Source organism: Bacillus sanguinis (assembly GCF_018332475.1).
Taxonomy (GTDB): domain Bacteria; phylum Bacillota; class Bacilli; order Bacillales; family Bacillaceae_G; genus Bacillus_A; species Bacillus_A sanguinis.
Map to the genome: position 1 here is coordinate 1 of NZ_BOQB01000058.1, position 57,671 is coordinate 57,671.

General features: G+C 35.9%; 57 protein-coding genes and 1 riboswitch (1 of these 58 running past the window's edge). Of the genes, 21 read left to right on the top strand and 36 right to left on the bottom strand.

Going from position 1 to position 57,671, the window contains the following annotated elements; genetic code table 11:
- On the top strand, window positions 1-557 hold a 557-nt coding region (locus KI369_RS08140), incomplete at its 5' end, for a lipoprotein BA_5634 family protein (RefSeq protein ID WP_212955617.1).
- Window positions 558-591: 34 nt separating this feature from the next.
- On the opposite strand, the gene KI369_RS08145 is transcribed toward KI369_RS08140, so the two are convergent.
- The 3 genes from KI369_RS08145 to KI369_RS08155 are packed head-to-tail and all read right to left on the bottom strand — an operon-like array spanning window position 592 to window position 2,985.
- A complete protein-coding gene (locus KI369_RS08145; RefSeq protein ID WP_000989580.1) occupies window positions 592-759 on the bottom strand; it encodes a FeoB-associated Cys-rich membrane protein in 168 nt (55 codons plus the stop codon).
- Window positions 760-772: 13 nt separating this feature from the next.
- Complete coding sequence (feoB, locus tag KI369_RS08150; RefSeq protein WP_212955618.1) at window positions 773-2,761, bottom strand: ferrous iron transport protein B; 1,989 nt, start codon at window positions 2,759-2,761, stop codon at window positions 773-775.
- Window positions 2,758-2,985 carry a FeoA family protein gene (locus KI369_RS08155; RefSeq protein ID WP_212955619.1) on the bottom strand — a complete coding sequence of 76 codons (228 nt, stop codon included), beginning with the start codon at window positions 2,983-2,985 and terminating at the stop codon, window positions 2,758-2,760. The genes feoB and KI369_RS08155 overlap by 4 nt, the downstream gene beginning before the upstream one ends.
- A 194-nt stretch (window positions 2,986-3,179) precedes the next feature.
- Window positions 3,180-3,281, top strand: a riboswitch (TPP riboswitch).
- 86 nt (window positions 3,282-3,367) lie between these two features.
- Here KI369_RS08155 and thiT point away from each other — a divergent pair.
- A complete protein-coding gene (gene thiT / locus KI369_RS08160; protein WP_212955620.1) occupies window positions 3,368-3,982 on the top strand; it encodes an energy-coupled thiamine transporter ThiT in 615 nt (204 codons plus the stop codon).
- Between the two features lie 208 nt (window positions 3,983-4,190).
- Here thiT and KI369_RS08165 read toward each other — a convergent pair whose 3' ends face one another.
- From KI369_RS08165 to KI369_RS08190, 6 genes are all read right to left on the bottom strand, one after another.
- On the bottom strand, window positions 4,191-6,044 hold the full coding sequence (locus KI369_RS08165) for a sensor histidine kinase (protein WP_212955621.1): 1,854 nt from the start codon (window positions 6,042-6,044) through the stop codon (window positions 4,191-4,193).
- Window positions 6,041-6,730 carry a response regulator transcription factor gene (locus KI369_RS08170; protein WP_212955622.1) on the bottom strand — a complete coding sequence of 230 codons (690 nt, stop codon included), beginning with the start codon at window positions 6,728-6,730 and terminating at the stop codon, window positions 6,041-6,043. Before KI369_RS08170 ends, KI369_RS08165 begins: the two co-directional genes overlap by 4 nt.
- Window positions 6,731-6,769: 39 nt before the next feature.
- The gene (gene srtD / locus KI369_RS08175; protein WP_212955623.1) at window positions 6,770-7,390 is read right to left on the bottom strand and encodes a class D sortase, LPxTATN-specific; all 621 of its coding nucleotides are present in this window, start codon (window positions 7,388-7,390) and stop codon (window positions 6,770-6,772) included.
- 89 nt (window positions 7,391-7,479) lie between these two features.
- Window positions 7,480-7,989 (bottom strand): LPXTG cell wall anchor domain-containing protein, encoded by a 510-nt coding sequence (locus KI369_RS08180; protein ID WP_212955624.1) that lies wholly within the window; start codon window positions 7,987-7,989, stop codon window positions 7,480-7,482.
- Between the two features lie 180 nt (window positions 7,990-8,169).
- Window positions 8,170-8,502: a hypothetical protein gene (locus tag KI369_RS08185; RefSeq protein WP_212955625.1), complete on the bottom strand. Its 333-nt coding sequence runs from the start codon at window positions 8,500-8,502 to the stop codon at window positions 8,170-8,172.
- A 183-nt stretch (window positions 8,503-8,685) separates the two neighbouring features.
- Window positions 8,686-8,901: a hypothetical protein gene (locus KI369_RS08190; protein ID WP_061677576.1), complete on the bottom strand. Its 216-nt coding sequence runs from the start codon at window positions 8,899-8,901 to the stop codon at window positions 8,686-8,688.
- A 161-nt stretch (window positions 8,902-9,062) separates the two neighbouring features.
- Between KI369_RS08190 and hpt the strand changes: the two genes are divergently transcribed.
- Both hpt and KI369_RS08200 read left to right on the top strand, forming a co-directional pair.
- Window positions 9,063-9,590, top strand: a complete 528-nt coding sequence (gene hpt, locus KI369_RS08195; protein ID WP_001019304.1) for a hypoxanthine phosphoribosyltransferase — start codon at window positions 9,063-9,065, stop codon at window positions 9,588-9,590.
- Window positions 9,591-9,672: 82 nt separating this feature from the next.
- Window positions 9,673-10,575 carry a diacylglycerol/lipid kinase family protein gene (locus tag KI369_RS08200; protein WP_000167905.1) on the top strand — a complete coding sequence of 301 codons (903 nt, stop codon included), beginning with the start codon at window positions 9,673-9,675 and terminating at the stop codon, window positions 10,573-10,575.
- A gap of 68 nt (window positions 10,576-10,643) precedes the next feature.
- Here KI369_RS08200 and KI369_RS08205 read toward each other — a convergent pair whose 3' ends face one another.
- Complete coding sequence (locus tag KI369_RS08205; RefSeq protein WP_212955626.1) at window positions 10,644-11,324, bottom strand: DUF7003 family protein; 681 nt, start codon at window positions 11,322-11,324, stop codon at window positions 10,644-10,646.
- Between the two features lie 190 nt (window positions 11,325-11,514).
- On the opposite strand from KI369_RS08205, the gene KI369_RS08210 reads away from it, so the two are divergent.
- The gene (locus KI369_RS08210) at window positions 11,515-12,426 is read left to right on the top strand and encodes an Rpn family recombination-promoting nuclease/putative transposase (RefSeq protein WP_212955627.1); all 912 of its coding nucleotides are present in this window, start codon (window positions 11,515-11,517) and stop codon (window positions 12,424-12,426) included.
- A 54-nt stretch (window positions 12,427-12,480) separates the two neighbouring features.
- Here KI369_RS08210 and KI369_RS08215 read toward each other — a convergent pair whose 3' ends face one another.
- The 3 genes from KI369_RS08215 to KI369_RS08225 all read right to left on the bottom strand — a co-directional run bounded on the left by KI369_RS08215 (window position 12,481) and on the right by KI369_RS08225 (window position 15,959).
- Window positions 12,481-14,385 carry an ABC transporter permease gene (locus KI369_RS08215; RefSeq protein WP_212955628.1) on the bottom strand — a complete coding sequence of 635 codons (1,905 nt, stop codon included), beginning with the start codon at window positions 14,383-14,385 and terminating at the stop codon, window positions 12,481-12,483.
- Window positions 14,372-15,142 (bottom strand): ABC transporter ATP-binding protein, encoded by a 771-nt coding sequence (locus KI369_RS08220; protein WP_212955629.1) that lies wholly within the window; start codon window positions 15,140-15,142, stop codon window positions 14,372-14,374. Before KI369_RS08220 ends, KI369_RS08215 begins: the two co-directional genes overlap by 14 nt.
- Window positions 15,143-15,611: 469 nt before the next feature.
- Window positions 15,612-15,959, bottom strand: coding sequence for a YxeA family protein (locus tag KI369_RS08225; RefSeq protein WP_212955630.1), 348 nt, complete (start codon window positions 15,957-15,959; stop codon window positions 15,612-15,614).
- A 210-nt stretch (window positions 15,960-16,169) separates the two neighbouring features.
- Here KI369_RS08225 and KI369_RS08230 point away from each other — a divergent pair, with 210 nt between their 5' ends.
- The gene (locus KI369_RS08230) at window positions 16,170-16,628 is read left to right on the top strand and encodes a helix-turn-helix transcriptional regulator (RefSeq protein ID WP_048529619.1); all 459 of its coding nucleotides are present in this window, start codon (window positions 16,170-16,172) and stop codon (window positions 16,626-16,628) included.
- A 73-nt stretch (window positions 16,629-16,701) separates the two neighbouring features.
- Window positions 16,702-17,085, top strand: coding sequence for a hypothetical protein (locus tag KI369_RS08235; protein WP_212955631.1), 384 nt, complete (start codon window positions 16,702-16,704; stop codon window positions 17,083-17,085).
- A 65-nt stretch (window positions 17,086-17,150) separates the two neighbouring features.
- Here KI369_RS08235 and KI369_RS08240 read toward each other — a convergent pair whose 3' ends face one another.
- Together KI369_RS08240 and KI369_RS08245 are read right to left on the bottom strand one after the other, a co-directional pair.
- Entirely contained in the window at window positions 17,151-17,750 is a 600-nt protein-coding gene (locus KI369_RS08240; protein ID WP_212955632.1) for a DedA family protein, read from the bottom strand.
- Window positions 17,750-18,328, bottom strand: a complete 579-nt coding sequence (locus KI369_RS08245) for a class I SAM-dependent methyltransferase (RefSeq protein ID WP_212955633.1) — start codon at window positions 18,326-18,328, stop codon at window positions 17,750-17,752. Before KI369_RS08245 ends, KI369_RS08240 begins: the two co-directional genes overlap by 1 nt.
- A 382-nt stretch (window positions 18,329-18,710) precedes the next feature.
- Between KI369_RS08245 and KI369_RS08250 the strand changes: the two genes are divergently transcribed.
- Together KI369_RS08250 and KI369_RS08255 are read left to right on the top strand one after the other, a co-directional pair.
- On the top strand, window positions 18,711-19,940 hold the full coding sequence (locus KI369_RS08250; RefSeq protein ID WP_212955634.1) for a helix-turn-helix domain-containing protein: 1,230 nt from the start codon (window positions 18,711-18,713) through the stop codon (window positions 19,938-19,940).
- A 288-nt stretch (window positions 19,941-20,228) separates the two neighbouring features.
- Window positions 20,229-20,498 (top strand): YolD-like family protein, encoded by a 270-nt coding sequence (locus tag KI369_RS08255; RefSeq protein ID WP_212955635.1) that lies wholly within the window; start codon window positions 20,229-20,231, stop codon window positions 20,496-20,498.
- A 97-nt stretch (window positions 20,499-20,595) separates the two neighbouring features.
- Here the strand turns inward: KI369_RS08255 and KI369_RS08260 are convergent, their stop codons facing one another.
- Together KI369_RS08260 and KI369_RS08265 are read right to left on the bottom strand one after the other, a co-directional pair.
- The gene (locus KI369_RS08260; protein ID WP_212955636.1) at window positions 20,596-22,545 is read right to left on the bottom strand and encodes an ABC transporter permease; all 1,950 of its coding nucleotides are present in this window, start codon (window positions 22,543-22,545) and stop codon (window positions 20,596-20,598) included.
- Window positions 22,532-23,302 (bottom strand): ABC transporter ATP-binding protein, encoded by a 771-nt coding sequence (locus tag KI369_RS08265; protein WP_000859653.1) that lies wholly within the window; start codon window positions 23,300-23,302, stop codon window positions 22,532-22,534. The genes KI369_RS08260 and KI369_RS08265 overlap by 14 nt, the downstream gene beginning before the upstream one ends.
- 305 nt (window positions 23,303-23,607) lie before the next feature.
- On the opposite strand from KI369_RS08265, the gene KI369_RS08270 reads away from it, so the two are divergent.
- From KI369_RS08270 to KI369_RS08300, 7 genes are all read left to right on the top strand, one after another.
- Window positions 23,608-24,480 carry an AraC family transcriptional regulator gene (locus tag KI369_RS08270; RefSeq protein WP_212955637.1) on the top strand — a complete coding sequence of 291 codons (873 nt, stop codon included), beginning with the start codon at window positions 23,608-23,610 and terminating at the stop codon, window positions 24,478-24,480.
- Window positions 24,481-24,682: 202 nt separating this feature from the next.
- A complete protein-coding gene (locus KI369_RS08275) occupies window positions 24,683-25,378 on the top strand; it encodes a response regulator transcription factor (protein ID WP_212955638.1) in 696 nt (231 codons plus the stop codon).
- A 2-nt stretch (window positions 25,379-25,380) separates the two neighbouring features.
- On the top strand, window positions 25,381-26,403 hold the full coding sequence (locus KI369_RS08280) for a sensor histidine kinase (protein ID WP_212955639.1): 1,023 nt from the start codon (window positions 25,381-25,383) through the stop codon (window positions 26,401-26,403).
- A gap of 94 nt (window positions 26,404-26,497) precedes the next feature.
- A complete protein-coding gene (locus KI369_RS08285; RefSeq protein ID WP_212955640.1) occupies window positions 26,498-28,468 on the top strand; it encodes an FtsX-like permease family protein in 1,971 nt (656 codons plus the stop codon).
- A gap of 82 nt (window positions 28,469-28,550) precedes the next feature.
- Window positions 28,551-30,506, top strand: coding sequence for an FtsX-like permease family protein (locus KI369_RS08290; RefSeq protein WP_212955641.1), 1,956 nt, complete (start codon window positions 28,551-28,553; stop codon window positions 30,504-30,506).
- A gap of 20 nt (window positions 30,507-30,526) precedes the next feature.
- Entirely contained in the window at window positions 30,527-31,279 is a 753-nt protein-coding gene (locus KI369_RS08295; RefSeq protein ID WP_048529638.1) for an ABC transporter ATP-binding protein, read from the top strand.
- Window positions 31,276-33,252, top strand: coding sequence for an FtsX-like permease family protein (locus KI369_RS08300; RefSeq protein ID WP_212955642.1), 1,977 nt, complete (start codon window positions 31,276-31,278; stop codon window positions 33,250-33,252). The genes KI369_RS08295 and KI369_RS08300 overlap by 4 nt, the downstream gene beginning before the upstream one ends.
- A gap of 50 nt (window positions 33,253-33,302) precedes the next feature.
- On the opposite strand, the gene KI369_RS08305 is transcribed toward KI369_RS08300, so the two are convergent.
- The 16 genes from KI369_RS08305 to KI369_RS08380 form a co-directional block, all read right to left on the bottom strand.
- Window positions 33,303-33,494 (bottom strand): YjcZ family sporulation protein, encoded by a 192-nt coding sequence (locus KI369_RS08305; RefSeq protein WP_001290392.1) that lies wholly within the window; start codon window positions 33,492-33,494, stop codon window positions 33,303-33,305.
- Between the two features lie 169 nt (window positions 33,495-33,663).
- Window positions 33,664-34,989, bottom strand: a complete 1,326-nt coding sequence (gntP, locus tag KI369_RS08310) for a GntP family permease (protein WP_212955643.1) — start codon at window positions 34,987-34,989, stop codon at window positions 33,664-33,666.
- A 48-nt stretch (window positions 34,990-35,037) separates the two neighbouring features.
- On the bottom strand, window positions 35,038-35,763 hold the full coding sequence (locus KI369_RS08315) for a GntR family transcriptional regulator (protein WP_212955644.1): 726 nt from the start codon (window positions 35,761-35,763) through the stop codon (window positions 35,038-35,040).
- Window positions 35,763-36,779: a sugar kinase gene (locus tag KI369_RS08320; RefSeq protein WP_212955645.1), complete on the bottom strand. Its 1,017-nt coding sequence runs from the start codon at window positions 36,777-36,779 to the stop codon at window positions 35,763-35,765. The genes KI369_RS08315 and KI369_RS08320 overlap by 1 nt, the downstream gene beginning before the upstream one ends.
- Window positions 36,772-37,527: a 2-dehydro-3-deoxy-phosphogluconate aldolase gene (gene dagF / locus KI369_RS08325; RefSeq protein ID WP_089171896.1), complete on the bottom strand. Its 756-nt coding sequence runs from the start codon at window positions 37,525-37,527 to the stop codon at window positions 36,772-36,774. The genes KI369_RS08320 and dagF overlap by 8 nt, the downstream gene beginning before the upstream one ends.
- A 1-nt stretch (window position 37,528) precedes the next feature.
- On the bottom strand, window positions 37,529-38,632 hold the full coding sequence (locus KI369_RS08330) for a DgaE family pyridoxal phosphate-dependent ammonia lyase (RefSeq protein ID WP_212955646.1): 1,104 nt from the start codon (window positions 38,630-38,632) through the stop codon (window positions 37,529-37,531).
- Window positions 38,610-39,710 (bottom strand): amidohydrolase/deacetylase family metallohydrolase, encoded by a 1,101-nt coding sequence (locus KI369_RS08335; protein ID WP_212955647.1) that lies wholly within the window; start codon window positions 39,708-39,710, stop codon window positions 38,610-38,612. Before KI369_RS08335 ends, KI369_RS08330 begins: the two co-directional genes overlap by 23 nt.
- Window positions 39,711-40,062: 352 nt before the next feature.
- Entirely contained in the window at window positions 40,063-40,923 is an 861-nt protein-coding gene (locus tag KI369_RS08340) for a M15 family metallopeptidase (RefSeq protein ID WP_212955648.1), read from the bottom strand.
- Between the two features lie 82 nt (window positions 40,924-41,005).
- Window positions 41,006-42,112, bottom strand: a complete 1,107-nt coding sequence (locus tag KI369_RS08345) for a HAMP domain-containing sensor histidine kinase (protein ID WP_212955649.1) — start codon at window positions 42,110-42,112, stop codon at window positions 41,006-41,008.
- The gene (locus tag KI369_RS08350; RefSeq protein ID WP_212955650.1) at window positions 42,105-42,803 is read right to left on the bottom strand and encodes a response regulator transcription factor; all 699 of its coding nucleotides are present in this window, start codon (window positions 42,801-42,803) and stop codon (window positions 42,105-42,107) included. The genes KI369_RS08345 and KI369_RS08350 overlap by 8 nt, the downstream gene beginning before the upstream one ends.
- A gap of 90 nt (window positions 42,804-42,893) precedes the next feature.
- Window positions 42,894-44,000: an o-succinylbenzoate synthase gene (gene menC / locus KI369_RS08355; RefSeq protein WP_212955651.1), complete on the bottom strand. Its 1,107-nt coding sequence runs from the start codon at window positions 43,998-44,000 to the stop codon at window positions 42,894-42,896.
- Window positions 44,001-45,446: an o-succinylbenzoate--CoA ligase gene (locus KI369_RS08360; RefSeq protein WP_212955652.1), complete on the bottom strand. Its 1,446-nt coding sequence runs from the start codon at window positions 45,444-45,446 to the stop codon at window positions 44,001-44,003.
- A gap of 224 nt (window positions 45,447-45,670) precedes the next feature.
- Window positions 45,671-46,489 carry a 1,4-dihydroxy-2-naphthoyl-CoA synthase gene (gene menB / locus KI369_RS08365; protein ID WP_000963888.1) on the bottom strand — a complete coding sequence of 273 codons (819 nt, stop codon included), beginning with the start codon at window positions 46,487-46,489 and terminating at the stop codon, window positions 45,671-45,673.
- A 68-nt stretch (window positions 46,490-46,557) separates the two neighbouring features.
- The gene (gene menH / locus KI369_RS08370; protein ID WP_212955653.1) at window positions 46,558-47,370 is read right to left on the bottom strand and encodes a 2-succinyl-6-hydroxy-2,4-cyclohexadiene-1-carboxylate synthase; all 813 of its coding nucleotides are present in this window, start codon (window positions 47,368-47,370) and stop codon (window positions 46,558-46,560) included.
- Window positions 47,367-49,121: a 2-succinyl-5-enolpyruvyl-6-hydroxy-3-cyclohexene-1-carboxylic-acid synthase gene (gene menD, locus KI369_RS08375; RefSeq protein WP_212955654.1), complete on the bottom strand. Its 1,755-nt coding sequence runs from the start codon at window positions 49,119-49,121 to the stop codon at window positions 47,367-47,369. The genes menH and menD overlap by 4 nt, the downstream gene beginning before the upstream one ends.
- Complete coding sequence (locus KI369_RS08380) at window positions 49,118-50,512, bottom strand: isochorismate synthase (RefSeq protein WP_212955655.1); 1,395 nt, start codon at window positions 50,510-50,512, stop codon at window positions 49,118-49,120. The genes menD and KI369_RS08380 overlap by 4 nt, the downstream gene beginning before the upstream one ends.
- A 194-nt stretch (window positions 50,513-50,706) precedes the next feature.
- On the opposite strand from KI369_RS08380, the gene KI369_RS08385 reads away from it, so the two are divergent.
- Window positions 50,707-51,660 (top strand): 1,4-dihydroxy-2-naphthoate polyprenyltransferase, encoded by a 954-nt coding sequence (locus KI369_RS08385; protein ID WP_212955656.1) that lies wholly within the window; start codon window positions 50,707-50,709, stop codon window positions 51,658-51,660.
- 110 nt (window positions 51,661-51,770) lie between these two features.
- Window positions 51,771-52,502, top strand: coding sequence for a yteA family sporulation protein (locus KI369_RS08390; protein WP_212955657.1), 732 nt, complete (start codon window positions 51,771-51,773; stop codon window positions 52,500-52,502).
- Between the two features lie 154 nt (window positions 52,503-52,656).
- On the opposite strand, the gene cspD is transcribed toward KI369_RS08390, so the two are convergent.
- Entirely contained in the window at window positions 52,657-52,857 is a 201-nt protein-coding gene (cspD, locus tag KI369_RS08395; RefSeq protein ID WP_212955658.1) for a cold-shock protein, read from the bottom strand.
- A gap of 323 nt (window positions 52,858-53,180) precedes the next feature.
- Here cspD and KI369_RS08400 point away from each other — a divergent pair, with 323 nt between their 5' ends.
- The 3 genes from KI369_RS08400 to KI369_RS29625 all read left to right on the top strand — a co-directional run bounded on the left by KI369_RS08400 (window position 53,181) and on the right by KI369_RS29625 (window position 55,070).
- On the top strand, window positions 53,181-53,963 hold the full coding sequence (locus KI369_RS08400) for a TIGR00266 family protein (RefSeq protein WP_212955659.1): 783 nt from the start codon (window positions 53,181-53,183) through the stop codon (window positions 53,961-53,963).
- Window positions 53,964-54,136: 173 nt separating this feature from the next.
- A complete protein-coding gene (locus KI369_RS08405; RefSeq protein ID WP_048529676.1) occupies window positions 54,137-54,859 on the top strand; it encodes a lipase family protein in 723 nt (240 codons plus the stop codon).
- 76 nt (window positions 54,860-54,935) lie between these two features.
- Window positions 54,936-55,070, top strand: coding sequence for a hypothetical protein (locus KI369_RS29625; RefSeq protein ID WP_000911067.1), 135 nt, complete (start codon window positions 54,936-54,938; stop codon window positions 55,068-55,070).
- 149 nt (window positions 55,071-55,219) lie between these two features.
- Here KI369_RS29625 and glgP read toward each other — a convergent pair whose 3' ends face one another.
- Both glgP and glgA read right to left on the bottom strand, forming a co-directional pair.
- Window positions 55,220-57,628: a glycogen/starch/alpha-glucan phosphorylase gene (glgP, locus tag KI369_RS08410; protein ID WP_212955660.1), complete on the bottom strand. Its 2,409-nt coding sequence runs from the start codon at window positions 57,626-57,628 to the stop codon at window positions 55,220-55,222.
- Window positions 57,629-57,646: 18 nt separating this feature from the next.
- Window positions 57,647-57,671, bottom strand: partial view of a glycogen synthase GlgA gene (glgA, locus tag KI369_RS08415; RefSeq protein ID WP_212955661.1) — the end only. 1,406 nt of this gene lie beyond the right edge of the window; the window shows 25 of its 1,431 coding nt (coding positions 1,407-1,431); its start codon lies off the right edge, out of view — the gene reads right to left on this strand; it ends in the stop codon at window positions 57,647-57,649.

Genomic DNA, 57,671 nt, shown 5'->3' on the forward strand with positions numbered 1-57,671 from the left:
GATTAGCAGCAGCAATTTCATTCGGAGCATTATCAGGTTGTTCTTTATTAGGAGAAAAAGCAAACGGCTTTGTACTGTACGGAACAGAAGATCAAGTAACACAAATTGCAGATAAAAATAAAAAAGAAGTGAAAGAGAAAGACTTCTATAAAATGAAAATGACAACATTAGACGGTAAAAAAGTTCTTGTCATGGATAAGAAAACTGGTGAAGAACTCGTGAAGAAAGAGTTACTTAGCAAAGTGGATGCAAAAGACGACACGAAGCCACTTAATACATTACCAGCTGTAACAACAGAACAAGGTATATTATTCGCAAAAGAAAAAGTAGAAAATGCTACACTTGATGGAGCCAAATTAAAATATGAAGGCAACACAATTATCGGTAGTGGCCGTGCATATGCCGACATGTTCGCGGTTGTTGATGATGCAACTTACGGAAATGTACAAGGTGAAGAAAAATCTGTAGGTGTATTAAAATTCGATAAGGATCCAAGTAAAGAATTCCCTGGGAAGAATGGTGTAGAATCATCACAACTTGTAAAAATTAAGAAGTAATAAAAAAGCTTTGCGACATTCGCAAAGCTTTCTTCTATTTATGAGCGATTTTCTCCATATCCGGACTACAAGTATTCGACTGGCATGATTTATTTAAAGAACATGCGGCGCATTTTCCTTTTTTACTTCTCTTTACAAAATGAACTAACGTATATGCTGCATAACCAAAAATGATAGCTCCAATTATAATATTGACCATCATTATACATCTCCTTTTAGAATCCGAGTAAAGATCCAACTTGGTATATAATAAGCGTTAATACATAAGCAACTACGAGTGGATAAACGACTGAGAAAATCGTCCATTTCGCTGATCCAGTTTCACGTTTAATAACAGCTACTGTCGCTAAACACGGAACATATAATAAAATAAAGAACATAAATGCATAAGCTGATAATGCTGTATAATGTGCTCCCATTACATTGCCAAGCACATCTTCTTTCACCGCATAAATAATTGCCATTGTAGAAACGACAACTTCTTTCGCTAAAAATCCTGTTAAAAGGGACGCTGCAGCTTGCCACGTTCCAAAGCCGAGCGGTGCAAATAATGGTGCGATAAATCCACCAATCATCGCTAAATAACTGTCTCCCATATCAACACCAAATCCTGATGGACCTGCATAATTTAATAGCCAAATGACAACAGAACCACCGAAGATGAATGTACCTGCTTTACGAACAAATCCTTTTCCTTTCTCCCACGTGCTTAGCCATAACGTTTTCGCTTGCGGTACGCGGTAAGGCGGTAGTTCAATAACGAAAATAGATTTTTCCGCTTTTAAAATGGTAAGAGACATAATCTTTGTAACGAGTAATGCAAGAACAATACCTGCAACATATAAAGAAAACACAACCGTTGCCTGACTATGAGGGAAGAACACCCCCGCAAATAACGCATAGACAGGTAAACGTGCCGAACAAGACATAAATGGTGTTACAAGAACTGTAAGTAAACGTTCTTTTTCTTGTTCAATCGTTCTCGCTGCCATAATACCTGGAACATTACATCCAAAACCGATAATCATCGGAATAAACGCTTTTCCGTTTAAACCGAAAAACTCCATAATTCTATCCATAACAACTGCAATTCGTGCCATATATCCTGAGTCTTCTAATAATGAAATGAAAAAGAATAGTGCAAAGATTTGTGGAACGAATACTAATACAGCACCAACACCGGCAATAATACCTTCTGTAACGAGTGCTTGAATAAAATCAGAAGCTCCGACACTTGTAAGTCCAGCTGTCACCCAATCCGTAAGCTGTCCACCAAAAAACTCATCTAACATATCCGATAAAGGTGTCCCAATCCACGTAAACGTAACCTGAAAAATAAAAAACATAACTGCTAAAAAGATTGGAAGTCCTAAAACTTTATGTGTAATTAACCTATCAATTTTTTCCGAAAAAGGAATTTTTCCTTCTTTCTCTTGCTGCATAACATTTGTTTTTAACTTTTCAATATACGCTTCACGATTTTTGTAAATATGCTCTTCCAACGTACAATCAATTTTTCCTTCTAAGCGAGATCGAATAGCTACAAGTTCCTTATAAATTGGTAATGCTTTCATTTCATTTTCTACTACTTCGTTATTGCTTAAAAATTGAAGAGCTAACCATCTCGGATGCTCGTAATTCGCTTTCTCTAAAAGAGAAATTACCTCTCCAATTCCTTCATCCATTTGTACACCATATGAAATAATGAACGGGGTTTTCTCGTTTTTGTCATTTTCTTTAAGAGTCGCAAGTAGTTCTTCACAACCTTTCCCACTTCTTGCAACGACAGGAACGACTGTTACACCTAATAGTTCTGATAACCGCTTTACATCAACGACAATGCCTCTTTGCTTCGCCACATCAACCATATTTAAACCAATTGAAATTGGCTTACCAAATTCAAGTAACTGCAACGTTAAATGCATATTTCGTTCAAATTGCGAAGAATCCACAATATTTAACATATGTTGAAATTCTTCTGTTAGTAGAAAGTTTGTTACAACACCTTCATCACGCGAAACTGGATTTAAATCATACACACCTGGTAAATCAATTAATGTTCCTTGTCTATCTTTTAATTTACCAACCTTCTTTTCTACTGTTACACCGCTCCAGTTTCCTACGTATTCATAAGAACCAGTAAGTGCATTAAATAATGATGTCTTCCCTGTATTCGGATTCCCTAGCAAAGCTACCTTATTCACGCTAATTCCACCCTTATCATTTTCGCGTCACAATGACGAATACTAATTAACTGTCCACGACACTCCAATGTACAAGGACCTTTGAACATCGCTTTCTGCTTCATACGAATTTCGCTTCCTTCAGAAAGACCAAAAGCAGCTAGCCTTCTCTTTAATAAATAATCTAAAGACTGCATACTTTTTACTAACACTTTCTCACCGATTTTAATATCTACTAAGCTCATAACCTTCCCCCTCCGAAGAGAATGATAATTATTTTCAAAAGAATTATAGCACACTCTATTTCTTGAGCACTATACCCTTTGACTTCATATTTATTAACATTTCTCTACAATTTTATTTCAATTATTGTCATAATGGATTCGTTTGCCATTCTCATCCATTTCGCTTACAATAAACAATAGCAAATAAAGAATCTCGTTATCACTGGGGGAGCCATGCCGCTGAGAGGGAACACTTCGTTCCGACCCTTCGAACCTGTTAGTTAATGCTAACGCAGGGATTGTGCAAACGTCCGAAATACATACCTCTTTTTTTATTTACGTATTTCGTATCCTCCTATGATAATGTTCTTTTTTGTACAACTTGGATTTAGGGGGAGACAACATGCGTAACACCAATTTACAAGCGATGATCGAATCTGCTATTCTTGCAGCCTTCGCCTTGGTCATCGACATTTTACCATTATCAATTAAACTTCCAACAGGCGGATCTATCTCATTTGCTATGATTCCTATTTTTATTATTGCTTACCGCTGGGGCTTCAAGATGGCTTTCTTAGGAGGCTTAATTTGGGGATTATTACAAATTGTCGTAGGCGATGCCATTATCGTCACACCAATTCAAGTACTAATTGAATACTTTGTCGCTTTCGCATTCATTGGATTTGCTGGTTTATTCTATCGTCCAATTCAAAAAGCACTTTTAGCTTCCAATGAAAATAACGAAGGAAAGAAAGTTATTGGTTATATTATTGTTGCTACATTTATTGGTAGCTTTGCTCGCTACTTCTGTCACTTTATTGCCGGCATTATTTTCTGGGGACAATATGCGCCAAAAGGGCAATCAGCTGTTCTATATTCATTAATCGTAAACGGTAGCGTAATGATTGGTTCCTACATTCTATGTACCGTTTTACTTATCTTTTTATTTATTACTTCACCACGCTTATTCAAGAGCATCCATGCTTATCAACTAAATTCGAACAAAAAGGGCGCTTAATAAGCGCTCTTTTTTTCATATCGTAATATCAATTAAAAATACAATAAATGCACAAAGAAAAATAAATACTACCATACCTAGTAAATTGCTATTCACGGCTAATCTACTCCTTACATAACCTCATTGTCTAACCAGATTATATCGTTTAAAAATAAAGATTAGGTAAAGATAATATGAAAATAAATTAAAAAAGCGTAGCATGCATCATCTACGCTTTTTTCGGCAAGTAAAAGTAAAATAACACACCATCTTCTGTATTCTTTACTCCATATTCAGCATCATGCAGTTCTAAAATATTCTTCGAAATCGCAAGCCCAAGCCCCGTTCCACCTTGTGAACGCTGACGAGCTGCATCCACGCGATAAAAACGATCCCAAACTTTATCTAATTGTTCTTCTTCAATGTGAGTACCTTTATTTTCAACACATACTTTTATACGATCTTTATCATCTATTGTAGAAATAATAATATCTTCTTTATTTGGTGTATAACGTATGGCATTCGTAATGAAATTTACGATGACTTGTTCAATCCGGCCTTGATTTGCCATCACTTCAAATGGACCTATATTTTTATGAACACGAAGTTCTTTTTTCCCTATTTCTACAGAAAGGTATTCACATATATCTTCAATTACTGAATCAATATAAAATAAATCCTTTTTCATTTTATATGTACCTGACTCAAATTTAGCTAACTCAAGCATATCCAAAATTAACGTATCCATTTTATCTACTTCTCGTTCCATCGCTTGAAAATAGTACTCTTTTTTATGCTCAGCTACCCCGTCTTTTAAAATAGAAATACAGCTTTTCATAATACTCAGCGGTGTTTTTAATTCATGCGAAACACCAGAAATGAATTCTTTCCGCGTATTTTCTAACTTTCTTTCCTTTTCAATATCTTGTTCTAGCTGTCCAATATGCGAATGGAGCTTATTAGATAATACATTAATATTTTTCGATAAATCACCAATTTCATCTTTTGAAGTAATCGGTATTTGTTCTGTGAAATCTAAATGCGCTATTTTCTTCGTTGTATCATTTATTCGTAATAACGGTTTTGCAATTTGTTTTGAATAATAGAACGATGCTAGAAAAATAAGAACGACTACAAATGCAATGATGTATATATAATAGTCTTGCACCATTTGTACAGCCTCATCTACAGGCTGTAAAGAAGCCATCGCATAAATATATGTTACCGATCCGTCTTTTTCTTTTATTGGTTTGATTAATAATTTATATTTAATATCATTTTTTTCATAGTCCATTGTTTGTATTGCATATTGTATTTGCTTGCTCTCTTTTAATACTAAATCTGTTTGAAATTCTTTTATGTTATCTAAGAAGATGCTATTTTTATAAATTGGATTTACAAGACCTTTTACATCAGGAAATTGGACTTTCGTAACACGCCCTCTTATGTAAACATCTGGTTCTTGGGCAGCTGGCTCCTGAACGACCGGCTGCTTTTCCTTACCAACTTGTTCTTCAGCTACTTTCTTTTTTTCCTGATCTAATTTACTCATTTTCTCCTTAAATGCTTTTTCTAACGGTTTATTCGATCCGCTTAAAGTCTGCTTAGATAACGAGAAAGAGAATGGAATAAAACTATCTTCTTTTTTCATTCCAGAAAAATAAATTTCTTGTCCTAAAATCTGTTCTGATGATTTATTATCAATCTCCTCAATATTGACGAGATTATATAAGGAAATTTTGAATATTTGATGTCCAAAACTCTTCTGTTGCCTACGATCTATCGTTACCTCAAAATAAAAATCATCTGCATGCTTTAAATTCCCGTTCTGATCTAATGTCGTAATCCACGTATTATTTTCTCTTAAAAAGTCTTGCTCCAGCTTTTGAATTCCTTCTGCACTTCCTGCATAGTTCAAATAATTCTTTTCGAAGGAATTTAAATTCACTTTAATATCTTCCACTTTTCGATTCGCATAATATTGTTTAAAAAATATCGTTTGTCCAATAAATATCGTCCCTAAAATTAACATACATAATGCTGTTGTGAGGGTAAATAATTTTAGTACAATCCCTTTTCTCATACATTCCCCTCAAATTTATAACCTGTTCGTACTACAGTTGTAATGTACTTTGCTTTCTCTCCTAATTTATTTCTTAAATTACGAATATGGCTATTAACCGTTCGATCATCACCAGCAAATTCATATCCCCAAATTCTTGAAATGAGTTGCTCTCGTGTTAAAACAATCCCTTGATTTTTCATAAAATACGCTAATATTTCAAATTCTGTATGTGTTAAATTAATGTCTATTTTATCTACTGTAACAGTACGCGATGGAAAATGGACATGGATACCATGAATCGATAATGTATCATCTTCATTCTCTAAAAGTTGCTTTGTTACTTTTCTACTTTCTAGCAATCTTTTCGCTCTTGCTAATAAAATGGGAGGACTGTATGGCTTTGTCACATAGTCATCTGCTCCAAGTTCAAATCCAAGTAACGTATCATCTTCATCTACACGTGCCGTTAGCATAATAATTGGAACCTCGGATGTTTTACGGATTCTTCGGCAAACGGACCACCCATCAAGTTCCGGCAACATAATATCAAGAATAACTAAATCAAGCTCTTCTTCCTCAAATACAACTAAAGCTTCCTTCCCATCTCTTGCTTCAAACACTACATATTGCTCACTCAAAAAATAATCTTTTAATATTTCACGTAATATATCTTCATCTTCAACAATTAAAATGTTTTTTGACATAACTTATGTATCCCCCTCCCGCTTTTAGAAACTACAATTTCATTTTGAATAACTAGCAGTTAACTTCGCCTCGATAATATATCTATCTGGCGCATCCCCTATATAATCAAACGGATAGCAAGTCGTCAGTGTTAGTATCGGTTCTTCTTTTTTTATAATAACAGTCCGATCATCCGCATGGGTAATCCATGTCTTTTGAATTTCATATGTGTACGTTTTATTATCATACTCTAAAATAAGAGTGTCTTTTTCTTTTAACTCTCCTAAATCTGTAAATACAGTATCCCGGTGCCCACTTAGTACAGTATGTCCCCCTCCAGATGGCGTTGTCGTTAAATCACTAACGAACATTCCAACCCCTTTCTTCAACGTTGCATCATCAGCTCCCCAATATATAGAAAACTTCTTTTTTATTTTCGGTATATTTAACATTGCTACCTTTTCTCCTTCTTTATGCTCTGTTTGAGAAGAAGGTACTTGAGAAGTTACAGCTGTTTCATGAGAAAGTTGATCATGTTGTATATTGTTAAGACTCTTTAATTCTTCTTCTGTTAATTCTTGCGCAGAGCTTTTTCCTTTATACCATTCCATAGCATAATATGATCCCATAAATAGCCCGATGGCCATCAATATAATTCCGATATAATTGAGTACCTTCATATTTCATCCCTCCATGCCAAAAATGGTAGGAATAACCTACCATTTTTAATATATGAAATTATTCCATTCTTTATAGGGAAATATTTTAATTACGCCTTAACTTTATTACGGCGATTCAAACCAAATAACGTCCCTATCCCTACAAGGCACGCGCTTAGTGCCATCATTGCTACATTATTAGATGCTGTATTTGGTAATTTTTCACCTTGTACAACTGGCTTTGCTACTTCTTTTTTTACTGCATCATTTTTTTGTTGTACTTGTGCTGCTTCTTTTTTTGCCATATCATTTTTTAACTGTTCTTGTGCTATTCTCTTTTTCTCTTGTGCTATTCTCTTTTTCTCTTCTTCACTCTTTTTCTCAGCTTTTATTGCTTCCTCTTTTTTAGCTTTATCATTTTTTTCTTGTACTTGTGCCGCTTGCTTTTTCTCTACTTCACTTTTTTGCTGTTCCTTAATTGCTTCTTCTTTTTTCGCTTTATCTTGTTGCACTTGCGCCTGTTCTTCCTTCGTTACTGTTCCAGTATCCGCACTTGCTACTGAAGAATATCCCACTGTTAAAAGTGCCATTGCACAAATTGGTAATAGTTTCTTTTTCATTTTTAATTCTCTCCTTATACTTTATTCACATTACTTCGCATCGGATGTATCACTAGAATAAACAAGAGATATAAAGATAAAATGCAGATGAAATATATTTCATTTAAAGATTTCATTGGAGAAAAATAAAAAAACATCGCAATATATACGATGTTTTTTTTGGGTGTGTGTCTCAATTATTTACATGTTACTTTCGCGTGATTTAGAAGTAGAACGGGCCGGAGCGATAACTAATTGTCTCGGCTCAGTTTTCTTTAAGTGATTTTTGACGTTACACTTACGACGTTGAACAACCCACGCTTTAATAGGGTTTGTCAAAATAATCTTTTGCTCTTCGTTAGGGGCCTCTTCTTCAAACCTACAACTTTCGCTCCATTTATTCCATTTCATTGTAAATGTAGAAGAAGAACGATCGTCTTCTCGATCAAACAAGTGCAAAAAATCCATTTCGCCAGCTAGCATTACGGTGTTGCTAGTTGCTAAAAAAGAAAAGGTCGTCCAACGTTTCTCCATGCCCTCCTACTCCTTTTTCACATATAGAGTGCCTAAAACTTAATTTACCTAAAATATGCTTGCCTTTTACCTTACACCTATAGTTTATCCAAAACACTACTATGCAACTATCGATTTGCCTTACAACTACCTTACATTTTTGTAAGAAACAAAAAACCTTCACTCTCTATACGTGAAGGTTTCTCATTTCTCATCTATATGATCTTTCATATGATCGACTCCAGCTTCTTGCAGCTGTGACATCATACCGTGGGAGATTGCACCTAATACTAAAGTCATTCCAATTAGTGAAATTCGAATCGCTGGTACATCAATTATGTAAGCCAAACTACCAAGAACAATTGTTAAAAGTAATGCTTTTATAAATGTTGCACTTGTATACTCTTTCTTTCTCATCATAATCACCCTTCATGGAAGCGTTTTCTTTATATAATCAGTATATCATATCATCTGACTATTTTGTGGGGATTTCTGTAAAAAACTTATATCCTCTTTGACTTTTTCCTTTCTATCCTTTACAGTCGAAATGTTCACAAGTTTTACACTGTAGGAGGACTCCAATGAATATTGAAATAAAAGACACTTTAATTTCTGAAGAACAATTACAAGAAAAAGTAAAAGAACTAGCACTTCAAATCGAACGTGACTTTGAAGGAGAAGAAATCGTAGTAATCGCTGTATTAAAAGGATCTTTCGTATTCGCTGCTGATTTAATTCGTCACATTAAAAACGATGTAACAATTGACTTTATTTCTGCATCTAGCTACGGAAATCAAACAGAAACAACTGGAAAAGTAAAACTATTAAAAGATATCGATGTAAACATTACTGGAAAAAACGTAATTGTCGTAGAAGACATTATCGATTCTGGTTTAACACTTCACTTCTTAAAAGATCACTTCTTTATGCATAAACCAAAGGCACTCAAATTCTGTACGTTACTTGATAAACCTGAGCGTCGTAAAGTGGACTTAAAAGCTGAATATGTTGGCTTCCAAATTCCAGATGAATTTATTGTTGGCTACGGTATCGACTGCGCAGAAAAATATCGTAACTTACCATTTATCGCTTCAGTTGTAACTGAATAATATAATAGAATAAACTTCCATCAATTACTGGTGGGAGTTTATTTTCTATCACGATTCATAAAAGACAAAGGGAGAGAAAAAAATGACAAAGACAAAATTTGAAAAAGTGCTCCTCATCGTAAATCCAAAAGCAGGGCAAGGCGATTTACATACGAACTTAACGAAAATTGTACCACCTCTTGCGGCAGCTTTTCCTGACTTACATATCCTTCATACGAAAAAGCAAGGTGATGCAACAAAATATTGCCAAGAGTTTGCTAGTAAAGTAGATTTAATTATCGTCTTTGGTGGTGACGGCACTGTATTTGAATGCACAAATGGCTTAGCACCTCTTGAAACTAGACCTACACTTGCAATCATTCCAGGTGGAACTTGCAATGACTTCTCTCGCACACTAGGCGTTCCGCAAAACATTGCAGAAGCAGCAAAACTTATCACAAAGGAACACGTAAAACCAGTTGACGTTGCAAAAGCAAATGGACAACATTTCTTAAACTTCTGGGGCATTGGACTTGTCTCTGAAGTATCAAATAATATTGATGCAGAAGAAAAAGCAAAGCTTGGTAAAATTGGTTACTACTTAAGCACCATTCGAACTGTCAAAAATGCTGAAACATTCCCAGTAAAAATCACATACGACGGACAAGTATATGAAGACGAGGCTGTCCTTGTTATGGTTGGAAATGGTGAATATCTTGGCGGTATCCCGTCCTTTATTCCGAACGTAAAATGTGATGACGGAACACTTGATATTTTCGTAGTCAAATCAACAGGGATTCAAGCATTTAAAGATTATATCGGAAAGAAACTATTTGAAGACTCAAATGAAAATGACATCTTCCACGTAAAGGCAAAATCCATTCATATTGAAACAGAGGAAGAAAAAGAAGTAGATACCGATGGAGAAAGCTCGCTTCATACACCTTGTCATATTGAACTATTACAAGGACACTTTACGATGATTTATAATCCAGCGGTTGTGTAATACAAAAAGACGAGCTAAAATGTTAGCTCGTCTTTTTCTTAGAAAGGTTTTAGTTTACTCTTTCATTTTTAATATGAGTTTTCGTAATCAAACTCCGCCCAATTTTTCCAGTGCGTATTAGCATTCTTATTTACAATAACAGTTGGATCTTTCTTCTCTATGGCAGCGGCTACTGATTGGAAGAATTCATTTTCACTTACTTTCTCGTCTTCAACATGTTGCCATTCTTCCGTTTCATACGCTACTTCCCAGTCGCCTTCTATGCAGAATTCTTCTAAAATCTCTTCTTTACTCCACCATAATAATGTTCTAGCTTCATCATGAGTAGCAAGCATACGCATGAAATATGTTGGATAAGATTCTGTTGTTTGTACTTCTATCCCATTTCCCACATAATCTTCCTTTGTAAATTGATACTCAAAATGATGATTACGAATTTTCACACTGCCATTATAAATATTTGGCATAAATTCACCTTCATCATCAAACAACTCATACTCCCCATCATTTAATTGCAAAATACCATCATCACCAATTGAATGATTTATTCTATCACCGTATACTTGAATATCATTACATACACCTAATGATCCTACACCGACAACCTGAAATACCATTAACCAATCCTTATTCTCTTTAAAGAAAAGAGAGAATCTCACTTGTGAAATATCCATATAGTCATTATCGAAAGCAACAAATTCATAGTTACTTTGTTTTTTATCTAATATATTTAAAATATCTTTTTTCATATGTATCACCTTTTCCTCAATATAAACAAAATAGTTTTTTCAATTTCACTAGAGTATACCATGGACATACTTGCCTTTCATTTTCTAATAATATTACTAAAAAACAGTAGAATGTCTGGTTTGCATGCCCTAATTATTTTTAGGTACAATGAAGGAAAGAAGCACCTTAATATAAGGGAGAGGACAAACTTTGTGCAACCAACAGTTAGTTAATTTACGCATTGATTTTGCATTTAAACAATTGTTTGGTACGAATGGTAGTGAAGATATTCTCATTGCCTTTTTAAACGCAATGTTACAAAAGTCTTTAGCGTCACCTATTGCTTCTCTACAAATAGAAGATCCACATTTACACAGAGAACATGAAGAAGATAAGTTATCTATTTTAGACATTTCAGCTACATTAGACACAGGAACAAAAGTCAATGTAGAAATACAACTCAATAATAATCACGATATGATGAAACGCAGCTTATATTATTGGGGAAGATTATACACATCTCAACTACAAAAAGGCATGCCCTACAGCGCACTTCATAAAACCATCACCATAAATTTATTAAACTTCTTAATGTTTTCCGAACAAAAATCCTTCCATACAACGAGCATATTATGGAATACTCAACAACAAAAACTATTAAGTGATGACATAGAAATTCACATTGTAGAAATTCCAAAGGTAACAATGCAATGGCATGAAGAGGAAGTCAATCCATGGAAAGATCCAGTTGCTAGATGGCTCTTATTACTTACCGCAAATGAGGATGAACACTTAACTAAAACATTGGAGGACATTGCTATGAACCAAGACCCTATTTTACAAAAAGCAATAAACAAGTGGGAACGTATGAGTCAAGATTCCTCTTTCCGACAAGCCTATGACGCAAGGGAGAAAGTTTTGATGGATGAAGCCGCAAAATTCGCCCATGCAGAAAAAGAAGGCATGAAAAGAGGCATGGAAAGAGGTATGAAAAAAGGTATTGAGCAGGAGAAAACACAAATGATTAAAAATATGCACGCGCTTGGTTTACCGCTTGAAACGATTGTTAAAGCAAGTAAATTGAGTGTACATGACGTTGAACGAATTTTAGGACATAAATAATAATAGACGAGAGAAAGAGAACATAATTTTCACTATGTTCTCTTTCTCTCTTTTTTATTTACTAACAATCCCAAAATAAGCACGAACCGTCAACAAATAATAACCAATATAAATAACGCTATACACGCCGATGCTAATTAACAACGGAACTGTAATTTCATACGGAAGTACTGTCGCTAATCCTGTTAATGCAAATACAGTGTGTAATATACCAACTACTAAAGGAATGAAGAAAATAAATCTCATTTGTTTTGCGATTGCTTTTTTCATTTCTTTTTTCGTGACACCAAGTTTTCGAAGAACGATGTAACGCTCACGATCTGCATGTGCTTCTGTTAATTGTTTGAAGTAAATGATAGACCCTGTTGCGAGTAAAAATACAAGTCCTAAGAATATACCACTAAACATCATTAATCCTGATTTTTCAATACCATCACGGAATATCGTGTAAAAATCACCAAACTGTCTTTTTCCTTCTGCATCTTCTTCTGGTATTAATTTCTTTAGTTTTTCTGTTAATACTTTACTATTTCTATCCTCTTTCACATCAATATTTTTCACAGTATGAGCTCCAATTGTCTTCTTCGCTTGCTCATACACTTCATCTGGAACGACAACTAAAAGTTCATATAAGTTTGTAATGTTTTTTGCTTGTACATCTTTCATTTGTACTGGTGCTACTCCTCCAATTGGGAATATAGCTTTTCCGTTTTTATATACACCACTCTCCAAATTTCCTTCACTATACATGCCATCAAATGCATACGCTTCATTCTTCTTTAAATTTATAGTTTCCTCATTTAAATATTTTACGATTGTATTAAACGATGATTGTGCGATAAGTTCTGTTGTTCTTGATTGTAATGAAGTACCATCACCGTATTCTCCTACTACTTTTACCGTCTCTACTTCATATTGATGAATGACTTCATTCTTTCCTTCTTTTAAAATCTCATTAACTCTACGATCCAATTCCATGTCTTTCTTTTCATATGAATAACTAACTGGATGATATTTCTTCGCCTGTATATATGTGTTGTAATACATCGTAACAGACGTTCCAACCGCTGTTAACGTTACTGCACTTAATACTGCAATTGTTGCTAACGATTTTGCATTTCCTTTAATGCGGTATAGTAATTGAGATGTCGTCACCATTTTCATTCCGTTATAAAATGAAGATTTTTTATTTCGCACTCTTTTTAATGCAAAAACAGTAAAGAACTTAAATAATAAATACGTTCCAAGTACTGTTGCTAATAAAATGTAAAGTGCAAGTGGCATAAATTTCTCACTGTTCGAATTTTTAATAGCCGTTACTGATAAGAAATAACCTGATCCAATTAATAATAAAGAAATGATAGCCATTATTTTAGAATCTTTCGGCATGACTTCGCCTTCGTTATCTGCACGGAATAACTCGATTAACTTAAATTGATAAATAACCCGATATCCTTTAAATGATGTATATAAAATAATGAAACAAAAAATAACTGCTGTATCTATAATCGCTCCAATCGGTACTTCAAAATGAACATTTACATGTAGCTCTAACATATTTACAAGTAGCTTTAGGAATCCTTTTGAAAGTAAACTACCAATTACAATTCCGATTGCTAACGATAATAAACCCATTAACATATTTTCATAAAAAAGCATTTTACCAATTTCTTTTTTTCGAATACCTAATAAAGAATAAAGGCCTATTTCCTTCTTACGCTTTCGTGTAAAGAAGCCATTCGAATATATAATAAATATCGCAACGAAAATAATGAGCATAACACTCGCGAGCTGGAATCCTCGTCCGATGTTATCTCCAGCTTCACTTATTTGAGAATTGTATTGCAACGCCTTAAACGTAAAATAAATGACGATGCTAAAAATCATAGAGGCAAAGTATATAAAATAATCTTTAAAATTTCGTTTTATATTACGAAGTGCAATGCTAGATAAGCCCATTTGTCGCACCTCCAGATATGGAAGACATCATATCAATAATTTGCTGGAAGAACTGTTTTCGTGTCATCCCTTTACGATGTAATTCTTTATATAACTTTCCATCTTTAATAAATACAACACGTTTACAATAACTTGCTGCAAATGCATCATGCGTTACCATTAAAATCGTTACAAGATCTTTTTCATTTAATGTCTTCATACTTTCTAATAAGTCTGTCGCTGACTTTGAATCAAGCGCACCAGTTGGCTCATCTCCAAAAATCATACTTGGATTGGTTACAATCGCTCTTGATGCTGCGCAGCGTTGTTTTTGTCCACCTGACGCTTCATACGGATACTGATTTAAAATATGATCTATTCCAAACTTCTTCGCAATCGTCTCGACGCGAGATTCTACTTCTTTCGCCTTCACCTTTGATAAAGCAAGTGGCAATGCAATATTTTCCCTTACTGTTAACGTATCTAATAAGTTATAATCTTGAAAAATGAATCCTAAATGATTACGGCGAAAGAGTGCCAATTCATCATCATTCATCTTCACAATATCTTTTCTATCAATTAAAATCTCACCTTTTGAAGCCGTATCAATAGTAGAAAGGACATTCAAAAGTGTCGTCTTACCAGAACCAGATGGTCCCATAATACCGACAAACTCTCCTTCTTTCACCTGCAAATGAATATCTTTCAACGCTTCAAATGTATTCCCGCCTGTATTATATATTTTCGAAATCCCTTTCGCTTCTAACATTGTTTTCATCTATCTGTACCTCCTGTTATAATTCTTGATGTTCTTTTTAAGCAACAGAACTCAGTATAGATATATTTTCTTAACAAATAGTGATGGGGTTTCTTAATATTTTCTTAAAAAGAAATTCCATAATCAAAAAAGCCTGCAGTTGTTACACTGCAGGCTTTCAAATATTTAATAGATGGATTAAGCTAAGCATCTTCATTATAGCTTTTTACCTTCTTTAAAATATTACATTACATTTCGAACAAAAAGGAGCAGAATTACCTTTTCTAATTTTCGCATCACATTTTGGACAATATACGTATCGCTCTTCTATCTTTTGTCGTTCTATCATATGTAAAGATACTACCCTCATACTACACATAATCCAAATTAATATAAGGCTAACAATGAGTAGCGTACCTCTCACTCCTCCCCTTTAGATTTTACCATAAAATAACAAACCCGATTCTCTCATCAAGAATCGGGTTTATATTTACAATCCTAACTTTGCCTTCGCACCGTCAGGAATTTTATCTATCGTTACTTGCACTTTATCATGTAGAACCTTTCCTCTTGTAAGCACATGCCAATACGAACCTTTTTGTAATTCACCTACTCCATCAATCGTTACTTCTTTTTCCTTTCCATCCATATCGTAAGCTTTCACCGTATATTCACGGCCTTTATTTCCACCTAATTCTTTTCCATCATTATCAATAATTGCGTAATAATTCTCTATATCAAGAAATGGGTTCATCTGATCTAATAGCTTACTCCCACTTAATAAATATGCTGCCCCTGCGATAATAACAAGCATTGCTCCAAAAATAAATCTTTTCATCTATATTCCGCCTTTCATTATGTTTTCTTTAAGATGTTTCTAAGTATAGAGCGTATTTCTTAATAAAAACTCGTACGGTTTCTTAACATTTTCTTAAACTAAAAGTGAAATATTAATTAATAAGATCAAAAAAAAGAACTCTTCACGCTACAATTGACAAAATTACACCTTTAGTGTAATTTTACACTATAAATAAAAAGGAGCTGCATTATGAATAAACAAGAATTTATTGAACTCGTTAATTCAAAATTAAAACTTATCCGTGTTGAAAATGATTTATCACAAGATAAAATGTCAGAAATTATTGGTTTATCAAAGAAAACATTAGTCGAAATAGAAAAAGGAAGACGCACACTAACATGGTCAGGTGCAGTTTGTGTTGTAACACTCTTTGAACAGAGCGATACAGTCCAGATGACATTTGGTGATGATGTAAATGAAATTATAAAAACAATCGCTTTTACACATTACAATACGAACTTCCCGAAGACGTTAGGGGGAAAAGTGTGGTGGCGACAAATAAAAGAATTAAACGGTTATCAAATACAACAAAATATTTTATCTCAACATTATAGAATTTTAGATAAAGAAGACCGTAGAATATGCCATTCATTCGAACTAGATGAAATTGAACAGCGATTTATGGAAATGGCAAAAACATCTCAGTAAAGTGAAATTTTAATCAGTGTTTTTTTGCTGCCCATAAATCGCAGTATAAAATAAATTACGGAGTGTAATTCAAATGAAAAAACAGAGGAATATTACCATTTTAAACACGATAATCATTAGCACGTTAGTATTCAATTTATTTATTTTCACATCAAGAATGAGCTTTTTACCTTGGTATATTGAAGATGGATGGGGCTATTTAGGATTATTATTTACATCCTTTATTTTCTTACTTTGCTTCCTTCAATCTTCGAAGCTTCATAAAAATGGAAACTTAACTACACTACAAAAGTTTATTCCACTTGCTTCTGCCATACTTTCAATCTTCGTTCTTATCACTCCATCAAGTGATTTTATGACTGTATTAGCTAATCTAATCAACACAACCATATTAACAATTTATATAACTGTATTTCAGACAACACCTAATGTAAGCAATAAGGAACTATTACATTAAAAGGGAGAGTTATTTTACAAAATAACTCTCCCTTTTATATGCTCTCAATAAAACCTATCTTCTATTTACTTACTCATCACCGTACTTCTTCTTTGCTTGTACAAATATGCTCCACCCAGAGCAACAAAAACAAACCCGCCAAAATACACGCCATACTCTATTGCAATCGCTACAATTCTGTTAATATGTTGTCCAAATATAGAACCAAGCACAAAGTAAACGAGTGTCCAAACAAATCCTGTCGTATAGGAATACAAAGCATACATCTTAAATGACATGTTATTCATTCCAACTAAATACGGTACGATATGTCTTACAACTGGTATGAAGTAACTTGTAACTAATGCATAATGACCATACTTCTCTACCATTTGTTGAGATTTCAAAAGATATTTCGCCTTTTTCTTTTTCATTAGCTTATCAAGTACTTTCGTACCAAATATTTTTCCTAATATATAGCCTACAGATAGCCCAGATACAACGCCTAAATAGGTTAATAAAAATGCAGGAATGACACTTAATATCCCTAGTGAAGAGACAAAACCACCGCTCATTACGATCATTTCATCTGGAATTGGCATACCGATAATACCTAACCATAAACAGAAAAATAGTGCCCAATAACCGTACTGTTCAATATAAGATAATAATTCATGCAATTCCATTATGCATACGCTCTCCTTAGCTCTTTTTTACAGCTAAAGACGTAAGCTGGTGGGAAATTGAGCCACACTTTTTCGAGCGTAATTTCAGGAAAGAAATGCTGTATAAATCCTTTTTTCACTAGTGAATATTGAAATGTAATAAATTCACCGTTCTCATGTATCGCTTCCATTACATTGTTTAAAATACGCTTTGAAACTTCTTCTGGTAAAGAAGTAAAAGGTAATCCCGATAAGACGTAATCAACGCGTTCTATATTGAATTCTTCCATATACTTCTTTATATTTTCAGCTGAACCGTGTACAACAATGACGTTCTGCTCATTCTTAAACTTTCTCGTTAACTCTTTGCAAAACACTTCATTAATTTCAATAAGAAGAAATATTGTCTCCTTTTTCTTTCTCTTCATAATTTCTCTCGTGAAAACCCCTGTACCAGGTCCTAGCTCTACGATACATTTCGCTCTATTAAAATCAATTACATCTACCATTTTCTTTGCTAATATTTTTGAACTTGGCGCAATTGCACCAGTATGTTTCGGATGTTTAATAAATTCATGTAAGAATGTTATGAGTTGCATGTAACCCTCTCCCCATTCGTTCAATAGTTTTAACTTGTTTCTAAGTATAACTATCGTTTCTTAACAAAAATTGAGGAGATTTCTTAAGATTTTATGAAGAATGAAACATTTCGTATTCCATATATAAATACCTCTTTTATATTTATTAATTTGGTATAATGGATATAAAAAGAAATTTTATGGAAGGTACTATCACTACGTCTATTTTCATACAACATCTGCGGAAATGAATCTGTAAATCGTCTTCCATACCTATCCAATATATGTAATTATTTTTATGTAAATAAAAATTCAAATAACAAGAAATTTATATCCTATAGGAATGAATGTAGATCTAAGTATGAATATGTAGTATTTCAAAACTATTTAAAAGGAGAAAATAATGAATAATTCCATCGACCTACAGTACTTATGTAATCTTGTACATAGAACGTTTCATGTTCCTGTTCAATTTCTATCTACTGATAAAAAAATTGTATATGAATCTACTTCTCATACGATTGGTAGTCCGTTTTATTCTTCTAAAGAAGAACATCTTAATGAAATTTATCAAGAAAACATTCCTTGTAATTTTCCAATTTTCAAAGGGAATAAGTATCTTGAGAATTTCATTAGCATCCATATAGCAGATCATGAACATATAAAAGGAACGATTATAATCGGCCCGACTACTTATCCAAAAGTATCAGATGAAATGGCTATTAAACTTATGAAGTATTTCAACTGTAATAATAAAATGCAACAAGGAGTAGACTACTATCAATTTCTACCCGAGATAAAAAAAAGTACGTTAATTGATATAAGTATTTGGTTACATTACGTGATTTTCAATGAAAAATTAGATCACGATATTGTTTGGGAGAAAAATAAATTACTAGAAGATGTTTCTTATAAAATTGTAAATCCTGATTTATACATTTCAAAACGTCGCCGGCATGATCCGCAAAATTATGACATATCATTGGAACGCAAATTTTTTTCAGCCATTAAAGAAGGCAATAAAGAAAAAGTCATACAATATGCGTATTCATATCCACAAGAAGATGCAGCAATTTCCTCTACAGGAGATCAACTTAGAAACCAAAAGAATAATGGCATTATCGCCATTACGCTTGCTATTCGATATGCGATAGACGGTAATCTTCCATCACATATTGCTTTTTCACTCGGTACTTTATATATACAAACGATTGAAAAACTAGATAACATGTATTCCGTAAATAGGTTAATTGAAGATGCATTATGTACTTTTGCAGAACGTGTGAAAGAATATCATAATCAAGCATATTCTAATTCCATTACTACGTGCCTCAATCATATTCACAAACATATTTACGATGAAATATCTCTGAATGATCTTGCTAACCTTTTACATATTTCCCCTACTTATTTATCAAAACTATTTAAAAAAGAAGTGGGAATTCCTTTAATTGAATACATCCAGAGAGAACGAGTGGAAGAAGCTAAAAAATTATTAACATTAACGACTTATCCATTATCAGATATTTGTGCCTGGCTTAATTTTAATGATCAAAGTTATTTCACGAGAGTCTTCAAAAAAATCACGAGTATGACTCCTAGACAATATCGTGAAAATCATACTGTCATATAAAAATGCTTGCTTAATAGAAGGTGAGATAGTTGTCATACTAGTTCACCTTCATCACATCGATTTATTCCCCTTAATAAAGTTTTAATCCCATTCAAAAAAGTACAAGAATGACAAATAAGTACTATAAATAAGTGAATGAATTTGATAATTTTTTAGTACTAAGTAAATTCGTCTTCCAATCATACATAATAAAACGAACATAAGGTACTTATGAATTATCAGTAGTAGCTACTTCTATAATGATTAACTTTCCTATATAGAAAATATATTGTTAGGAGAATAGAAAGCATGAGTAGTACAAAAATATCAAAATCGACTGAGATAAAAGAATCGCGAAAAGTATCACCATATGATGATAGAGACAGAATTGAAGATATTTTATTACGCTCTTTCATTTCAGAAAAAGAAATATTGATCACTTATTATAAAAATGGTTATTTCCCTACAAGTTATATGACTGTAATGGAATTAAATCCTTTGAAGCGTTCTTTAATATGCATAGATGCCTTTGACCGAAAACACACTTTTAGTTTCATCGACATAATCGATGCGCGTTAATTATCTCTTCCTTTTATTCGTACTTAAAACGCAAAAAAGCCATTTACCTCATAAAAAATTTGGTAAATGGCTTTTTAATTTTTCACAGCTTCACTTATTATTTCGCACTCACAATCTTATAATAAGAGCGAACTGTTAAGAAGTAATATCCAATATAAATGACACCGTATACTCCGATACTAATTAGGAGTGGGATCATGATTTCATACGGTAATATGTTTCCTAAACCTTTTAGTGCAAACAAGCTGTGCAAAATTCCGATTACTAACGGGATTGCAAAGATAAAGCTTACTTGTTTTGCGATAGCTTTCTTCATCTCTTGCTTCGTTACACCGACTTTATGAAGGACAACGTAACGATCACGGTCAGCACTTGCTTCTGTAAGCTGCTTGAAGTAAATGATTGAACCTGTCGCTAATAGGAATACTAATCCTAAAAATAGTCCGATGAACATCATTAAACCTGTCGTTTCAAGTCCCATTTGGAATCCTGTATAGAAATCATGAAATGGTTTTAAAATTTCTGATTCACCAGCTGGCATAACGCTTGCTAATTTCGCTGTTAACTCTTTACTATTTCGCTCACCTTTTACATCAATATTTTTTACAATGCGCGTTTCGTTTACTTGTTTCGCCTGCTCATATGTTTGATCTGGAACGATTACAAATAGTTCATTTAAGTTTGTAACACTTCTACTATTTACACCCTTAATCTTTAACTCTTTCGATTCATTTCCAACAGGGAATACAGCTGTATTTCCTGTGTAAAGAGGACCAAAATCAAGTGTTTCAATATATAAGCTATCGTATACAAAAGCTTCATTCGCACTTAAATTTACAGGTTCTATATCTAAATGTTTCGCGATTGTATTAAAGTTTGATTGAGAAATAAGCTGGTACTGCTTCGTAACATTATAGTATGTGTTCAGAACTTGATCCGCTCTTTCACCTTTAAATGTTCCTTTCACAGGAATCATTTCAAATTCTGATTCATATGTCACTGGATGATTATTCTTTTCTCCAGCAAGTATTTCATTTACTTTTTTATCTAATGCTTCATCTTTTTTCTCATATGAATAACTATACGGTGCAGCCACTTTTGATTGCGTGAATGTATTGTAATACATCGTAACTGACGTACCAACCGCCGTTAATGTTACTGCACTTAAAATCGCAATTGTCGCAAGTGATTTCGCATTTCCTTTAATGCGATAGAGTAACTGTGATGTCGTTACCATATTCATACCGTTATAAAACGCTGACTTATTATTTCTCGCGCGTTTCAATACAAATACTGTGAAGAACATGAACAACAAATAAGTTCCTGCTACTGTCGCTAATAAAATGTATAATGCAACGACCATAAAGTCTGCATACATAACTGCTTTCATGTACATTAACGCTAAGAAATAACCTGAACCGATTAAGAAAACTGAAATTAATGCCATAATAACAGAGCCCTTCGGCATTGCTTCTCCTTCACGTTCTGCACGGAAAAGTTCAATTAGCTTGAATCGATAAATTAAACGATATCCTTGAAGTGATGTATATAAAATAATCACAAAGAAAATAATTGCTGTATCAACAATTGCAGCCATTGGTACTTCAAAATGTACATTTAATTTTAATCCCATCATGCTTACTAGCAGCTCAAGGAATAGTTTTGAAAGGACACTACCAATCGCAATCCCGATAATTAAAGACATTAATCCCATTAACATATTTTCATAAAAGAGCATTTTACCAATCTGTCTTTTACGAATACCTAATAAAGAATATAACCCAACTTCTTTTTTACGTTTTCTTGTAAAGAAACCGTTCGAATATATAATAAACACCGCTACGAAAATAATAAGCATCACACTGGAAACTTGGAATGCCCCGCTAATTTTTTTAGAAGCTTCCGCTGCTTTTTCCATTTGTGAATTATATTGCAGTGCTTTAAATGTAAAGTAAATAACGATACTAAAAATCATAGATGCAAAATATACAAAGTAGTCTTTAAAGTTCCGCTGTATGTTGCGGAGGGCAATGCTAGATAAGGTCATCAGCCATACCTCCGGAAATAGAAGACATTACGTCAACGACTTGTTGGAAGAACTGTTTACGCGTTAACTCGCCGCGGTGCAATTCTTTATATAACTCACCATCTTTAATGAAAATAACTCGCTTACAGTAACTTGCTGCAAATGCATCGTGCGTTACCATTAAAATTGTAGAGTTATCATACTCATTTAACGACTTCATACTTTCAAGTAAATCTGTTGCTGATTTAGAATCCAGTGCTCCGGTTGGCTCGTCCCCGAAAATCATACTTGGATTTGTAACGATTGCACGTGATGCCGCGCATCTTTGCTTCTGTCCACCAGATACTTGATATGGGAACTGACTTAAAATATGATCGATACCGAACTTTTTCGAGATTTCAAGAACGCGGCGATCAATTTCATTTGCCTTTACTTTCGATAACGCAAGAGGTAACGCAATGTTCTCTTTTACCGTTAACGTATCTAATAAGTTATAATCTTGGAAAATGAAACCTAAATGATCGCGGCGGAATAACGCTAACTTATCATCATTCATTTTCACGATATCTTTTCCATCAATTAAAATTTCACCGTTCGTCGCATTATCAATTGTAGAAAGAACGTTTAGTAAAGTCGTCTTACCAGAACCAGAAGGTCCCATAATTCCAACGAACTCACCTTCTTTTACTTGTAAGTTAATACCTTTTAACGCTGCAAATTTATTACCACCCGTGTCATATACTTTTTCAATATTTTTTGCTTCTAACACTGTTTTCATCTCGACATCCCTCATTTCATCTATTCTCTATTTTCACTATATACATTCTCTACTCTTGCCACTATCGATGTTTCTTACACAAACATGACAGTTATGTAAGGCCGGTGAGCAAAGAAATCAAAATTTAACCTAATGAATCAAAGTACTTTGTTACTATAACATTGGGATATCATGCCATCCATTCATTCTCCTTACAGGAACATTACAATTTTGTAAGGTAAAAAATGCACCTACAAAGTTGTGCACGAAATGTCGGATGGAACTATTTCGTTCCTGCTATTCTATTTAACAAGGAGGTTATGGTTATGGATTCACTTAAAAACATGAATGCGGCAATGCAGTATATTGAAGACAACCTTACACATGAAATTGATTTTAAGGAAGTCGCAAAAATAGCTTACTGCTCCGAGTATCATTTCAAAAGAATGTTTTCTTTCCTAGCTGGCATATCACTATCAGAATATATTCGCTGTAGACGTCTTACTCTCGCTGCTTTTGAACTAAAAAATAGCGGTGCGAAAGTCATTGATGTCGCCATAAAATATGGCTACAATTCACCAGATTCATTCTCTCGTGCGTTTCAAAACTTGCACGGCATAACACCTTCAGAGGCCCGAAATAGTAATCATTCTTTAAAAGCTTATTCACCCATGACCTTCCAATTATCCATTCAAGGAGGACATGAAATGAACTATCGAATTGAAGAAAAAGAACCATTTCAAATTATAGGTATTACAAAACGAGTACCAATCGTTTTTAACGGTGTAAATGAAGAAATCGCTTCTATGTGGAAAAGTTTAAATCCAGAGGCTATTCAAACATTAAAGTCCCTTTCAAACATGGAACCTACTGGAATCATTAGTGCTTCTACTAACTTTTCTGAAGGAAGAATGGAGGAAAAAGGCGAACTCGATCACTACATTGGAGTAGCCACAACGAAAGATTGCCCAGAGCAATTCGCGCAACTTAAAGTTGCAGCTTCAACATGGGCTGTATTTGAAGCTGTCGGTCCATTTCCTGAAACATTACAAAATGTATGGGGACGCATTTATTCCGAATGGTTTCCTTCCTCAAACTATGAACTAGCGGAAGGACCGGAAATATTGTGGAATGAACAGAAAGATATATCTTCTCCAAACTTTAAAAGTGAAATTTGGATACCGGTTTTGAAGAAATAAAAATAAAGCTGCTTTTCCTTTTAAGGAAGGGCAGCTTTGTTTTACATTTTAGTTCTTTTCAATTGTCAATTATATATAGGCCCTTTTTACTTTTTACACTTTTGCCCTATACTGTTTATTAGCTTATCTTTCAACATAATGAAAAGACTTGAAACACATGATACACTATATCTACAATTGTTTTTTTAGGAGGAATATACATATGTACAAAATTTTAATCGTTGAAGACGATCCAAATATTTCATCATTACTACAATCTCACATTCAAAAGTACGGTTACGACGCTGTTGTTACTGAAAACTTTGATGATATTATGAAATCTTTTAACGCAGTGAAACCACATCTTGTTTTACTTGATGTAAACTTACCGAAATTCGATGGATTCTACTGGTGCCGTCAAATTCGTCATGAATCTACTTGCCCTATTATTTTCATTTCAGCACGTGCTGGTGAGATGGAACAAATTATGGCGATTGAAAGCGGTGCGGATGATTATATTACAAAACCGTTCCACTACGACGTTGTAATGGCGAAAATTAAAGGTCAATTACGCCGTATTTACGGTGATTATGCACCAAATATTTCTGAACGTATCGTTGAAGTAGAAGGTTTAAAACTATTCCCTGAGCGCCCAGAAATTCACTTTGGATCTGAGCAAGTCCTTTTAACGAAGAAAGAAGCTATTTTAGCAGAAATGTTATTATCTAAATTCCCTCGTACAGCGAGCCGTGAAGATTTATTAGCTGCCCTTTGGGATGACGAGAGCTTCGTTGAAGAAAACACATTAAACGTAAACATTACGCGTCTTCGTAAAAAGTTCAATGAGCTTGGTATTGAAAATGCTATTGAAACAGTGCGCGGACTTGGGTATCGTTTTAACGCAACTTGGAGTGAATAAGCATGAAGCTATTTTTACGTGATCATTTTGCATTTTTTCTACTGTACGTATTAAACTTCGGTATCATTTTCGTTCTTTATGATGCAGTAGATGGATTTCAAAATAATAAATTTTACTTCGTCGTTTTAAGTTTATATTTATTCATTTGTTTCCTTGCTTACCGTTACGTTCGCAATCGTAGAATGTACCATAGATTAAGTGAACAACCAGAAAAAATGGAAGATGCGTTTATTGAAAGAGCAACTGCTCCGATGCCTCACGGTGTAAATGAACTTGTGCGCACGCAGTATCGTCTCTTCCAAAAAGAACTACAATCGTACGAAGTAAAACAACAAGAACATCAATTATTCATTAATCACTGGGTGCATCAAATGAAGACACCCGTTTCTGTTATGCAGCTTATGGTGCTCGAAATGGAAGATGAGCATTTAATTCCGAAATTCAAAAAAGAATTAGAACGTCTAAACCAAGGGCTTGATATGGCTTTATACATGGCAAGGTTAAATAACTTCCATGAAGACTTCCATGTTGAGACGATTTCATTAAAAGATACGGTAACAAAAAACATTAATGGATTAAAAGAACTATTTATCCGAAACGGAGTCTTCCCTGTTTTAGAAGTTCATTCTGATTTAAAAGTTGCTTCTGATGCGAAATGGCTAAAATTTATCATCTATCAGTTAATGACAAATGCAGTTCGTTACTCTGGTGAGCGCGGAAAGAAAGTATTTTTATCTGCTTACCGAAACGGAAAAGATATTATTTTAGAAGTTCGTGATGAAGGTGTTGGTATTCCGCAAGAAGATATTCGACGAGTATTCGAACCGTTTTACACTGGAAAAAACGGCCGTACATTCGGAGAATCTACTGGTATGGGACTTTATATTGTAAGTAAAATTTGTGATTATTTAGGTCACTCTGTCAAACTTGATTCTGAAGTTGGTAAAGGAACGACGATTAAAATCATCTTCCACAACGCTGCAAATAATCTAGCAGAACATACAGAGAAGGTGACCGAAGCATGATCGTAACATATACAAGCAAAATGTATGAGAACGCACTCTCATACATTTTTTGCAATAAAACTACATATGTACCTTCTAGCGGGAGGTACATATTATGACATTTTGGCAGTTTGCCTTTAAAAATGTAACACGTAATTCCAGAGCTTATTTTGCTTATTTCGTAAGCAGTTCCTTTTCCATTGCTGTTTTCTTTTCGTTTGCTGTTTACTTATTCCATCCGAAATTACAAAACTTTGGCATGGTCTCTGAAATTTCAGGATTAATGATATTTTCAGAAGTAGTAATTGTATTTTTCTCTTTCTTCTTTTTACTATATTCCATTGGCACTTTTTTAAAAGTACGAAAAAAACAATTCGGCATTTTGACCGTTTTAGGAATATCGAGAAAGCAATTACATCGTCTTGTTTTTATGGAAAATATGTTAATCGGTATTTTATCTATCTTTTTCGGTATGCAGTTTGGACTTGTCTTTTCTCAATTTTTCTTATTAGTGACAGCGAAAATTACACACGTCCCAGGCATATACTTATACTTACCTATTAACGCATTTATTTTAACGACCATCGTCTTCCTTAGTCTTTTTATCATTGTATCTACATTGACACCAATGCTCATTCGTACAAAAAAAGCGGTACACCTTTTAAAAACAAATAGTAAAAAACGAAAAGAAAGAAAACCATCCATTCTTATTTCTTTATTTGGTGCGATTTGTTTATTTGGTGGCTATGCGTTAGCTGGAAATCCTAAATATTTCGTATCAGTAAGCCCACAAATAGGTGTTATATATATGCTTTCAAGTATTTTCGTCATTCCAGCGCTCGTTACAATCGGTACATATTTCTTCTTTTCACAAATTAGTTTCTTACTTATTTACATCTTAAAAACAAGAAGAAAATTTTATATGAAACGGATTAATATGCTTTGGATTTCTGATTTAGCAAGCCGCATTCGTGCGAATATTAATATGCTTTTTATTGTAGCAATGCTATCTACTATCGCTTTCACAATGATTACGTTCCTATATGGGTTCGGAAAATTTATTAAGCTAGACGTTAATAGAACTTCTCCTTTCCCAATTTCTTATTTTTCTTATGATGCGAACCCTTTTGTTACAGAGCATTTAAATTGGCTTGAGCAACAATTACAAAAAGAGCATTTTCCTTATGAGAAAATAACAGCTGATATATATGAAACACCGCTAGAAGAAGATAAAGGTATAGCTATTTATAATGACGTATACGCAATTAAGCAAAGTGACTATAACAAACTTGCGAATTCTTTACGAATGAAACAACTATTTATGAATGATAACGAGGCATATGTTTTAACGGGGACGTCTTATATCACTATATTCAATGAATTTGAGCAAAGCTACAAAAGAGATTACATTACACTCTCTAGTACAAATACGAAATTAAAAGTTAAAGGCTATGAACAGATCAATGCAATTCCATCTGATTTTTCATATCAAACGATAGTTTTGCCTGATATTATCGTGAATAACTTCCCCAATACGGTAAAGCACATATCAGCATACAATTACAAAATTCAAAATTGGGAACAGACATATGAAATTGCTGATACTTTTATAGAAAAAGTGCAAAAAGATCGAAATAAAGCCCAGTATGAAGGACCTCTTATTCGATCCTTTGAATCAGCAGGATCGTTATACAGAATAACATCTGGTAGTGCTGCATACTTCCTAATCGGAACATTTTTAGGAGTTATTTTCTTTATCGGTGCAGGTAGTGTTCTTTACTTTAGAATGTATACTGATTTGACGAACGAACAAGAGAAGTATATAACCATCTCTAAAATCGGTGTAACAGGTGCAGAGATGAAACGATCTGCAACCATTCAACTTAGTATTTTATTTTTCGTTCCGTACATTATGGCATCTATTCATACAATGTTCGCAACGAAAATGCTACAAGATGTAATTGGCTTATCTTTGTTCAAAGAAGTTTCAGCCGTTCTTATTATTTTTGGATTCGTTGAAATCGTATTTTTCTTATTCATTCGTTCACTTTATATGCAGAAGTTATCGCAATATACTAATGGTTAACATATTAAAAAAGTTATTACATGAAAAAGGTGGGATCTCATCCCTCCTTTTTCATGCTCATTATATTAGGAGGTTTAGGTGAATGACATTTTGGCAGTTTGCATTTAAAAACGTCTCACGAAACGCCAGAGCTTATTTCGCCTATTTTGTAAGCAGTGCGTTTTCCATTGCTATTTTTTTCTCGTTTGCAGTTTACTTATTTCATCCTAAATTGCATATGACAGACGTAAATTATGCTCTGAACATATTAATGACAATTTCAGAAGTTGTCATTGTATTCTTTTCATTTTTCTTTTTACTATATTCGATTGGTACTTTCTTAAAAGTACGAAAAAGGCAATTTGGGATTTTAACAGTACTTGGCATCTCTCAAAAACAATTAAAACGACTCATATTTATAGAAAACATGCTAATTGGTGTCCTATCTATATTTTTTGGAATTCAATTAGGGCTTGTCTTTTCACAGTTCTTTTTATTAGTTACTGCCAAGATTACACATGTACCTGGTTTATATTTATATTGGCCTACAAGCGCCATTGTTTTAACTATCATCATCTTTCTCGGACTCTTTATTCTCGTATCATCCTTTACCCCGATGCTTATTCGTACGAGAAAAGCTGTACGTCTTTTAAAAGAAGGAACAAAACAAAAAGAAAGAAAAGCATCTGTGCTCATCTCTCTATTTGGGGCGATATGTTTAATATCTGGATATGCGTTAGCCGCAAATCCATTATACTTTCTATCGCTAGGTGATATCATTGGGCTTTTATATGCCATCTCTAGTATATTTGTCATCCCATCGCTTATTGCAGCTGGAACATATTTTTTCTTCTCGCAAATTAGCTTTTTACTCATTCGTATATTAAAGGCACGAAGAACGTTTTATATGAAACGCATTAATATGCTTTGGATTTCTGATTTAGCATCACGTATTCGGACAAATATTAACATGCTCTTTATAGTAGCGATGCTATCAACACTCGCTTTTACAATGATTACATTCCTATATGGTTTTGGGAAGTTCACAAAGTTTAATGAAATAAGGAAAAATCCTTTTCCATTTACTTATTTATCACATACTGAAAACACGTTAGGTGATGAACATTTAAACTGGTTAGTACAAAAATTTAACGAAGAACAATTTACTTATGAAAAATTTAAAACGGATATATACGAAGTATCTTTAGCTGAAGATAACACGCAGCTCTATCATGTAATGAAACAAAGTGACTACAATGTACTCGCTAAAGTATTACAATGGGAACCTCTAACCGTTCATAATAATGAATCTTATATCCTTATGAAAGAAATAGATGATCATTTCATTGGAACATTTTATGATAAAGAAAAAAGAGATAGTCTTACACTTACTCAAAACTCTTTACATTTGAAAGTGAAGGATTATAAAAGTACTAGTCCGTTTCCAAACTGGTTAGTACCGAAGTTACTCATTTTATCTGATGAAAATGTAGAAACCTTATCAACCATTTCCAAACAAATGAGTGTATATAGCTTCAAAGTGCCGAATTGGGAAAAGGCATATAATATCGGTGCGGCATTTATAACAAAAATCAGTAACGATAATGCAGCTATTCAAGCAGAGCATGCACCATTCCATGCGAGTGAAGCAAGTAACTCTCTATACAAAACGAAACTAAATGTAGCTTCATTTTTCTTAATCGGAACTTTCCTTGGTGTTATTTTCTTTATCGGTGCTGGTAGTGTTCTTTACTTCCGTATGTATACTGACTTAACAAACGAGCAAGAAAAATATATAACGGTTACAAAAATCGGCTTAACAGAGTCAGAAATGAAGCGTTCAGCTACCATTCAACTTGCTATTTTATTCTTTGTCCCTTACATTATGGCATCCATCCATACGATGTTCGCAACAAAGATGTTACAAGAAGTTTTAAATCTCTCGTTCTTCGCTGAGATTACAGTCGTACTTATGATTTTTGGAACAGTTGAAATTCTATTTTTCCTTTTAATTCGTTCCTTTTATATGCAAAAATTATCACAACACATTAAGTTTTAAAAGATAGAAAGGTGATTACTATGGAAGAAGTTTTACACATAAAAAACGTCTCAAAGGTGTATGAAGGAAAAGTCCCTCATACTGCTTTAAAAAATATAAATTTACATGTAGATAAAGGAGAATTCGTTGCCATTATGGGGCCATCTGGTAGCGGTAAATCTACATTTTTAAACGTTATTTCTACAATTGATTCGCCTACTTCTGGAGAAGTCGTTATTAACGGCAAAAAGCCACACACATTTCGTAGAGAAAAATTAGCTGTTTTCCGTCGCCAAGAGTTAGGGTTTGTTTTCCAAAACTTTAACTTACTAGATACACTGACAATCGGTGAAAATATCGTACTGCCTTTAACATTAGATAATGTTCCATTAAAAGAAATGGATGAAAAGCTTGATAACATTTCAAAAAAACTTGGAATTGATCATATTTTGGACAAACGTATTTTTGAAGTTTCTGGAGGACAAGCACAGCGTACTGCAGTAGCGCGTGCCGTTATTCATCACCCTTCTCTGTTACTCGCTGATGAACCGACAGGAAACTTGGACTCCAAAGCAGCTATCGATGTAATGGAGTTATTTACGAAGTTAAACAAAGAGGAAGATGCAACGATTTTAATGGTTACGCACGATCCGTTTGCAGCAAGTTATTGTAATCGCGTCATTTTCATTAAAGATGGAGAGCTTTACAACGAACTGCACCGAGGATTGTATCGTGAGAAGTTTTATCAAGAAATATTAGATGTTTTAGCATTACTAGGAGGAAGACGTGGATGACATTTTGGCAGTTCGCATTTAAAAATGTCTCGCGTAATTCGAAAGCATATTTCGCTTATTTTGTGAGTAGCGCGTTTTCTATCATGGTTTTCTTTTCCTTTACCGTATATGCATATCATCCGCGCTTACAAAGTGTACAAAGCTTTCAAGAACGTGATCCTCTAATGAACTTAGCTAGTACAGCACAGTTTGTTATTGTTATGTTCTCGTTCTTCTTTCTCTTATATTCAATCGGAACATTTTTAAATGTACGGAAGCAACAATTTGGGATACTCACGATTCTCGGTATCTCACAGAGACAATTAAAAAGACTGCTATTTACTGAAAACATGATAATCGGGATATTGTCTATCTTTATCGGCATTCAAGGTGGGCTTGTATTTTCTAACTTTTTCTTATTAGTCACTTCGAAATTAACAAGTGCGAAAGGCCTTTATTTATATTGGCCAACAGAGGCGATTATCGTTACAACCGTAACGTTTATCATTTTATTTTTAATCGTTTCTACGTTTACACCGATGTTTATTCGTACTCGTAAAACAACGCAACTCATTAAGGGGAGCAAAAAAGAAAAGAATGAAAAAAAACCATCTATACTCATTTCAATATTCGCTTTAACTTGTTTAGGGTTATGTTATTATATCGCCGGTTATCCGCAAGGCTACGTAACTGAAAAAAATGCACAAAATGGATCTGTATTCTTAATTATGCTATCTATTTTACCGCTCGTAGTAGTCGGGACATATTTATTCTTTTCACAAACATTCCTTCTCTTTATCTATATTTTAAAGAAACGAAGAAAGTTTTATTTAAAACAAATAAATATGTTATGGATTTCAGATTTAGTTTCTCGTACCCGCAGTAATATTAATGTACTCTTTATCGTTTCTATGCTATCTGCGCTTGCCTTTACAATTATTATCGGGTTATTTGCAGCAAACAACCATACGAAAGCATCCATACTAGAACGATATCCAATACCCTTCACCTATACATCAGAAGGTGTGAATGCATTTGAACAAAAGCATATTACTACGATTGAAACTGAACTTACAAATGCTAATTTTCAATATAACAAATATAAGTTTACCGTTTTAAAAGATACAGCTTCAAAAGAGTCTATTGCCATTATGAAAATGAGTGATTATAACGCAATTGCAAAGCAATTAAACCGACCAGAAATCACTCTTGATTCTACACAAGTTTATAGTATTTCTCGCTATTCACCAGCGCTACTAAATCTTGTGTCTAACCCATTTGCGAAGCAAGACACGATTACACTTGGTTCTAATAAAAAAGAATTTCAAATTAAAGGTTTTATTAATAAAGGAATCGCGCCACCCTTTACATTACCTCATTTAATTGTGATGCAAGATAAAGTAATTGAAAATATGATTCCTCATATTGAAACAATGACAGTTTATAACTACTTCGTAGAAAATTGGGAAAATGCAATTATCCCAACAAAAAACATATTAAAAAGCTTAGATCACGATTCAGAAACCTTGTATGAAGCACATAAGGATGAAGAAAATTTCAGTCAGCCATTTCATATTGATACAGCTACGGATGAACTCATCCACAGTAAGGAAAATGCAGTCGCTCGATTCTTTATCTGGGCATTTCTCGGCTTTATCTTCTTTATCGGTGCGGCTAGTGTTTTATATTTCCGTATGTATAATGACTTAACAACTGAAAGACAAAAGTATATTACGATTACAAAGCTTGGCTTAACTGAATCAGAAATGTTTCGTTCTGCAACGATTCAATTAGGAATTTTATTTTTCGTTCCTTACATCGTTGCTGGTATTCACACGTTATTTGCAGTTAAGTTTTTACAAAGCATGTTCGCTTTTTCTTTACTAAAAGAGTTATTAATTGTACTCACCTTTTTCGGGATTATCGAGATTATTTTCTTCTTCTTAATCCGTTCTCTGTACATTAATAAATTATCACAGCACATAAAAATATGAATAAAATGGCCTTGTGCAATATGCACAAGGCCATTTTCAATAGTTTTTAATTAGCAGCAATATCCACCATAGCCGCCAGCATAACCGCCGTAACCACCATAACCACAACCGCCGCCTCCGCCGAAGCAGCTAGCACCGATGATGATTAATAAAATAAACAATACGATTAGAAGCGCAAAACCGCCGCCGCACCCATGTCTGCGGTTACAATCATCATGTCTGTGTTCACACTTTTCGCTCATTACTCTATTCCTCCTTTAGTATCATTCATAACAAGTTCACCTTGCTCTAAATGAGGGGATTCCATTTATAGTATGTTTTCAGGGCGAATAGGAAGCTTGGCTTATCTAAAAACGGGCTTGTTTTCGGAAATGGGCTTCATCAAAAAAAAGATACCAATTAAGGTATCTTCTAAATAAACATATTTAATAAAAGCGCAAAACCAAATGCAATAAATGATAACAATGTCTCCAGCACCGTCCACGTTTTAAACGTTTCTTTTACTGTCAAACCTAAATATTCTTTTACAAGCCAGAAACCTGCATCGTTTACATGAGAAAACATTAACGATCCTGCACCGGTTGCAATAACGAGCAATTCTAAATTTACACCTGACATGTGCTGAATAACTGGTGAAACAATCCCTGCTGCTGTCGTTAATGCTACAGTAGCTGATCCGGTCGCTATTCGAATTAAACCAGCTACCATGAAAGCTAATACGATTGGCGATAACGATATATGTTCTGCCATTTGCGCAATCGCCGTTCCAACGCCGCTTTCAATTAATATTTGTTTAAATCCACCGCCTGCACCGATTATTAAAATAATGGAACCGACCGGTAATAAACTTTCATCCGTTAATTTTTTAATCATCTTTTTATTAATACCTTGTCTCATGCCAAGTAAATAGAATGCTGCAAAACATGAAATAAGTAAAGCGATTACTGGACTTCCAATAAACACAAAAAATTCAGTCATCTTTTTCGGTAATGAAATATATGGTGCAACGACTGATAAAATCATCAATACAACTGGTAATAAAATAATAAAGAATGAAACTTTACGACTCGGTAAATCAGTTGATACTGTCGTAACTCGAATAAGCTCTGGTTCATTTTCAGGTATAACCCTTTTATGTACCCACTTTGCAAATATTGGTCCTGCGATAATGGCTGTTGGTAACGCGATAAGTAATGAATATAAAAGTACCTTTCCTAAATTCGCGTTATAAATACCGATTGCTGTCATCGCCCCTGGATGTGGAGGCACGAGCCCGTGAACAATAGATAATCCAGCAATAACAGGTAACGCAATTAATAATATATTTTGCTTCGTCGTTTTTCGGATGGAAATAACAAGTGGTAATAAAATGACGATCCCCACTTCAAAAAATACCGGAATCCCTATAACAAATCCTGCAAATAACATAGCCCACGGTAGTTTCTTCACACCGAAAAATCGAATAAAGAAATCTGCCACTTGCATGCCGGCCCCTGAATCAGACATCATTTTTCCTAAAATTGTTCCGAGAGCTAAAATACCAACTAAATGCCCTAGTACACTACCAACGCCAGATTCATAGGCAGTCACTATCTTCGTTAAATTCAATCCAGACATAATAGCTAAAAATAAACTCGCAACTGTTAAACTAATAAATGCATGCCACTTCCACCATGATACCCCTAAAATAACAATCGCAATTGCAAGTAACGTGACGATTAATAAGTATATATCCATCTCTGATTCCCCTTACTTTATAAAAAAAGAGGGCGAATACCCTCTTTTTTATACGTCATAATTTACTACATAATGCTGCATTTCTGTATTGTAGTAGCCTTCGCTATATTCAATTACTTCGCCAACTTCATCGTAAGAATAGCGCATACGTTTTAATAACGCTGTCCCCTCGTTTTCACCTAACGCTTCTGCAACAAAACTAGGAGCGGCTCCAACTGCGAATTCATCTCTGAAGTTTTCTAAATGAATGCCTCGGTCTTCAACTAAATCATAAAGCGATTGCAAGTCAAAGTCCGATAAATCAGTGCTTGCCATTCGTGCTGAGAAATAGTGCGTATAATGAATGTACGGTGCATCATTTAACGTATATAAACGTTCAATACGAAAACTCTCCTTACCAAATAATCGAAACGGCACTGTTCCTTCTTCATTCTGAACAATTTCTGCTTTTAGCAATTTCTTCTGTACTTTATAGCCTTCTTCCACTAACACTTCAGTAAATTTCTTACCCTTTGACAGCTTTGTCGCAGAAGTATTACGGATGACTTTCGTTCCTTTACCGCTTTTCTTTTCCAAATACCCTTCTTGAGCAAGTTCTTTAATCGCATTTCGCACTGTAATTTTACTCACTTTGAACTCTTCTTCTAACTGTGGTTCGGAAGGAATATTCGTATGAATCGCATATACACCATGTAATATTCGATCACGAATAATATTTTTTATTTGTAAATATAATGGTCCTTTTTTCCTCGTTACGTTCACCGTTACACCCACTACCTTTCTACATCACCTACTGATGCCGTCATTGCCCGAAGTATATCCTTCTCTGATGACATTGGCGTATCACCGACGATTGTATGTGCAAGCATTCCAGCTGCTGACGCAAATGAAACAGCTTTCTCTGGTGCAAACTCTTCTATCTCGCCATGAATAATCCCGCTCGTATAAGCATCTCCAGCACCTATTCTATCATATACAGAAAACGTAAGTGTTTTTGCAAAAGTGAACGTTCCATCTTTACATATAAATCCGCGAAGTGAATGTGTATTATCACTATTAATAGAGCGATGTGTACCAGCAATTGTAGCGATACTATACGTTTCAGCTACCTTTGGAATAAGATCAACAAGCTGCGCCTCTCGCTCCGTCTCTTCTGTTTTCATTCCAAGAACAAACATCGCATCTTTTTCATTCATCATTACAATATCACCAAGAGCCAGCATTTCTTCATAATGCGGTTTCGCCTGCTCGTATCCGTCTTCTCCCCAAAGAGATGGACGATAATTGCAATCAAAAACGACAGTGCCTCCGTTTTCTTTAACTGCTTTCGCTAAAGATTTCATATGATGGCGTACAGTATCATTCATCGCAAGTGTAATCCCGCAAAAATGAACGATATCAATTTCCTTTGCGACTTCTTCAAATTGATACATTTCTTCACATGCCGTATTGAAACTACTTTCTAATCGATTCGAATATGTAACGCGGCTTGCACGTGCTCCAAATCCATTTTCTAAAAAGTACATACCGACATATTTGCCGCCTCTTGAAACAAGTGAGGTTTGCACACCTAACTTTTGAATGTAAGATAATGCAGCATCCCCAACCGAGTTTTCCGGTAAAGTAGAAATAAGAAGCCCTTCATGCCCGAGATGAGAAAGTGCTGCTGCCACGTTCACACCTGTACCAGAAAATGAGTAATTTAATGTGTTAGCTTGTGATAACAATTCATATCCTGGTACTTGCAGGCGCATCATCACTTCGCCAAATGCTGCAATTTTTTTACGCATATTGATCAACTAACTTCTTCACGACTGCTAATAATTCGCGAACATCTTCTGTTTTCGTATTACCAGTTTCCTTATCAATAATAGAAGAGTACACGTGCGGGATAACTTGCTCTACATTTGCCTCTAGCGCAATACGTACAATTGTTTCGAAGTTTTCTTTATCAATTCCGCCTGTTGGCTCTAATGCAAACCCTTCTTCTGCACATGCTTTCGCAACTGCGCGATATTCTTCTTCATGAGCTAGCCCTTTCATCGGGAAGTACTTCAATGAATTTCCGCCCATATCACGTACAAGTGCGATCGCTGTTTTAATTGGAACAATTGCTTTTTCTTCTCCAGCCGCACTAATTGGACCAGTAGAAATATTTACGTAACCTACTTTTCCTGTTGGTGATACTAAACTATTAATCCAGCTATCTTTTCCGCCAAGATTTGCACGCGTTGCCCCAACTGAAGGGAACACTTGGTTAATATGGCTACCAGGATAATGCTTCGCAATTTCAGCTACAACTGCTGCTTGGCGATTATCTCCTGCTCCTAGTCCGATTGATACAGCATCATCAATTTCTTTTCCGTATGCTTTCATCGCTGTAACAGCTTCTTCTACAGTTGGGTAATCTTTTGATAACACTCCTACTACTACATAACCTTCTGCTGCTTCAAAAATATCTTTCGCATTTTGGATATTGTTCGCTAATACATTTAATGCTACGCGGCCTTTATAAAAACGTTTTTGAATGTTTGTCATTTTAGTTTCCCCCTACAATTTCTCTCATTTTTTCTTCAATTACATGTATGTCATCACCTTGAAGTGGACGTGGATCGATATCAAAGAACCCTTGTCTTACTCCATAATCACGTGTATAAATCGCGATTTCCCCTTCGCGTAATGCAGTCACAACGTCTTTTGCCGATTTATTTAATTCTTCCTCGTTAATATGAATACGAGCTCTAAAGATTGCTCTTCCCGCTTCATCTTGAACGATTGTTACATTTACGCCGTTTAATTCTTTTAGCGGCATAAGTACTTGTAACAACTCTTTTTCTTGCTCACTCTTATCTTCTTTTACTCCGTACTCATCAAGCGCTTGAAGTAAGCCAAATGTTGTTTCTTTCCCAACTTTCATACTTCTTCCGATGCAATGTAATTGCACTTTCAGCCACTCAATATACTTTCTTTTACCACCGACAATACCAGAAGTAGGTCCTTCAATTGCCTTTGAACCGCTATAAATGGCAAGGTCTGAATACTTCACATATTTTTGAATATCTTCTTCAGCTGCCGCATCGACGATAAGTGGGATGTTATTTCGCTGTGCTACTTCCCATGCTTCTTCAACAGAAATCATATTTTTTTGCACGGCATGATGGGATTTCACATAAAGAATCGCTGCTGTGTTTTCACCAATTGCGTCTTCTATATGCTCTGCTTTCCCTTCATTTGCATAACCAACTTCTACAAGTTTTCCTCCGCCTAAGTAAATCATCGTTTCAACAGGAGCACCGTATTGAACGTTATGACCTTTTAACATAATCACTTCGTTTTTCGCGATTACTTCTTGATGGAGTCTTTCACTTTTACGGCGATTTCCTTCTGTAACGATACCAGCGATAGAAAGCGCAATTCCGCTCGATGCTGAATTCACAACGACCGCTGCCTCTGAGTCTAGAATTCTCGCAATATGGTCTCCTGCTTTATCTACTAAATCAGCAATTTCCACATAATTTTGTCCACCATGTTTCATCGCATCCATAACTGTATCTGTAGGAGCGGATACACCTAAAATACTCATTCTACCGCTCGCATTAATCACTCTTTTCAATCCGTACTTAGCATTCAATGAATGACCCATTAATTACAACCCCTTTCGTATCAATCCTTTTTTCAGCAATGCGCTGATCCCCTTCTGAATCAATTAACGTAACCTTTTCATCTTTCACCGTAAATAAAGTTAAGTTTGCAATATCGCCTTCTTGAATACGGCCAAGCTCTGGTTTTTTAAGCCACTCTGCTGCATTTTTCGTCACCGCATCAATTACTTCTTCTAGCGGATAACCTAAGTAAAGGAATTTTGAAAGAACGTGAGCCATACTATACACTGGACCATGCACACGATTCTTCCGATAAATATCTGTACTAATTGTATTAAGCGCAATACCGTGACGCTTCGCTGCCTCTGCTACTTTAAAAGAAAAACTAGCATTGCCGTGACCTACATCTAAATGAACACCGCGGTTCACTGCATCTAGTAACACAGGTAGCGGTTTGCCTTCTTCATCAAATAAATTATTTTCTTTCCCGTTTAAGTAATGTGTAATAACATCATCTTTTTCTAAAAGAGGTACAACTTCCTCAATGCGAGGAGGCGCTGAACCGATATGTACCATAATCGGTAATGATGTTTCGCGAGATAAAGAGCGCGCTATATGAAGCGGTTCAATTCCACTATCACAAACGACACTTTTACTCATTCTCGCCTTTAACCCAACGATTACATCTTTATATTTTTCTACTGCTTCTATTACTTTCTCTTTATCGATCCATTCCATATTGGATAATTCATCAATTCGTTTCAAACCGATGCGAGAAATATTTAAAAAAGCAAATAAATTCGTCTTTGCCTGTTCTCTACTTTTTACTAAATCTGCAATGCGATCAGCTCCGCAGCTACCTGCATCAACAATTGTCGTTACCCCTTGCTTAACGCCAATTTCATCCACCTCATCGCCATACGGATCAAACTCTGGAAAAGCATGAACGTGTAAATCAATCCAACCACTCGATACGTAAGTACCTGAGTAATCAAGAACCTTTCCACCCTCACCAGCACCAGCTTTCGTCACCTGTGCGATTTTATTATTTTCAATTACAATGTCAATCTCTTCCCCGTTCACACGTTTCACATTACGTAGTACGAATCGTTCTGTCATTGTACTTCCACCCTTTTCTATAAGAAGCCATAAGAATACGCTTACATTAAAGTTTCATTTTATATCTCTTTCACACGTTTAGCGTAACACAAAAAAAGAGAGAAGTAAATATAACGTTATAATGTTTAAAAATAAAAGATACTCCTCAAAATGCTGATAGTACAGGAAATTATATCAACGATTTTTCGAATATATCTATCATAACTTACAATATATCAACGATTTTTCAATTATATCTATCGTAACTCAAAATATATCAACGATTCGACAAGGAATATCGATTTACCGACAAAACCGCCAATCTCTTTCTTATATACGAAAAGGCTGCCCCAAAAGGGAACAACCTCTTTATCTATTCCTGAACCGTCACAATAACCCCATCCATATTATTCCCGGAAATTTCATACTGCTTATTCACTGGGACACTCACTTTCATATTCCCTGAAACTTTATAATAAGAAACCGTATATTTCTTACCTTCCACATCGGTTGTGATTTCTTTTTCCTCTTTTAAGAAATCTAAGTATTCCTCTAATGTAATTTTCTTTTTTTGCATAATTGCGCTATGAGGTAAGCCGACATAACGAATGTGCCATGGCTCATATTGAATGCCTGTAATATCACTTTTATTTTTCGGGTAGCGTAACACAAAGCCGTGCTTCCATACGTTTTCTGCAACCCACTTACCTTCAGGAGCTTTCTCCATTTTCTTTTGTGTTGATCCAACGTCCAGTGATAATCCTAAATTATGTTCACTATATCCTGCTGGAAGTGCATAGTCTGATCCCATTTCTTTATATAATTTACTTTGTTCTTTAAAATCTCGATACCCACTACTCATTAAGAAATGCTGTACTCCATCTTTTCCAGCTGCATCGACAACGTTCAAAAACTTTTTTACAACTCCCTTTGATAAGCGAAGATTTCTATCAAATATTACATAGCCCCTTACTAATTCACTATTATGATTTACATTTATAATATCGGACCTAATACTATCTTTTTTTACTGGGTAATCTTTGTTAACTAATAATAAATCCCCTTTATAAATTTCATCTTTTGTAATCTCCACCTTTTCCATATTGGCAGCCTTTACTGCACTATTTTCCCCGCCGATTTTCACATCAATTTCCTTTTGAAACAACGGTGATATATAAACGCCTACACAGATTGTGCATGCTATAAAAAAAGAAATAAATACCCACTTTTTCATTTCTAGTTCCTCCTTAACGTAACTTACGTATAGAATAGAAAAAACTATTAAAATAAAAAGTGGGGTAAAGTTTAAATTTTTATTAAATTGTTAAGCTCTCGTCTTTTGGCAATCTCACTTCAAACATTGTTCTAACTACATTACTTTCAGCAGAAATTGTACCGTTATGTTGCTCAACAATATTTTTCGCAATAAACAGTCCAAGTCCTGTCCCGCCACGGTTCTCAGTTCTCGATTTATCACCTGTATAAAACATATCAAAAAGATACGGTAAATCTTCTTCTGGAATGCTATCTCCATAATTCATAACTTGTACGACAACTTCTTCATTATCGATATACCCATTCAGATCAACAAATTGCCCGTCATATCCGTATCGAACGGCATTTGTTAACAAGTTTTCAAATACTCTAGCTAACAATTTTCCATCACCGTTAATCGGCAAATGAGGATCAACATTCAATCTAGCTTCTAAATGATGTTTCTCTAATAACGGATACAATTCCTCATCTAGCTGCATGAGTAGCTCACTTATATCAATCGGCTTTTTATCCAGCTTTAGCATGCCATAATTCATACGTGTAATTTCAAATAACTCATCAATTAAACTTTCGAGCCTTTGCGATTTCGTATATGCAATCGTGGAAAAATGTTTAATTTGTTCCTTTGTTAAGTTCTCATCTTTAAGAATTAAATCTAAATATCCTAACACGGATGTTAATGGTGTCCTTAAATCATGAGCCAAATTCACAACGAGCTGGTCTTTACTACTTTCAGCAAAGTCTCCTCTTTCCACAGCTTCTTTTAATTTTTCACTCGCAACATTTATTTCACGCGCGATATCTCCAAACTCATCATTTGATGAAATTTGAACTTGTTTTGTAAAATCTCCGTTCGCAAGATGATGAATCCCATTAGAAATTTCATCAAAGTATTTTAAATACGGTTTTGTCAAAAAGAAGAAAAAGATAATAGATAACGGGATAAAGAAAATTAAAAAGAAGTTAATGTCTCCAAATTCTCTTACGATTGACCTAAATTGCGCTAATGGCTCTTCGTAGCGAACCATCGTTTTATAATACAACTGCAATCCTTTATAAATTATATAAGTTACAGTTGCAGCGAGCACCATACTTAACGCAAATAAGGTAATCATTTTAAATCGAAAGCTTTTCATCATGTTACCCATTGAAAGTATAACCTACCCCCCACACTGTTTTTATTAACTTATCTTTTCTTTTATCTTCCCCAAGTTTTTTCCGTAACGTACGAATATGTACCATAACTGTATTTCCACCTTCATAATAACCATCTGCCCATACTTGCTGAAAAATATTTTCCACATTGTACACTTTCTTCGGATGGCTCGCTAATAAATATAAAATATCGAACTCTTTCGGTGTTAACTCAATTTGCTCACCATATACATCAACCGTTCGGCGCTCAGGATCAATCACAACCCCACCTATCGCTAAAGCAGACTTGCTCTCCGCTACTTTCGGCTGATTTAACGTAAGAAATCGGCGTAATTGTGCATTTACACGCGCAACTAATTCAATCGGTGTAAAAGGTTTCGTCATATAATCATCTGCGCCTAATACTAGACCTGTCACCTTATCAAAATCGGATGTTTTCGCACTCAAGAAAATGATCGGCATATGATGCTTCGCGCGAATTTGACGCGTCACCTCATACCCATCCATTTTCGGCATCATAATATCTAAAACCACTAAGTCGATTGGCTGCGTTTCAATAATATGAACTGCCTCTTCCCCATCCGCTGCCTTCACAACATGGTACCCTTCTTTTTCTAAATGTATCTCAATTAAATCAGCAATTTCTGCCTCATCATCCACTATTAAAATTGAAATGCGCTTCATTTTACTCCCCCTTTATACGCTCGATTTTAAACTAGTCTATCCAATTTGTACAATACGAAAAGGTTACTCATAAGAGTAACCTTTGTTATTTCATCTTTCAAACACGATCCGCTGCTTCGTTATTTCTGCTAGTCTTCCGCGATCCACCTCATACTCAGCATCAACACTTTGCGGCACAATCACTTTTCCGCCCTCAAGCATCACTTCCGGCGAAATAATATCCTTTTCCCAATGTCTACTAGAAGCGGATATATCTCCTGGAATCGTAAAATTCGGCAATGAAGCAAGCGCAACATTTTGCGCTCGTGAAATCCCCATTTCCACCATACCGCCGCACCAAACTGGTATGTTATGCTCCATGCAATAATCATGAATTTGAATGGATTCTGTTAATCCGCCCACTCGCCCTGGTTTAATATTAACGATGCGGCAACTGCCAAGCGTAATTGCAACGCGTGCATCTTCTAAACTATGGATACTTTCATCTAAACAAATCGGCGTTTCAATTTTCTTTTGCAACTGTGCATGATCGAGAAAATCGTAGTCCGCTAGTGGTTGTTCAATCATCATCAATTGAAATTCATCTAATCGTTTTAGTTTCTCCGTATCCGCTAATGTATAGGCTGAATTTGCATCAGCCATTAACGGGATGTGCGGGAACTCTTTACGAATCTCTTTCAATAATTCGTAATCATGTCCCGGTTTTATTTTCACTTTAAAACGCTCGTATCCTTCTTCTGCGTACTTCTCAATTTGTTTTAACATAACCGGAATCGTATTGATCCCAATGACAACACCAACTTCAATTTCATTCCTAGTTCCGCCAAACAATGTCGCTAATGACTTCTTTTGATGCTTCGCATATAAATCCCAAACAGCTCCTTCTATTCCGGCCTTTGCCATTCGGTTTCTCTTTATATGTTGAAACAAACTAGGCATTTCATTCGGATGGGAAATTTCAGCTTTCAATAAATCCGGTATTAAAAAATCCTGAAGTACATGCAGCGCAGTTTTCACTGTTTCTTCCGTATACCACGGTTCAGAGAACGCAACGACCTCGCCAAATCCAATGTGCCCGTCCGTATCTTCTAATTCAATGACGATACTCTCACGCTTTTCATACGTTCCGTAGCTTGTAGCAAACGGGATGACGAGTGGCATTTCCGTTATATGAAGTGTCGCTTTTTTTATCTCCACTTACATCTCCTCCACTAATTGTCTTAACTCTCGTCTTAACAATTTTTTCGAAGCATTTCGTGGTAATTCCTCTAAGAAACATGCTTTTTTAGGCACCTTATATTTCGCTAATTTCTCCTCACAAAAGTGAAGAATTTCTTCTTCTGTTACCTCTCCGCTTTTTACAACAAAAGCAGCGGGTACTTGTCCCCATTTATCGTCAGCCATACCAACAACACCAGCTTCCGCTACCATCGGATGAGAAAGCAACACTTCTTCAATTTGAGCCGGGTATATATTCTCTCCGCCAGAAATAATTAAATCACTGCGGCGATCTAATACGTATAAAAATCCTTCTTCGTCTAAATAACCGAGGTCACCAGTATGAAGCCATCCATTTTGAATTGTTTCGCGCGTCGCATCTTCACGGTTAAAGTACCCACCTGTTACGTTCGGTCCTTTTACTACAATCTCGCCTTCCGCAAAAGGTGGCACTACTACGCCATCTTTTTCAATACGAAGTTGGCACTGAAATAGTGGTTTCCCGGCTGATCCTACTTTCGTTAACATATAATCCGCGGATAACGTACAAATTTGTGATGATGTTTCTGTCATACCGTACGTTTGATATACAGGAATTCCTTTTTCTACACATGTTTCAAGTAACGGTTTCGGTGCCGGTCCTCCTCCAAGTAACATGCATCGTAAAGAAGATGGATATGTCTTTTCTCCTAGTCTCTCTAATAGATCTGTTAACATTTTAGAAACGACAGAAATAATCGTAACACCTCTCGTTTGAAGTGCTTTATGAATAAAATCAGCATCATATTTCGGAACAAGTAAAATGCGCATTCCGTACATAATGTTTTTCATTAAAAGGGAAAGACCGCCAACGTGGAACATCGGCATACAAGCTAACCAGCAATCATCATCACGAAGCCCTAAATTAAGCGAAGAACCAACCGCGCTTGCCCAGTGATTGCCGTACGTTAAAATAACGCCTTTCGGTTTTCCTGTCGTCCCTGACGTATAAATAATTGTCATCGCTTCTTCTAAAGAGAATTCTTCTTGTATAGAGGCTTCCGCCTTCGGTCCATTCATCACTTCAGCAAATGAATAGACAGGAACAGCTTTAGCATCAAAATCTTGATCCGTCACTAAACAAATCACTTCAGCATCATCCATTTGCCAAAGTAGCTCTTCTCTTGAAAGACGCGTATTTAAAAGCACAGCTACTGCACCTACGTAAGATAGGGCGTGAATAACTGTAATCATCTCCATACCATTTTTCATCAGAACAGCCACCTTTTGCCCACGCTTCACTCCTACATGTGTGAGGTGTTCACAAACAGATACTACTTTTTCATGCAGCTCCATAAAAGTAACTTTCTCTTCCTCTATTTCAATTGCAGTGCGATCTGGTGTTAAAAATGCGCGCTGCATTAACCAATTCGGCATCGTCTCCATCATCCATTCTCCTTTCATGAAAGAAAGAGACTTGATATGACATCAAGTCTCTTAGTTGTTTTGTTTCCATCTCACACTCTGGACGAACCGCTTACGCCTTTGGTTTCATCCAGCTACAGCGGCTAGAACAGTCGGTCGTTTCACGCCTTCCTACGAGGCAAAAAGCGCCTCTACGTCAGGAGTTCCAACGCCCTCGTGTTCTAAGCGAGCCGCTTCCGCTTTCATCACGGGAAACGAGGGAATTGACCGAAGTCCGGACTGCGTTTTTCTTTGAACGCGTCACGACCTTCTTTTGCTTCGTCAGTTGTGTAGTACAATAACGTTGCATCTCCAGCTAGTTGTTGAATACCAGCTAGACCGTCTGTGTCTGCGTTGAATGCAGCTTTTAGGAAACGAAGTGCCATTGGGCTGTTTGCTAAGATTTCTTGTGCCCATTGTACTGTTTCTGCTTCAAGTTCTTCTAATGGTACTACTGTGTTTACTAAGCCCATATCAAGCGCTTCTTGTGCACTATATTGACGGCATAGGTACCAAATTTCGCGAGCTTTCTTGTGGCCTACCATACGAGCTAGGTAACCAGCTCCGTATCCACCGTCAAAGCTTCCTACTTTAGGACCTGTTTGTCCGAATACAGCGTTGTCTGCAGCGATCGTTAAGTCACATACGATATGAAGTACGTGTCCTCCGCCGATTGCATAACCTGCTACCATTGCGATAACTGGTTTAGGAATTGCGCGAATTAGACGTTGTAAGTCTAATACGTTTAAACGAGGGATTTGGTCGTCACCTACATATCCACCATGACCGCGAACTTTTTGGTCGCCGCCAGAACAGAATGCACGTCCACCTTCACCTGTTAAAATGATAACGCCAACATTTGCATCATCACGAGCGTGTGCAAAAGCGTTGATTAACTCCATTACCGTTTTTGGACGGAATGCGTTATGTACTTCAGGACGGTTAATCGAAATCTTTGCGATACCATTGTATGTTGAATAAATAATATCTTCGTAATTGCCTTCTTTTACCCATTCAATAGCCATTACAACTACCTCCTTGTATATTTCTGATCTCCTCTATAAGTGTAGCTTCCTTCTTAGATGAAAAAGCATCACTGCATAGTTTTTAGAAATCCCTTTACTATTGTATCAAACTTTTCCGGTTGTTCCACATGAATTGCATGGCCAGCACCATCAATTTTGAAAAATTTCGCGTCAGAGACGCATTTTTCGATGTTTTTTAATATGCGAAAGAACTTTTCATCATGCTCCCCGTTCATTAAAAGAACAGGCATTTTTAAGTTATGCAGCTCATTCCACCATGAAGGCTGAGCTCCTGTCCCCATGCCGCGCAAACTATTTGCGAGCCCTTTTGGGTTGTTTGCAAATCGTTCTTTTCGCACTGCTTCTTGTACGTTTTGTGCTAAACGTTTTTGCGTTTCAAAAAGCGGAATATTTTCCCACATCGTTACAAAACTTTTGATACCTTCTCGCTCAATTTTATGAGCAAGTCGCTCATCTTTTTCACGACGTTCTTTTCTGTCCTCTTCACTTTCAAGCCCAGCTGTACAATTTTCTAATAAAAGAGAATGTACATACTCTGGATATAGACATGCCATCGTAATCGCCAGTCTACCACCCATTGAATAGCCAAGTATGTGCGCTTTTTCAATATGAAGGTAATCTAGCAATTCTTTCATTTGCAATGCTACATTTCGAATATCATAATGCATTACATCTTCAGGGCTTTCCGTTTTTCCGTGCCCAACAATGTCTACTAAAATGACTTGAAACTGCTCGCTCCAAGAAGGAACGAAGGAACGCCACGTTTCCATGCTTCCCGTAAAACCATGAAGAAGTAGAAGTGGTTCCCCGCTTCCGACTACTTCATATTCATACGTTACACCTTGCAACGTTACGTTCATTTTGATTCACCTTGCAACGATGTAGTAATTACATCCTGTGTTTTTGCCCATAATGTACGGTGCAATGTTAAGTTTTCATCACGGTTCGTACAAATTTCCACAACGTGTAAACCTTCCGCCCTTGTTCCTTTTTGTACCTCTTCTCGGAATTGCTCCCAGCCATTTACACGGCTAAATGAGCCGCCGTACATTTTAACAACATGCTCATAATCAAGCCCAATTGGCGTTCCAAATAATGATTCGAAGTGTTCCTTTTTCTCATACTGTGGTAAGAATGAGAAAATGCCACCACCGTCATTATTTACAACGACAATCGTTATATTTAATTCATGTAATTTTGCGGCTAATAATCCGTTTAAATCGTGATAGAATGATAAATCACCGATCACTAGTACGAGCGGATCGCAAATAATGCTCGCTCCTAAAGCTGTCGAAATAATGCCATCAATCCCATTCACACCGCGGTTTGCCATCACTTGAATATTTTTATCCGATGTGAAGAAGAATGAATCTGTATCACGAATTGGCATACTATTACTCGCAAATAATGTTGTCCCTTCTGGTAGTACACGGACGATATCCGTAATAACTTTCCCTTCAAATGCAGTATCATATGTTTCCATTTCACGAAGCGTTTCCTTCGTTTTTTCGTTTATATGTTGCCACATTCTGAACCAATCATTCTTTTTCATAACTGGCATTTTTTCTATTAGTGCCCTGCAAAATGCAATATCATTCGCCTGTACAACTTCTGTCGCAACAAGAGCTGGATCTCTCCATTGTCCTGATTCGTCAACAACGATATGAACAGCTTTCGTTTGTTTTTTGATGAACTGCGTTAAAGCTTTCGAAACAGGCATACCACCGAAGCGAATCATAACTTCTGGCTTCCACGTTTCCTTTAACAGCTCATTTCGTAAAAATGTATCGTAACAATCGATTACCATCGTTTTATCGTGGTGTCCGCTACGAATGTTAGAAAGTGGATCCGCTAATATTGGATATCCCGTTTTTTCAGCTAATTGCGTTGCAAACGCTGCGATTTCTGGATGACTATCATCTCCACAAATAATAAGCCCCTTTTCCATATGTGAAAGGCGCCCTACAAGAGAATCTACATATTCACTCGGCATCGTCACGTTCCCTTGCTGAACTACTCCTGTATATTCCCCGCGTCCTTTATCCCATAAACTTTTTAATGAGAAATCCGGGATAAGCGGTTCGCGAACTGGAAAATTAAGATGAACAGGTCCTTGCGGCGCTAGAAGTGCGCTTGCTATCGTGCGCTGCGTCGTCATGCGAGCATAATGATACATCGCTTCACTCGTTTCTGGAAGTGCCATCTCTGTAAATTGCTTCACAAATGTACCGTATAAATTGAATTGATTCATCGCTTGTGGTGCACCGACATCTCTTAATTCATGCGGTCTATCTGCCGTTAAGACGATAAGCGGTACTCGTGAATGAAAAGCTTCACATACAGCTGGATAGTAGTTCGCAGCTGCCGTTCCTGATGTACATAATAATGCAACAGGACGTTTTTTTGCTTTTGCAATACCGAGCGCAAAAAATCCTGCAGATCTTTCATCTACATGTAAATATGTGTTCATTCCTTCATGTTGTTCCATTAGTAAAGCAATCGGCGTTGACCGTGAGCCTGGACTAATGACAACATCACATACATTTAGACGCGTCAGTTCATCCACGAACGCGCCTAAATAATATGATAATGCTTCTATATGATTGTTCATTTCATTAATTCCTCCAAAGCACCAAGCATCGGTCTAAACTTCAAGCTTGTTTCTTCATATTCAAGTTGCGGTACTGAATCAATTACAATCCCGCAGCCGGCAAATAAGGATGCTTTCTCGCCATTTAATAATCCGCAGCGAAGTGCAACCGCAAATTCACCATTTCCTTCATCATCTATCCAACCAATTGGTGCACCATATAATCCTCTGTCTAACAATTCAACATCACGAATCAGTTTCATCGCTTCCAAACGAGGTGTCCCGCCAAGGGCTGGTGTTGGATGTAATTCTTCTACCATTGTTAAAAGACTCGCATCGCCTTTTGCCTCTACAGGCGTATATAAATGAATTAAGTTTTTCGTTGTTAGTAAGCCCGGACTTTCCGGAATATTAACGGATTCACAGTGCTCATTTAGTACACCGCGAATCATGTTCACAACATAACCATGTTCAGCTAAATTCTTTTCATCATGAAGAAGCGCATTACTATTTCGTTTACTTTCTTCTATAGATTGACCATGACCAGTTGAACCAGCAAGACACATCGAAGTAAACTTCTCATCTTCTTTGCGAATTAATCTCTCTGGCGTCGCTCCTAAGAAGCATGCTCCTTTATAATCAAAAGAAAATACGTAACAATCCGGTTGCCCAATGCGAAGCGCTTCTAAAACGAGAGCAGAATCAATATAATGATCCATTTCTACTTTTAGCTCCCGCGCTAATACAACCTTCTGCACGTTCCCCTGCTTCATCTCATCTTGCACTTTCTCAATCGCCTTCATCCAGCCTTTCGGATCTACTTCTACTTTAGAAGTAACTGTTAATTTCGATCCTTCTAGTGCACGTTTACTCTCCCCAAAAATTTTCTCTTCCAAAGAAACAATTTCGTTATAAAGAGTTTCTGCACAATCTGTTGCTGAAACGAATGTATTCATTGTTAACCATGCTTTTTCATTTTTTACAGTTAATAAAAATGCTGGTAGTGAAAATGTCGTATCATCAAATTCTTTCCATAAGTCCGTTTTCTCCTTTTCTTGGTCAAATGAAAATCCACCAAATAAAAGAGGACCTGTTCCAAATTCGTATCTTTCTCTTTGTACAAATGCTTTCTCTTTTACTTTATCCCACTCGTCACGAGCAGTTTGAAAGCGTTTGTGAGAAGCAGTTGCTATAGTGAAAACAGAGCCAATTCCAGCAAATATTACATGCTGAGCTGGGTCTGCAAAATAACATCTATTTTCGAATGCAATCCTTTTTCCTGCTGCATAAAACAGAAGCGGATCCATCCAGTCTATTTGTTTTACAAAACTAACCAATATTTTTTCATCAGTTGCACGCTTAATGGCCGCACTAAGAACTTCTTGCAAGCCTATTTGTTTCGTTTGAATCACAATTGTCTCCCCCCTATGGGCGAAAAATAGTCATAATTACGCTTGATTTTAAGATACACCTCAAACGAAAGGCCTGTCAACGTTTAGCATTTCTGAGAAATTCACCTTCTCTTCCTAGAAAATAAACGTTGACACTAAATGATGCTTTTTCTACACTTAGTTGTGTACAATATGTGACCAAAGGAGGATTCAACATGGAAATGAACGTCGAAACGAATTCCTCTCCTACGGCGCCAAAGCCAAGTAAGCAAACAGGCTGGCGCATTTGGTGGAGTTTACTACGTCCCCATACATTAACAGCAGCTTTCGTTCCTGTTTTCATCGGAACAGCCTATGCAATGCAGGTCGGAGGTATAAATCAAATACATCTCCCTCTTTTCCTTATGATGCTTCTTGCTTGCCTTCTCATTCAAGCAGCAACAAACATGTTTAATGAATACTTTGATTATAAAAGAGGACTCGATCACGAAGGGTCAGTTGGTATCGGCGGCGCTATCGTTCGCGATGGCATTCAGCCAAAAACAGTGCTTAACTTAGCATTTGGATTTTTTGGGATCGCAATACTATTAGGTGTTTATATTTGTATGAATTCTAGTTGGTGGCTTGCTGCAATCGGTCTTATTTGTATGGCCGTTGCTTACCTTTATACAGGCGGTCCACTTCCAATTGCATATACACCATTTGGAGAGTTAACAGCCGGATTATTTATGGGTGTCATTATTATTGGAATTTCATTCTTTATTCAAACTGGAACTGTAACATCAGAAATCATTTTACTATCTATTCCAAGCTCCATTTTAATTGGTGCTATTTTACTAGCTAATAACATTCGTGACTTAGATGGCGATAAAGAAAACGGTCGTAAAACGTTAGCAATTCTCGTTGGACGTGAAAGAGCCGTTGGTGTACTTGCTTCTATGTTCATCGTTTCCTACATTTGGACAATTGCTTTAATTATTGTGGGCATCGTATCACCATGGATGCTTATCGTATTTTTAAGTGCACCGAAAGCATTTAAAGCGACGAAAGGCTTTATCGGCAAAAGCATTCCAATGGAAATGGTACCTGCGATGATTGCAACAGCAAAAACAAATACAATCTTCGGTCTCCTTATGGGAATCGGATTATTGCTTGGATATTTCCTATAGAAAGGAGCTGCTAACGCGGCTCCTTTTTCATATACCAATTTCAGCTCATAATTCCTACTCGCAACGCTCATACTATGTAAAGAAACTGAATTGTAGGAAGGTGGACGACTATGTTAACTCCACAACAAATAAATCAATTTAAATCCGTTTTAGAAAAACAAAAACAAGAACTAGAGCAAACGATACAAACACATGAAAATGAAGATCGTGCATCTGAACGCGATTCCGTTGGGGAATTATCTAGCTACGATAACCATCCAGCTGATATGGCAACAGAATTATATGAACGTGAAAAGGATTTTGGACTCATCGAACTTTGGCATAAACAGCTAGAAGATACGAAAAATGCCCTGCAAAAAATAGAAGGTGGTACGTACGGCATTTGTGAAGTATCTGGTGAGGAAATTCCGTTTGAAAGATTAGAAGCAATGCCAACTGCTACAACATGCGTTCAGCACGCGACAAATAAATTAAATATGGAAACTCGTCCAGTTGAGGAAGAAGTGTTATCTCCTTCTTTCCATAAGCACGATGAAGATCATTCTGTTGAGTACGATGCAGAAGATGCGTGGCAAGATGTTGCCAATTATGGAACGTCTGAAACGCCGTCTGATTTAGAAAGACAAGACTCTAAAAACTATAATGGCATGTACGTAAATAGCGAAGAGAATGTAGGCTACGTAGAGGATTTTGAAAACTTTATCGGTACAGATATGTATGGAAAAAATCCGCAAGTTTTCGCTACGGAAGAGCATGAAGAATATGAACAAATGCTTGATGACTTTGAAGAGCGTACGTTTAAGGGCGAATTATCTTCAAATGAGTCGAGTTCCAAAGAATAAAGTGAAACTTTAATCAGTGGGGATTTTACGGGCAGTTGATCCCACCTCCCCCTTCTTTTCTTTCGCTGAATTTTAAGGCGGGGGTCTTACTGCCCGTTAATGCGGGATAAAAAAAAGCATTCCGAAAATCGGAATGCTTTTTATCGCTAGCTAATTAGTTTTTTGTAACGTTAGCTGCTTGTGGTCCGCGGTTGCCTTCAACGATTTCGAAAGTAACTTCTTGACCTTCTTCTAAAGTTTTGAAACCTTCACCTTGGATAGCTGAGAAGTGAACGAATACATCGTCTCCACCTTCAACTTCGATGAAACCGAAACCTTTTTCGCCGTTAAACCATTTAACTTTACCTGTTTGCATGTCATGTACCTCCTAAATAAAAATGAAACTATGAATCCACATGAAAAGGTGGATATAAAGGACATGAATGTATAACAAGCTTACAGCCTTTAATTCAACGTGCTTTATTTCCGTACCACATTATGTAGCTCAATAGTGATTTCACTATATCACGCTATATTAAAAACGTCAAATGAGAACACTTTCATTTCATCATTTTTTATCATCCTAGTATAACCTTAAATTTTCATTCTATTTTTATTCAAAAATTAACAAAACTATAGTGTTCTAATTCTTGTGATTTCTGTACAATATAATTACTACATACTTATGAGGTGAAAAAAATGCAAGCACATGAAATCGAGTATAAGTTATACGGCGATGATATGCAGTTTGTTGAAATTGAGTTAGATCCAGAAGAAAGCGTTATCGCAGAAGCTGGCGCAATGATGATGATGGAAGATCATATCGAAATGGAAACGATTTTCGGTGATGGTTCCGGAACATCTGGAGGTTTATTTGGAAAACTAATGGGCGCTGGTAAACGTCTCGTTACAGGTGAAAGCATGTTTATGACTGTATTTACAAATACAGGTCACGGCAAGCGCCACGTATCATTCGCTGCTCCTTATCCTGGTAAAATTGTTCCTGTCGATTTAACAGAATATCAAGGGAAAGTAGTTTGTCAAAAAGACGCGTTTCTTTGTGCCGCAAAAGGCGTTTCTATCGGAATTGAGTTTACGAAAAAAATCGGAACTGGTTTCTTCGGTGGTGAAGGTTTCATCATGCAGAAACTCGAAGGTGATGGCCTTGCTTTCATGCACGCAGGCGGAACTGTATATAAGCGTGAATTAAAACCTGGCGAAAGACTCCGCATTGATACAGGTTGTCTCGTTGCCATGACAAAAGACGTTAACTACGATGTCGAGTTCGTTGGAAAAGTAAAAACAGCTCTATTTGGCGGCGAAGGTTTATTCTTCGCAACGTTAGAAGGACCTGGAACAGTTTGGATCCAGTCCTTAACACTTAGCCGCTTAGCAGCACGCCTTACAAGCCCAGCAGCACAAAGCAGCGGTGAAGGCAGCGTTTTAGGCGGACTTGGTCGTTTATTAGATGGGAAAGAATAAACAGTGCCCTTATGGGGCGCTGTTTTATTTTGGCATGATTCTTCCATAAGTCGCTATAGTTTCATCCACTAATTTAGATAAGCGATACAAACTATTTGCCCCCTCCAAAAGAATGAATCAAGTCCCTCACTGCATATATTAAACTATACCTTTTCGTAAGGAGGGTTTTCTTAATGCGTACTCCTTTATCCTTCGATAAAGATACTGCCATACTGTTAGCTTCTTGTTGTGAGCTAACGTATGAACAATATAAACAAAATGGGATTTTTGAAATACCAGATGGTTTTCAATATGTACAAGGCTTTCAAGGAAAAACCATTCAAACGACAGAATGGTTCGGATTCATACTAGAATCTGAGGATACCATTATTGTAGCTTTTCGCGGGACACAAACAGACACAGACTGGATTATCGATTCACTCGTTAACCAAAAACCATACCCATATGCTTTAAACAGCGGAAATGTCCATAACGGCTTTCTTTCCATTTATGAATCTTGCCGAGATTCTATTATGGATATGCTCGTATCACTACCGGCCCATAAGAAACTTCTTGCAACAGGTCATAGCTTAGGCGGTGCGCTCGCCACACTACATATACTCGATGCGCGTATCAACACCGCCTTCGCACAGTACGGTCTTTACACATTCGCCTCTCCAAAAGTGGGCGACATTGCATTTCGTAATTATTATAAACTACAAGTAGCTAGTAGCTTTCGCTTTGTTAATTTATTTGATGTCGTTCCTCTTCTCCCTCCGCGCAATGTCCATTTTAATGAACAAGATTGGGAATATGCACACGTTCATCACAACATGACTTTTACAAAAAACACAAAATCTATTACAAATAATCATGCCATGACAACATACAAAACATGTCTGACTTCTCATTTTTAACCAGTAAACATTTGGAAATTAAATATCCTTATACTATAATAATATATGAAATTATTTTTGGATGAGGGGACCTTACATGCTAAAATTTATCTTTGCACTTTTTCTCATTGTAATTTTTTCGTTTACAGGTTTCTTTACATTTTCATACTTTGCGACAGGAGAATATGATGGAACAGGTATCATATATACGGCTATTCCATTTCTTTCTTAAGCAAAAAAGGAAAACCGAGCTTAATGAGATTAAGCTCGGTTTTTTAAGTGATTATATTTTTCTTTTAAAAGTGAATACACTTTCGCATCTCTATACGTATTATTAATTTTTACACTTTGTCTCAATGTGCCTTCAAAAAGGGCTTTCACTTAATACTGTGTAACCGCATTACCAATACTCCAAATCTCATTACTATACTGTAAAATCGTTCGATCACTCGCAAAATGACCAGACTGTGCAATATTTAAAATCGACATTTCTAGCCACTTCGTTCGGTTTTCATACGCTCTACCAACAGCTTCTTGCCTTTCTGCATATGGACCAAAATCTCGCAGAACGAAGTATTCATCATTTTGAATTACGAGAGAATCATAAATCGCTTCAAATTCAGCTCCCGAATGTGCAAAGAAACCATTCGTTAACTGATCTACTACTTTTTTAATATGCATATTGTGGTGATAATAATCACTTGCACGATATCCACCATTTTGATAGTAATGAAGAACCTCTTCCGCTGTTAAGCCAAAAATGAAACAGTTATCATCACCGACCCGGTCTTTTATTTCAACATTCGCTCCGTCTAACGTTCCGAGTGTAATCGCACCATTCATCATAAATTTCATATTCCCTGTTCCTGATGCTTCTTTACTCGCAGTTGAAATTTGCTCACTCACATCCGCAGCTGGGAATATATCTTCCGCTACAGACACTCGATAGTTTTCTAGAAAGATAACTTTCATATATTGGCTTACGTACGGATCATTATTCACTTTCCTTGCGAGTTCATTTATTAATTTAATGATTTTTTTCGCATAATAATAGCCAGGTGATGCTTTCGCTCCAAAAATAAAAGTACGCGGATAAAATGTAAAACTAGCATCCTCTTTCAAACGGTTATACAAATATAAAATATGAAGAACGTTTAATAACTGTCGTTTGTAAGCATGCAGTCTTTTTACTTGCACATCAAAAATAGAATTAGGATCAATTGTAATCCCCATTTTATTATGAATACGCTCCGCTAAAATCTCTTTACGCTCTTGTTTTACCGCTGCAAATTTCTCTTGGAAACTCGCATCGTATTGAACTAATTGTAGCTCTTGAAGCTTAATCGGTTCTTTCTTCCACTCTGTTCCAATCGCCTCTGAAATAAGGTTCGTCAGCTGCGGATTCGCCTTCATTAACCAGCGTCTATGAGCGATTCCATTCGTTTTATTATTAAACTTATCTGGATAAAACTCATAAAACAATCGCATTTCACGTTGCTTTAAAATTTCCGTATGAATTTTTGCTACACCGTTTACGCTATGGCTGCCGACAATTGCTAAATGAGCCATTTTCACAAGATCATGCGCAATAATCGCCATCTCTTCAATACGATGCCATTCATACGGATAACGTTCCCAAAGTTCATGACAGAAACGTTCATTAACCTCTTCAATAATCATATAAATTCTCGGTAATAACGGTTTAAAAATGTGAATTGGCCATTTTTCAAGTGCTTCTGATAACGTCGTATGATTCGTATAAGAAATCGTTTGCGTTGTTATGTGCCAAGCTTCTTCCCATGCTAGTTTTTCTTCATCTAATAAAATACGCATTAGTTCTGGAATCGCCAAAACTGGATGTGTATCATTAATATGAATCGCAATTTTCTCATGTAATTGACGAAGGTCACCATATCTTTCTCTATGCATACGAACGATATTTTGCAAACTTGCTGATACGAGGAAATACTGTTGTTTCAAACGAAGTATTTTCCCCTCATCATGCGTATCATCTGGATATAAAAACTCCGATACTGCCTCTGTTTCACGCTTATATTTCAAAATATCTTTGCAATTTTGCGGGAAAGGAACCGGTTCAGCATTCCAAAGTCTAAGTGTATTTACGGTACTTGTCTCATAACCTACTACCGGAACGTCATATGGTACTGCCATGATCACTTCTGCATTCGTATGCCTGAACTCTAAACGCCCATCAATGTATAGTGGTTCAACATTGCCGAAATAACTTACTTCTACAGCTTGATCATGCCTTCTTACTTCCCATACGTTTTCATGAAGAAGCCACTGTTCTGGAAATTCAACTTGATAACCATCAACAATCTTTTGATCAAATAAGCCGTGTTTGTAACGAATTCCACAGCCATGACCTGGTAAGTTTAAAGATGCAAGTGAATCAAGGAAACAGGCTGCTAATCGTCCAAGGCCACCATTTCCAAGACCCGCATCTGCTTCCACCTCTTCTAATTGTTGCAACGAAATCCCAAGCTCAGAAAGCCCTTGCTCACATACATCCCTGATGCCTAAATTTAATATGTTACTTCCAAGCAAACGCCCAAGTAAAAACTCAATGGACAAGTAATACATTTGCTTTCGCTCTCCCGACCGATAGCTTTCGTTCGTTGCAATCCATTGACTATTCATATACTCACGTACCATGTACCCAAGCGTATTGTATTGATCACGAGTTGTAGAATCTTTGAAACTTTTCCCATACATCGTCTCTAACTTTTCTAGAAAAGCTGATTTGAAACTTTCAACATGAGTAAACATTTCTTCACCACCTACATGTTATTCCATGAGACTTTTATACAAT

Excerpts from the sequence above, each read along its gene's own strand:
- KI369_RS08295 (WP_048529638.1), top strand. The coding sequence starts at position 30,527 with ATGGAAGAAGTTTTACACATAAAAAACGTCTCAAAGGTGTATGAAGGA.
- KI369_RS08185 (WP_212955625.1), bottom strand. The coding sequence starts at position 8,502 with ATGGAGAAACGTTGGACGACCTTTTCTTTTTTAGCAACTAGCAACACC.
- KI369_RS08220 (WP_212955629.1), bottom strand. The coding sequence starts at position 15,142 with ATGAAAACAATGTTAGAAGCGAAAGGGATTTCGAAAATATATAATACA.
- KI369_RS29625 (WP_000911067.1), top strand. The coding sequence starts at position 54,936 with ATGCTAAAATTTATCTTTGCACTTTTTCTCATTGTAATTTTTTCGTTT.
- KI369_RS08340 (WP_212955648.1), bottom strand. The coding sequence starts at position 40,923 with ATGAAAAAGTGGGTATTTATTTCTTTTTTTATAGCATGCACAATCTGT.
- KI369_RS08250 (WP_212955634.1), top strand. The coding sequence starts at position 18,711 with ATGAATAATTCCATCGACCTACAGTACTTATGTAATCTTGTACATAGA.
- KI369_RS08335 (WP_212955647.1), bottom strand. The coding sequence starts at position 39,710 with ATGACAGAACGATTCGTACTACGTAATGTGAAACGTGTGAACGGGGAA.
- srtD (WP_212955623.1), bottom strand. The coding sequence starts at position 7,390 with ATGAAGGTACTCAATTATATCGGAATTATATTGATGGCCATCGGGCTA.
- KI369_RS08215 (WP_212955628.1), bottom strand. The coding sequence starts at position 14,385 with ATGGGCTTATCTAGCATTGCACTTCGTAATATAAAACGAAATTTTAAA.
- hpt (WP_001019304.1), top strand. The coding sequence starts at position 9,063 with ATGAATATTGAAATAAAAGACACTTTAATTTCTGAAGAACAATTACAA.
- KI369_RS08390 (WP_212955657.1), top strand. The coding sequence starts at position 51,771 with ATGTTAACTCCACAACAAATAAATCAATTTAAATCCGTTTTAGAAAAA.
- thiT (WP_212955620.1), top strand. The coding sequence starts at position 3,368 with ATGCGTAACACCAATTTACAAGCGATGATCGAATCTGCTATTCTTGCA.
- glgP (WP_212955660.1), bottom strand. The coding sequence starts at position 57,628 with ATGTTTACTCATGTTGAAAGTTTCAAATCAGCTTTTCTAGAAAAGTTA.
- KI369_RS08350 (WP_212955650.1), bottom strand. The coding sequence starts at position 42,803 with ATGAAGCGCATTTCAATTTTAATAGTGGATGATGAGGCAGAAATTGCT.
- KI369_RS08260 (WP_212955636.1), bottom strand. The coding sequence starts at position 22,545 with ATGACCTTATCTAGCATTGCCCTCCGCAACATACAGCGGAACTTTAAA.
- dagF (WP_089171896.1), bottom strand. The coding sequence starts at position 37,527 with ATGACAAACATTCAAAAACGTTTTTATAAAGGCCGCGTAGCATTAAAT.
- KI369_RS08240 (WP_212955632.1), bottom strand. The coding sequence starts at position 17,750 with ATGGAATTGCATGAATTATTATCTTATATTGAACAGTACGGTTATTGG.
- KI369_RS08385 (WP_212955656.1), top strand. The coding sequence starts at position 50,707 with ATGGAAATGAACGTCGAAACGAATTCCTCTCCTACGGCGCCAAAGCCA.
- KI369_RS08280 (WP_212955639.1), top strand. The coding sequence starts at position 25,381 with ATGAAGCTATTTTTACGTGATCATTTTGCATTTTTTCTACTGTACGTA.
- menB (WP_000963888.1), bottom strand. The coding sequence starts at position 46,489 with ATGGCTATTGAATGGGTAAAAGAAGGCAATTACGAAGATATTATTTAT.
- KI369_RS08205 (WP_212955626.1), bottom strand. The coding sequence starts at position 11,324 with ATGAAAAAAGATATTTTAAATATATTAGATAAAAAACAAAGTAACTAT.
- KI369_RS08275 (WP_212955638.1), top strand. The coding sequence starts at position 24,683 with ATGTACAAAATTTTAATCGTTGAAGACGATCCAAATATTTCATCATTA.
- KI369_RS08230 (WP_048529619.1), top strand. The coding sequence starts at position 16,170 with ATGAATAAACAAGAATTTATTGAACTCGTTAATTCAAAATTAAAACTT.
- KI369_RS08345 (WP_212955649.1), bottom strand. The coding sequence starts at position 42,112 with ATGGGTAACATGATGAAAAGCTTTCGATTTAAAATGATTACCTTATTT.
- KI369_RS08145 (WP_000989580.1), bottom strand. The coding sequence starts at position 759 with ATGATGGTCAATATTATAATTGGAGCTATCATTTTTGGTTATGCAGCA.
- KI369_RS08225 (WP_212955630.1), bottom strand. The coding sequence starts at position 15,959 with ATGAAAAGATTTATTTTTGGAGCAATGCTTGTTATTATCGCAGGGGCA.
- KI369_RS08190 (WP_061677576.1), bottom strand. The coding sequence starts at position 8,901 with ATGATGAGAAAGAAAGAGTATACAAGTGCAACATTTATAAAAGCATTA.
- KI369_RS08300 (WP_212955642.1), top strand. The coding sequence starts at position 31,276 with ATGACATTTTGGCAGTTCGCATTTAAAAATGTCTCGCGTAATTCGAAA.
- KI369_RS08290 (WP_212955641.1), top strand. The coding sequence starts at position 28,551 with ATGACATTTTGGCAGTTTGCATTTAAAAACGTCTCACGAAACGCCAGA.
- KI369_RS08360 (WP_212955652.1), bottom strand. The coding sequence starts at position 45,446 with ATGGAGACGATGCCGAATTGGTTAATGCAGCGCGCATTTTTAACACCA.
- KI369_RS08245 (WP_212955633.1), bottom strand. The coding sequence starts at position 18,328 with ATGCAACTCATAACATTCTTACATGAATTTATTAAACATCCGAAACAT.
- KI369_RS08200 (WP_000167905.1), top strand. The coding sequence starts at position 9,673 with ATGACAAAGACAAAATTTGAAAAAGTGCTCCTCATCGTAAATCCAAAA.
- menD (WP_212955654.1), bottom strand. The coding sequence starts at position 49,121 with ATGAACAATCATATAGAAGCATTATCATATTATTTAGGCGCGTTCGTG.
- KI369_RS08305 (WP_001290392.1), bottom strand. The coding sequence starts at position 33,494 with ATGAGCGAAAAGTGTGAACACAGACATGATGATTGTAACCGCAGACAT.
- KI369_RS08330 (WP_212955646.1), bottom strand. The coding sequence starts at position 38,632 with ATGGGTCATTCATTGAATGCTAAGTACGGATTGAAAAGAGTGATTAAT.
- KI369_RS08255 (WP_212955635.1), top strand. The coding sequence starts at position 20,229 with ATGAGTAGTACAAAAATATCAAAATCGACTGAGATAAAAGAATCGCGA.
- KI369_RS08270 (WP_212955637.1), top strand. The coding sequence starts at position 23,608 with ATGGATTCACTTAAAAACATGAATGCGGCAATGCAGTATATTGAAGAC.
- KI369_RS08320 (WP_212955645.1), bottom strand. The coding sequence starts at position 36,779 with ATGCGTAAAAAAATTGCAGCATTTGGCGAAGTGATGATGCGCCTGCAA.
- KI369_RS08405 (WP_048529676.1), top strand. The coding sequence starts at position 54,137 with ATGCGTACTCCTTTATCCTTCGATAAAGATACTGCCATACTGTTAGCT.
- KI369_RS08170 (WP_212955622.1), bottom strand. The coding sequence starts at position 6,730 with ATGTCAAAAAACATTTTAATTGTTGAAGATGAAGATATATTACGTGAA.
- KI369_RS08165 (WP_212955621.1), bottom strand. The coding sequence starts at position 6,044 with ATGAGAAAAGGGATTGTACTAAAATTATTTACCCTCACAACAGCATTA.
- KI369_RS08180 (WP_212955624.1), bottom strand. The coding sequence starts at position 7,989 with ATGAAAAAGAAACTATTACCAATTTGTGCAATGGCACTTTTAACAGTG.
- menH (WP_212955653.1), bottom strand. The coding sequence starts at position 47,370 with ATGAACGTAACGTTGCAAGGTGTAACGTATGAATATGAAGTAGTCGGA.
- KI369_RS08155 (WP_212955619.1), bottom strand. The coding sequence starts at position 2,985 with ATGAGCTTAGTAGATATTAAAATCGGTGAGAAAGTGTTAGTAAAAAGT.
- KI369_RS08285 (WP_212955640.1), top strand. The coding sequence starts at position 26,498 with ATGACATTTTGGCAGTTTGCCTTTAAAAATGTAACACGTAATTCCAGA.
- KI369_RS08235 (WP_212955631.1), top strand. The coding sequence starts at position 16,702 with ATGAAAAAACAGAGGAATATTACCATTTTAAACACGATAATCATTAGC.
- KI369_RS08400 (WP_212955659.1), top strand. The coding sequence starts at position 53,181 with ATGCAAGCACATGAAATCGAGTATAAGTTATACGGCGATGATATGCAG.
- gntP (WP_212955643.1), bottom strand. The coding sequence starts at position 34,989 with ATGGATATATACTTATTAATCGTCACGTTACTTGCAATTGCGATTGTT.
- cspD (WP_212955658.1), bottom strand. The coding sequence starts at position 52,857 with ATGCAAACAGGTAAAGTTAAATGGTTTAACGGCGAAAAAGGTTTCGGT.
- KI369_RS08265 (WP_000859653.1), bottom strand. The coding sequence starts at position 23,302 with ATGAAAACAGTGTTAGAAGCAAAAAATATTGAAAAAGTATATGACACG.